We start from the raw sequence: 56302 nt of genomic DNA on the forward strand, positions 1-56302 counted from the left end.
CTTCCGTCACGGCGACGGGCTGGTGCTGCGCCGCTACCGCGACGGCCGGTCCGCGGAGGCCGAGGGCGCTCTCATGCGCGAGATCGGCACCCTCGGCTACCCGGTCCCGACGGTGGAGTCGGTGGCCGGTCCGGATCTCGTCATGGAGCTGGTGAGCGGGCCGAGCCTCGCCGTTGCCGGGCTGCGCGGTGACGTCTCGCCTCCCGAGAGCGGGCGGATCCTTGCCGAGCTGCTCGATCGGCTGCACGCCCTGCCGTGGCCTGACGGCGAGATCCGGCTGCACCTGGACCTGCACCCGTTCAACGTGCTGATGAGCGAGCGCGGCCCGGTCGTCATCGACTGGTCGAACTCACGGATCGGCCCACCCGGTCTCGACGTCGCGATGACCGCACTGATCCTGGCGCAGGTCGCCACGAACCCGGGGATGCTGACCGGCGACCCCGTGCTGCGTGCTGCGCTCCCCGCGGGTGTCACAGCAAACGTGGTCAGCGACCAGCTGACCGGCGTGCTTCGCTCGCTTGTCGCCCACACCGCCACCCGCTGCCTCGACCACCTGCCCGAGGCCGAGGCCTTCCGACGAGGTGACCGCTTCCAGTCGGAGGACGAGCTCGCCCGGCTCCGGGACGCCGTCGACCTTGTTGTGTCGGTGGCAGACGCACCACCCCCCGACGGGTGGTGAGCTGCGGATCTCGATGGTCTCAGTCGTACATCCCCTCCACCCACCACGACTCCCCCTCCCCGGCGAGGAGGAGCGCGGCCTCGCCGCACACGACCTGCACGTAGGTCCGTGGCCGCCCGCCTGCCCACCAGCGTTCGTGGACCGGCCATGGCCCCGCCCAGCCGGTGACCTCACGGGCACGCTTGTTCACCTCGACCACCGCGGGCATGCCGTGCAGCACGCCGCGCTCACCCACGGTGACGGGGCGGCCGTCGTCGCCCCGGACCTTGGCCGGCAGCGGTGCTGTCGGCACCGTGGCGGGCAGCGGTGAGGGGATCTGCCCCGGCCAAGGGGCCTTCGGGTCGCGCAGCGCGACCGGCTCGTCACCCCAGGCGACCAGCCGCACCCGGTCGCGTGGTGACCGACCCCCTTGAAGCACCGGGGTCAGCACCGCATCGGCTCCGATCAGACCCTGCACCCGCAGCGCCGCGCGCCCGGCCTGTGCCTGGCCGCGACCTTGACGGCCCCACAGCCCATCGGAGGCGACCGCCGCCGGGCTCACCTCCTCCGCTGCCAGCTCCAGCGCGATCACGGGAGCGCTCGGTCGTTGTCCGTTGCGACCGGAGAGCCACCCCTCGAGCTGCCACCGCACCCGGTCGGTGAGCTCGACGGCGGTGAGCGCACCGCCATCGAGCCGCCACGTCCGTTCCAGCGAGCCGCCATCCTCGGTGCGCGCCTGCACCCGCAGCCGTGCGCACACCACCCCACGCCGGAGCATCGCGGTCTGCAGCTCCTCAGCGAGCCGCCTCGCCGCGAAAGCAGCAGCATCGATCCGGTGCGCGGGCGGGTCGAGATCGGCCTGCACCGTGACATCCGGCTCCGCGCGCCGTACCCGTGGCGGCTGGGCGTCCAGCCCGCGCGCCAACCTGTGCGCCTGCAGCCCGAGCGCGCCGAACCTCGGCCCCACCTGTGCGGTGCGCAGCCTCGCCAGATCACCCAGCGTGGTGAGCCCCAACCTGCGGAGCAGATCCACCAGGTCCGCCATCCGTGCACGTGAGTCGCGTGTGGTGGCCACGTGCACCAGGTCGCGCACATCACGCACGGCCAGACTCTCCGCCGACCGGCCCGGCGCTACCCGTTCCGAGGAACGGGCGGCCAGCAGCGCCGTCAGCATCCCATCAGCGATGCCGACCTGCGCCTCCACGCCGGCCTCGGCAGCCGCACCCACCAGAGCCTCAGCCAGCACTTCCTCCGAGCCCAGGTACCGGCTCGGCCCCCGTGTGGGCAGCACCGTCACCCCTGGTCGGAGCAGGCTCGACTCCGGCACGACGGCCTCCAGCGCCTGCATCACCGGCTCGAAGGCCCGCACGTCACGGCCTTCATCGGCGTTGATCAGCACCAGCTCCGGACACAGTCCCTGCGCGGTACGACGCCGCATGCCGCGACGCACTCCCTCCGCGCGCGCTCGCGCCGACACCGCCACCAAGCCACGGCCATCGTGCAGCGCCACCGGCTCGTGCGCCTGCGCCAGACCTTCCGCCACGGCGGCTGCGACCGGCCAGTCCGGCACCCACAGCACCGCCAGCCTGGTGGCCCGCTCGGCCTCTCTCAGCTCCGGCGGCTCCCCCGGCGGCGGACCCGAGACCACGGCGCTCATCAGCCCGCCCTCGCCAGGTCGAGCTCATGGATCTCTCCCTCGCCCACGGGGAGGTGAGCATCCGGACCGACGGGGGTCACACCGCCGTCGGCGCCCATCCTGATCCGCACCCGGCGGGGCTGCCCGAGGCCACGGGCGTACCCGGTGATCGTGGCCTCCCGACCCGTCAGCACGCCCTCGCCGGCACCGACGCCGAGCCATGACCGCTCCCCCACCTCCAGCACCGCCTGCGCACCCGGCCAGACGTCACCTGACAGCAGCACCGCCTCCCTGGTGCGTAGCCGATGCCCGGCGCTGCGCCGATCGGCCTCGGTGAGCGCTGCGCACCGACCGAGCACCACGACGTCGAAGCCATCGATCAGCGCTCCCAGCACCGACGGTGCGTCCGGTCCTGGCTGTGGCACCACGACCGTGCGGAACAGATCGAGCCCTGCTTCCGCGGCCGCAGCCAGCCCCACATCGGGCATCGCCACCACCGCGCACCACAGGTCCTGCCCCGGCGCGTTCGCGGCCGCCGCAGCCATGGCCAGCAGCACCGACCGCGACCCCGACACCTGCACCGCACTGCCCCGACGTAGCCCGCCCCACGGCAGCAGCTGCTCCAGGCCAGCAGGAACCGGCAGCAACAGCTCGGAGGGAACATCGCTCGACGGCGCAGGCCCGCCCGCTCCCGCTTCTGCGGTCGCGAGAGTGGTGACGCCGGTGAGCCGTTGCCGCAGCCCTGCGCTCGCCTCGGCCGTGACCAAGGCTCGCTGCGCGGCTGCGAGCCGGGCCTCCCGACTCGTCTCGCGTTCCCTCACGCCTGCCTGCATCACGCACCTCCTGCCTACGAACCGACGCTAGGACCGACCACCGACATCCGTTCGAACCTCGAACGGATGTTCCATTAGACTCTCCTGTGGCGTCCCTGTCAACGAGAGCCGAAGGTCCCGCAGCGACGCGTTCCGACGGCTCGCGGATATCCCCTTCGTCTCACCCGTCCAGGCGTGCCAGGTTGGGGGCATGCCCTTCCAGAGCAACCACGTGCCACCCCCGACAGGCCTGAGCACCGAGGCCTTCTCCCTTCGCCCGATCACGGCTGACGACGCAGAGATCGACCACGCCGCCGTGATGGAGAGCAAGGACTACCTACGCGTCTGGGAGCAGACCGGCTGGCCCGAGGACGGTTTCACGATCGAGGCCAACCGCCAGGACCTCGTCGGCCTCGAGCAGCGGCACTCGGCCGGTACGGCGTTCACCTACACCGTCCTCGACCCCACCGGGGCCACCTGCCTCGGCTGCGTGTACGTCATGCCGCACGACGCCACGTTCCTCGCGAAGGCCGAGATCACCCCGCTCGGACCCGACAGCTGGGAGGACGTCGACGCCGCCGTCTACTTCTGGGTCAGGAGATCGAGTCTCGCCGCCGGCACCGATCGGGCACTCCTCGACGCCCTCCGAACCTGGTTCGCGCAGGAGTGGGAGCTGGCCCGCCACGTGGTCGTGACGCACGAGGAGCTGTCGCAACAGGTCGAGCTGATCGAGAGCAGCGACCTCGAGCAGCGCTTCCACATCGTGGAGCCCGGCAAGCCTGGTCGCTATCTCGCGTACGGGTGAGCCCGAGACACTCGGGTGACCCATCCGCCGTCGTGCCCTACCGTGGCGAGGCATGCGACTCGGAACCCTCGACTGGACGCCCGCGCTCGAGCACCCGGCCCTGCTGGCCGCACCGGTGGACGCAGCGCTGCAGACCGCCGTCGGGAAGGGCGGTGAGCACCAGCAGGCTGCCCGGGCGGTCCAGGTGACCCCCATCGATCCTGACCTCGCCGACACCGCCGCGATGACCGAGGCCTACGACCTCACGCTCGAGATCTCCGGCAACTGCGTGCTGGTCGCCGGCAGCAGAGCCGGCGAGGAGCGGGTCGCGGCCTGCGTGGTGCGCGCCACCACGCGCGCCGATGTCAACACCACCGTGCGGAAGCTGCTGGACGTGCGGAAGGCATCCTTCCTCCCGACGGAGACGGCGGTCGCGGACTCCGGCATGGAGTACGGCGGCATCACCCCGATCGGTCTTCCCGAGCGGTATCGCGTGATGCTCGACGCCACCCTCCTCGAGGCCGAGCACATCATCATCGGCTCCGGGATCCGCGGCTCGAAGCTCGTGCTGCCGGGCAGCGCGTTGACCTTGCTGGCGGACGCCGAGATCGTTGAGGGCCTCGGGCGCTGAGTCAGGTGCGCTCGACAGGCTGCCGCAGGATCGTCCTCAGCTTCTCCGGCGTCGTGCGGCGGACATCGCTGAGGTAGATCTCGTGATGCTTCCCTGACATCCGCAGTCCTCGCTCGGGGATGAAGGTCTCGTGCATCGTCTGCAGCACCGGACCTTCGTCGTCGTACGGACCGATGTGCAGCGTCTGCACACACAGTCCTTCAGCGAGCGTCTCGAGGCGCACGTGCGTCAGGGCCGGCGGATCGGCTGCCGCCGCCTGCGATCTCGCGATCTCGACGTGCTCGTCCTTCAACCAGTCCGGGACCAGGAGCATCGCCGTCCAGTGCCACCGCGACTTGTCGCGAAGCGCGGTGAAGGACGACATGTCATCCGCCCACCACAGCGCCTCCAGGGGTGGGACGACATAGTCGCGATCGAGCTCCCGCTTGCTGAGGAACTTCAGCTTGTACGCGAACGGGTAGAGCGAGGCGAGCGCATCCGCGTACGCGCGGGAGGTGTTCGGGTCGCCGGAGCCGTCGATCATCAGGTACCGCAGCGGCGGCATCTCGACCATCGCGAGCTGACCGTGGCGCGCGGTGTAGCCGGCGATCTCCTTCTTCAGGTCGGTCTTCATGACGTGAAGGCAGCCAGCACCCGCTGCACCGAGCTGTCGAGACCCCATCGGTCCACCAGCTCGACCAGCGACTCGGGTGCACGCGGCAGGGGATGCTCCTCATCGCTGCCCGGCACCACCAGATCGCCCAGCTCGACGCCCAGCTCGAGGTCACGCCGCACGGCTACCACCTCGGGCGCGACATCGAGGTACGCGGCAGCAGCGTTGAGCTTGCTCCGCACGCCCGCGGCCATCGTCACCGCCGGGTCGGCAGCGGCAGCACGGATCCTCGCGAGGTCGCCGTACTCGGAGAGCAGCGAGGCAGCCGTCTTGTCGCCCACCCCCGCGACACCCGGCAGCCCGTCGGAGGCATCGCCGCGCATCGTCGCGAAGTCGGCGTACTGATTCGCGTGGACCCCGTACTTCGAGAGCACGACGGCGTCGGTCACCCTCTCGTGCTTGCCCACCCCCCGTGCGGTGTAGAGCACGCGAACCTGGGCGTCGTCGTCGACGAGCTGGAACAGGTCCCGGTCGCCGGTGACGATGTCCACGGGCATGCCGGCCTCGGTGGCCAGGGTGCCGATGACGTCGTCGGCCTCGGCCTCGTCGGCTCCGACCACGGCGATGCCCAGCGCCTCCAGCACCGCAAGGATCACGGGGATCTGCACCTGCAACGGGTCGGGCACCTCTTCGACGTCGGGGGCATCGCCGGGCACGACCTGCTCGACGCGGTGACCCTTGTACGAGGGCACGAGATCGACCCGCCACTGCGGCCGCCAGTCGTTGTCCCAGCAGCACACGATGTGGGTGGGCCGGTAGTCGCCCGCGAGCCGGGCGATGAAGTCCAGCAGCCCTCGGACGGCGTTGACCGGTGTTCCGTCGGGCGCTGTGATCGAGTCCGGGACCCCGAAGTAGGCGCGGAAGTACAGGCTCGCGGTGTCGAGCAGCAGCAGTCGCGAGTGCCCCGGATCGGGTGGCGTTGTGGTGGTCACGACGCACACGCTAGCCGTGGGCGCGGACAGCAGGGGTGATGTCGGTGCCCTCCCCTACGGTTCCCAGCATGAGCACACAGACCCAGATCACCCTCGGCGCGATCAACATGGAAGCTGATGACCCGGCGAGTCTTGCCGAGTTCTGGTCCGCGGCACTCGGCGGCACCATCGACGCCCAGGACCCGGACTACGCCATCATCTCTGCCCACGAACCCGGCGGCGTTCCGCTGTTCCTGATGCGCCGTTCCGACCCACGGCCCGATCGACAGGGACAGCACATGGACCTCACGGTGCCGTGGGGCACCCGTGAGCAGGAGGTCGCGCGCCTCGTCGGACTGGGCGCGAGCCATCGCTGGGACATCCTCGACGAGGTTCCGTGGGTTCAGTGGTCCACCCTCGCCGACCCGGAGGGCAACCTCTTCTGCGTCGCCGAGCACCCGCCTACGAGCTGATGCACGCCGACTGGACCCGGGTCGCCCAGAACGCCACAGCCGCGGCAGCGGCGACGTTGAGCGAGTCGACCCCACCGGCCATCGGGATCCTGACCACGCGGTCAGCTGCCTCGACAGCACCCCGCGAGAGGCCGTCACCCTCGGTGCCCAGCACCCAGGCGAGGCGTTCGGGCGGATCGGAAGCGACCTCGTCGAGCGTGATCGCACCCTCGGCGAGGGCGAGAGCGGCAACGGTGAAGCCGACCGCCTGGAGCTCGGCCACGCCCCCGGGCCATGGCTCGATACGGGTCCACGGGACCTGGAACACCGTGCCCATCGAGACCCGCACGCTGCGACGGTAGAAGGGGTCGGCGCAACGTGGTGTCACGAGCACCGCGTCGACGCCGAGCGCCGCCGCAGAGCGGAACGCCGCACCCACGTTGGTGTGATCGACGACGTCCTCCAGGATCGCGACCCGCCGCGCCGCGGCCACCACCTGGGACACCGGCGCGAGCGGGGGTCTGTGCATCGCTGCCAGCGCGCCGCGGTGCAGGTGGAAGCCGGTCAGCTTCTCGAGCACGGACTCCTCGGCCACGTAGACGGGGATGTCGCCGCCCGCGCCGGCGCCGGCGCTCTCGAGCAGGTCTGCCATGCTGCCCAGCCACTTCGGCGCCATCAGGAACGAGCGCGGCCGGTGGCCCGCGGCGATCGCTCGCCGGATCACGGTGGAGGACTCAGCGATGTACAGACCCTTGCCGGGCTCGTGCCGGGCGCGCAGGGCGACGTCGGTCAGCCGGGTGTAGTCGGCGACCTGCTCGTCGTCGGGGTCAGCAACTCGCACGATCGGCACGGGTGGTCACCCTAGCCGCTCGTCCTGGGCTCACCGTGTCAGCAGCCGCCGCCGGGGCGCGAGAGTTCCAGCCACGACGTCACCGGCAGCGAACTCGATCGCGTTCCGGTAGTGCACGGTGACCTGCTCGTTCACGGCGTCCCAGGTGCGGTTCTCCGTCGAGACCCGGGCAGCCGCGCCCATCTGCTGCCGCAGCCCAGGGTCGCTGACGAGCTGTCTCACGTGGCGACGCATCGCGTGCAGATCGCCCGGCTTGTACAGGAAACCCGTCACCCCGTGCTCGACCAGGTCGATCGGCCCGCCACGGGCCGGCGCGACCACAGGCACCCCGCTGGCCTTGGCCTCCTGGATCGTCTGGGCGAAGGTGTCCATCTCGCCCGTGTGCACGAACACGTCGAGGCTGGCGAGCAGCCTGGTCAGGTCCTCGCCGCTCTGGTGCCCCGTGAAGGTGGCCTTGTTCAGCACCTTCTCGATCCGCTCGCGCCGTGGTCCGTCGCCGACGACGATCAGCCGCACACCCTTGAGCGACTGCAACCCCGCCAGGTCTTCCACCTGCTTCTCGCGCGCCAACCGGCCCACGTAGCCCACCAGCACCTCGTCGGGGCCGGCCACCGTCATCCGGAGCGCCTCGTCGCGGTTGGCCGGTGAGAACGTGTCCCGGTCCACACCGTGCGGCCACACCGCCACCCGGTGCACGCCCCGATCGATCAGCTGCTGGCACGCGTACGTGCTGGGCGCGAGCGAGAGGGTCGCGCGTCTGTGGATGTCGGTCACGCGTTTCCACAGCAACGGTTCGATGTGCTTGACCTTGTAGCGGCGCGCGTAGGTGGGCGCCTCGGTCTGGTAGACGGCCACGCTCGGCAGCCCGAGCGTCTGGGACGCTCCGATCGCCTGCCACCCGAGCACGAACGGCGCGGCCAGGTGCACCACGTCGGGAGAGAAGTAGCGAAGATGCTCCTCCAGGGTCCGCACCCGCGGCGTCGACAGCCGCATCTCGGCGTATCCCGGCAGCGGCACCGCCTTGAACCTGCGCACCTCGGCGCCCGCGTACGAGTTGACAGCGTCCTTGCCCCGACCGGGGGTCGGGGCGATCACCAGCACCTCGTCACCGCGCTCGGCGAGGTAGTCGAGAAGCCGCATCACGGTGACGGTGACACCGTTCGCCTGCGGGAGGAACGACTCTGCGACAACGGCGATCCGCACGCCCTCACTCTAGCCCGGGCGGGTTCGCGCCGGTGGGAGCCGCACCGTCGGGCGACCGGCGACGACGCCAGGACCGGGTACGGCTACCAGCCGACGACGAGGGAACCGGCCTCGTAGGTGGCCACCGGGTGCGCGAGCGGCTGCGGCGTCAGCTGCTCGGCCTCGACCAGCCGGAGCGTGGGCAGGCCGGTGATCAGCCGCCGTAGCGCCACCGCGAGCTCGACCCGGGCCACCTGCTGCCCGACGCACATGTGCGCGCCGTCGCCGAACGCCAGGTGACCCTGAGCGTCCCGGTGGACGTCCAGTCGGTCCGCGCTGCTTCCCCACCGGCGTTCGTCACGGTTCGCGGAGACCGCGCTCACCGAGACGGTCGTCCCCGCCGGGATGATGCGATCACCGAGCTCGACCTCGTCGAGCGCGGTCCGCGGGAACACCGTGAGGAACATCGTCCCGTACCGGACGATCTCCTCGATCGCGGCCGGGATGCGGTCGGGATCGGCGGCCAGCGCCTCGAGCTGGCTGCGGTCGCTGAGCAGCGCCACCATCGCCGTCACGATGAAGTAGGCCACGGTGTCGCGACCGGACATGCTGAGCGTGTGCATCATCCCGAGCACCTCGGCAGCACTCAGGTCGCTCGCGAGAAGATCGGTGATCACGTCCTCGCCCGGATGCTCGCGCCGGTGGGCGATGGCCTCGCGCAGCAGATCGTGCTGCACCTGCAGCGGTGCGCCGCGCACGTACACGTCGGTGAACCTCTCGACCAGGTGCTCGGGTATCCCGAGCACGAAGGCGTGCACCTGCGCCGAGATGGGCTCCGCGTACACCCGGGTGAGGTTCGCCGGCGAGCCGCTCTCCAGCAGCCCGCCGAACGCCGCCTCCACGATCTCCTCGACACGCTCGATGTATGAGCGCGCCGAACGCGCCGAGAAGCGCTTCGTGATCGCGCGCCGCAGCCGGAGGTGCGCCGCGCCGTCGCACCCGAGGATGTTCGAGAGCCGAGCCGCCTCGGCGATCTCCTCGTCCACCTCGCCGGGCGGCACCCGCTCCACCAGAGCCGCGTGGCTGTCAGGCATCCGCTGGGGCTGCTGGCTGAACCGCGGGTCGGAGAGGACCGCGCGGGCCTCCTCGTAGCGGGTGATCAGCAGGCCCTCGTGCCCGTCCCTATACCTCAGCGGCACCGCTGGGCCCTGCGCCCGCCAGCGAGCGAGCTCCGGCGACGGCCGCACGGGCGTGCCGTCGGCAGGGATGCTCACCGGCGCGTGGAGAGGACACTCGCTCACGAGAACTCCCTCACGCCCCGGTGCGCCCCAGGACTACTGCTGCCAGGGCTGCTGCGGCGGGATCGCCGACGGCGGCTCGTCGTTCGGCGTCTGTCCCGCCTCAGCGGCACGGGAGAACGGCATGCCTGACGCATCGCCTGCGCTGCCGGCCTCGGCCTGGGCCTCGTCGACCTGGGTGCGCGCCTCGCGGAGCGCCTCCGAGGGGTCCTGCAGCGAGGTCTCTGGCAGGTCGATGTCGAGTCCCTCGACATCCTCCGCCGTCGACTCGCGCTCGCCCGAGCCCGGCGAGAATGCGGGCGGCGGGGTCTGGCCTCCGAACGCTCCCGCGATCGAGCCGAGCGCCGCCGTGAACTCGGTGGGGATGACCCACAGCTTCGAGGCGGAGCCGTTCGCGATCTGCGGCAGCATCTGCAGGTACTGGTAGGCGAGCAGCTTGGGGTCCGCGTCGCCGCGGTGGATCGCGTCGAACACCTGCAGGATGGCGCGGGACTCACCCTGCGCCCGCAGGATCGCGGCCTGCGCCTGACCCTCGGCACGGAGGATCGAGGACTGCTTCTCACCCTCGGCGGTGAGGATCTGGGACTGCTTGACGCCCTCCGCCGTGAGGATCGCCGCACGACGGTCACGCTCGGCACGCATCTGCTGCTCCATGGAGCCCTGCACGCTCGCCGGCGGGTCGATCGCCTTCAGCTCGACGCGGTTGACGCGGATACCCCAGCGCCCGGTCGCCTCGTCGAGAACGCCGCGGAGCTGGCCGTTGATCTGGTCACGGCTGGTGAGCGTCTGCTCGAGGTCCATCGAACCGATGACGTTACGCAGCGTCGTCACCGTCAGCTGCTCGATACCGGTGATGTAGTTGGCGATCTCGTAGGTCGCGGCCTTCGGGTCGGTGACCTGGAAGTAGATGACCGTGTCGATGCTCACCACGAGGTTGTCTGAGGTGATCACCGGCTGCGGGGCGAAGGAGACGACCTGCTCACGGAGGTCCACGCCGGCACGGACCCGGTCGATGAACGGGATCAGGAAGTGGAGGCCCGCGTAGAGCGTGGTCTGGTACCGCCCCAGCCGCTCGACGATCAGCGCCACTGCCTGCGGCACGATCCGCACCGCGCGCCTGATGGCGACGACGGCGAAGATCGCCACCAGGATGAGGACAAGCAGCCCCACCACTTGAGTTCCGTCCACGACTGCTCTCCCTGCTGTTCGCTACGTTTGCGGTTGTTCGTGCGGCTCTGCGGTCAGTAACCGGGGCCGGGCTGGCCGTACGGCTGGTGCGGCTGGTCCTGCACCTGCGGGGCGACGACGGCGGTTGCTCCGTCGATGTGCGTCACCACGACCGTGGTGCCCGCCGCCAGCATCTGACCGGGTGCTGCTGTGCGGGCGGACCACACCTCGCCCTCGAGCTTGACGCGGCCCGAACGCTCGGTGACATCGGTGATCACGGTGGCCGTGCGGCCCACGTGCGCGCGCACGTTCGTGACCGCCTCTGGGGTGCTCTTGCGCAGCTTGTCGACCGCCATCGGTCGCACCAGCACGAGCAACAGCACCGCAACCACCACGGCCACCATGATCTGGACCCAGAAGGGCGCGCCCAACGCTCCGGCCAGACCACCGGCCGCCGCACCGCCGGCCAGCATGAGGAACGTCAGGTCCACGGTCAACAGCTCGATGACCCCGAGCACCAGCGCGAGGCCGAACCACCACAACCAGCCCATGAGTTCCTCCTGTTGTCACGACCCAGGCACCCAGTCTAATGGTCGAACCTAGGTAAAGAAGGACTAAAGCCGACGGTGCGTCATCGCACGAGCCGAGAACCGCCCGTCATGGCGGGACACCAGGAGGTCGAGTCCGAAGGTCGCGGACAGGTTCTGCGGGGTCATCACCCGATCCAGCTCGCCGGCCGCGACCACACCGCCGTCACGCATGAGCAGCGCGTCGGTGAAGCCCGGCGGCACCTCCTCCACGTGGTGGGTGATCAGCACCAGCACCGGGGCGAGCGGGTAGTTCGCGAGCTCGGACAGCGCGGCCACGAGCTCCTCGCGGCCGCCGAGGTCCAACCCGGCCGCCGGCTCGTCGAGGATCAGCAGCTCCGGGTCCGTCATCAGCGCCCGAGCGATCTGCACCCGCTTGCGCTCCCCCTCGGACAACGTGCCGAAGTAGCGGTCGGCGAACCGCTCGACCCCGAACGCGGCGAGCAGGTCGCGGGCGCGCGAGACATCCATCGGGTCGTAGGACTCGCGCCATCGCCCGGTGACGCCGTAGGAGGCTGTGAGCACGACGTCGAGCACCACCTCGCCACCGGGGATCCGGTCGGCGAGCGCCGCGCTCGCGAGCCCGATCCGGGGCCGGAGCTCGAACACGTCGACCTTGCCCATCCGCTCGCCCAGGATGTCGGCGGTGCCGGAGGTCGGGTGCATCCGCGCGGACGCGATCTGCATGAGGGTGGTCTTGCCTGCGCCGTTCGCGCCGAGCACCACCCACCGATCGCCCTCGTCGACAGACCAGGAGACCTTGTCGAGAATCGTCGTCTTGCCCCGACGAACGGTTACCTCGGACAAGTCCAGAACGTCTCCCATGGACATCAAAACTAGCTGGTTCGGCGACTACCGTGGGACCCCGTGAGCGTGTCCCTGCCTCGGAGTGTCGTGACGGCCCTGTGGGTCGGCTGCGCAGATGACGCCGAGTCCTGGCTGCCCTTCGCCGTCGAGGCCATCACCGGCACCGACGAGCCGCACCGCACCGAGGACGAGGCGCCGCTGGCCTCCCTGCTCGACAAGCTCTCGCTGCACCGCCGGGCCGGGGGCACGACCTTCAGCGCACTTCCGGTCCCGCACGAGCCGGTGGGTCTCACCGGCCCCGTGGGCGTCGCCGCGATGGATGCCGGCGAGTGCGTGGTGGTCGACGGCGGACCGGGCGTGGGTGCGCTCGTCGCCGTCCCCGATGTGGTCGCCTTCGGGTCCGCCCTGGAGCCGGGTGCCATGGTGCGCTGGCAGCTGCACAGCGCCCAGGCGTCGATCGTGCCGGTCTCGCTCGGCGAGGCCCGGCGCATGCTGGCGGAGGCCCTGGTCATCGCCGTCGACGCCCTCGAGGCGATGGACGTGGCACGGTGGCGCGCCGACGCCGCCGAGGAGATCGCTCAGCTGGCATCCTCACGGGTCCCGCCGGAGGTCGCCGACCAGCTACCGCCCGGGCTGGACCCCCGCCGCAGCGATCTGCTCGTGCGCGCCGCCCGCCTCGAGGCGATCGCCGAGCTCGCCATGGCCGACGACGGCGCCGCCGTCACCCTCTTCGCCGCCGACCAGCGCCAAGCCGCGCTGCGCCACGTCGCCGGCGCAGCCCGCCACGCGATGTCCGCCGCGAGCACATTCATCCACTGAGCACGCCGCGGTAGACCTCGAGCGTGCGCTCGGCGATCGACTCCCACGAGAAGTGGTCCGCGGCGCGACGGCGGCCTGCCGCGCCGAGCCGGGCCGCGCGCTCCGGGTCGGAGACCATCTCGGTGAGCGCGGCGGCGAGGTCGGCCACGTAGCGGTCGGGGTCCACCGGGGTACCGGTGCCGTCGGTGGCCTGCTCGATCGGCACCAGGGTTCCCGTGACGCCGTCGTCGACGACCTCGGGGATCCCGCCGGTCGCCGATGCCACCACGGGCAGCCCCACCGCCATCGCCTCGAGGTTCACGATGCCGAGAGGCTCGTACACGCTCGGGCACACGAACGCCGTCGAGGCGGCGAGCAGCGCGGTGAGCTGCTCGCGCGGCAGCATCTCCTCGATCCAGATGACCCCGGTGCGGTGCTCGCGCAACCCGAGGAACGCCGTCGACACCTCATCGGCGAGCTCGGGGGTGTCAGGGGCACCAGCGCACATGATCAGCTGCGCCTCGGGCGGAAGCTCCCGCGCCGCGCGCAACAGATAGGGCAGACCCTTCTGACGCGTGATCCGGCCCACGAAGATCACGGCAGGGCGGCTGCGGTCCAGGCCGAAGCGCTGCGCGACCTGATCGATCACCTCCTCGCTCGGTCGCTGCCAGCCGTCGAGGTCGATGCCGTTGTGCACCACGACGACGTTCTCCGCCGCCAGGCTCGGGTAGGACCGCAGGATGTCCTCGCGCATACCGGCGCTGACCGCGATCACCCGCGCCGCTCCCTCGTAGGCGGTCCTCTCGGCCCACGACGAGAGCGCGTAGCCACCGCCGAGCTGCTCGGCCTTCCACGGGCGCAGCGGCTCGAGACTGTGCGCGGTGACGATGTGCGGCACGTCGTTGAGCAGACCGCCGAGGTGGCCGGCCATGTTGGCGTACCAGGTGTGCGAGTGGAGCACGTCGGCGCCGTCGACGTCAGCGGCGATCTCCAGGTCGACGCCGAGCGTGCGCAACGCCGCGTTCGCACCCGAGAGACCGGCCGGCTCGGCGTACCCGGTCACACCGTCCTCGGCGCCCTCACGCGGCCCGTCGAAGCAGCGCACCCGCACGTCGGCGTGCGCACGCAGGACGCGCGCCAGCTCGGTGACGTGCACCCCGGCGCCTCCGTACACGTGCGGCGGGTACTCACGGGTCAGCAGGTCGACACGCATGCGCATTCCTTCATCGTTCGGTGGCTCCAGGCCCTCTCTGCAGCCTAGGCTGACCGATATGGCAGCACCACGGGTTCTGGCGATCGTGCTCGCGGGCGGCGAGGGGAAGCGGCTGATGCCGCTCACACGGGATCGGGCCAAGCCCGCCGTGCCGTTCGGGGGCATCTACAGGTTGGTCGACTTCGCGCTCTCGAACGTCGTCAACTCCGGATACCTGCGAGTGGTGGTGCTCACGCAGTACAAGTCGCACTCGATGGACCGCCACATCGCCAAGACGTGGCAGATGTCGCGCATGCTCGGCAACTACGTGGCACCGGTTCCCGCGCAGCAGCGCGTGGGCAAGAACTGGTTCCTCGGTTCAGCCGACGCGATCTACCAGTCCCTCAACCTGCTCGACGACGAGCGACCCGACATCGTCGTGGTCGTCGGTGCCGATCACGTGTACCGCATGGACTTCTCGCAGATGGTCGACGCGCACATCGACTCCGGCGCTGACCTCACGGTGGCGGGCATCCGGCAGCCGATCTCCCTCGCGGACCAGTTCGGCGTGATCGCCGCGAACCCCGACGACCCGACCCGCATCGCCGCGTTCCTCGAGAAGCCCGAGAACCCGCAGGGCCTCGAGGACTCCCCCGAGGAGGTTCTCGCATCGATGGGCAACTACGTGATGAGCGCCGACGCGATGCTCGACGCCGTCACCCAGGACGCCAAGAACACCGAGTCCAAGCACGACATGGGCGGCGACATCGTGCCGTTCTTCGTGGACAAGGGCCAGGCCGGGCTCTACGACTTCATCCACAACGACGTGCAGGGCTCCACGGACCGCGACCGCGACTACTGGCGCGACGTGGGGACGCTGGACTCCTACTACGACGCCAACATGGACCTCATCGCCGTGGAGCCGGTGTTCAACCTGTACAACGAGCGTTGGCCCGTGCACACCGGTTACACCGGCCTGCCGCCGGCGAAGTTCGTGCACGCCGTCGGCGATCGCGTGGGCCGCGCCACCGACTCGATCATCTCTCCCGGCGTGGTGGTCTCCGGCGGTGACGTGCGCGGTTCGGTGCTGTCGCCCGACGTCCGCGTGAACTCCTGGGCCGACGTGGAGGACTCGGTCCTGATGGACGGCGTGATCGTGCACCGCCACGCGCAGATCCGCCGGGCGATCGTCGACAAGAACACGGTCGTCGAGGAGGGCGCGAGCGTGGGCACCGACCCCGAGCTCGACCGCTCCCGCGGCTTCACGGTCACCGACACCGGCATCACGGTGGTCCCCAAGAACGCAAGGATCACCAAGGCGTGAGCTCAGCAGCACGTCGACGACTCCTCGTGATGGACGTCGACTCCACCTTCATCACGTCCGAGCAGATCGATCTCCTCGCCTCCTACGCGGGCAGCCAGGAGAAGGTCGCCGTGATCACCGAGCGCGCCATGCAGGGCGAGCTCGACTTCGAGGCCTCGCTCCGTGAACGCGTCGCCACGCTGGCCGGGCTCCCCGTGGAGACGATCGACGCCGTCCGCGCCCAGATCTCGTTCACGCCGGGCGCCGCCGAGCTCGTGGCGCACTTCGCCGAGCGCGACTGGCCGGTCGGGCTGGTCTCAGGGGGCTTCCACGAGATCATCGACCCGCTGGTCGCCGATCTGCCCCTCGCCCGGGTGCAGGCGAACCGCTTGGAGGCTGCCGACGGCGAGCTGACGGGTCGCGTCGATGGTGCCATCGTGGGCAGGGCCACCAAGGCGAGGTTCCTCGCCGAGCTGGCCGCCGCCGTCGGGATCCCGCTCGAGGACACGATCGCGATCGGCGACGGCGCGAACGACCTCGACATGATCGCCCTCGCCGGGCTCGGCGTCGCCTTCGCGGCGAAGCCCGTGGTGGCAGCCGCCGCCGATCTCGCCCTGCCCGGACCCCGCCTCGACGAGGTCCTCGCGCACCTGTGAGCTGGGCGCTGCGCGCTCAGCGGTGCGGCGAGGTGAGGACGGCGGTGAGGACGGCGCTCCCCCGCGCGAGGTCCGACCAGGGTGCGTCGGTGTGCAGCAGCGACAGGGACGCCGTCGGCACGCCGATCCGCACCAGCGCGAGCGCACCGGGCTCGGACCCGGCACCGGCGAGGTGGTGCGCGGTCTCGGACACCGTGGGCTCGTGGCCGACGACGAGGACCTCGGTCACGTCCCCGGGGACCTGGGTGAGCACGTCGACGGCGTCGCTCACGTCAGCGCTGTACAGCACGTCGAGAAAGCGGACTGGGCTCGACTCCCCCAGCCCCGCCGCCACCAGCTCCCAGGTCTGCCGGGTGCGGGTCGCCGTCGAGCACAGCACGAGCTGCGGCACCCGACCGTGCTCGAGAAGGTGCTCGGCCACCTGAGCGCACTGCGCACGGCCCTCGCGCGTGAGCTCGCGACCGTGGTCGGGGGTGTCTCGCGCACCGGCCTTCGCGTGCCGCAGCAGCGAGATCCGGCGGGCGCCTGGCACTACTGCCCCATCGCGTGCACGCCGCCGTCGACGTGCACGACCTCGCCGGTCGTGGCCGGGAACCAGTCGCTCAGCAGCGCGACCACGGCGCGGGCGCTCGGCTCCGGGTCGTTCACGTCCCAGCCGAGCGGCGCACGCTCCGACCAGACGCTCTCCATCGTCTCGAAGCCGGGAATCGACTTGGCCGCGGTGGAGCGGACCGGGCCCGCAGAGACGAGGTTGCAGCGGATGCCGTCGGGGCCGAGGTCCCGGGCCAGGTAGCGGCTCGTGGCCTCGAACGCGGCCTTCGCGACACCCATCCAGTCGTAGACCGGCCAGGCGTAGCGTGCGTCGAACGTGAGGCCCACGACCGAGGATCCCGAGGTCATCAGCGGCTTGGCGGCGACCGCGAGCGCCTTCAGCGAGTAGGCGGAGGTCTGCAGCGCGACCGCGACGTCCTCCCACTCGCCGGCGAGGAAGTTGCCGCCCATGACGCTCTGCGGCGCGTACCCGATCGAGTGGACCACGCCGTCGAGACCGTCGACGTGCTCCTTCACACGGTCGGCGAGGGCGTCGAGATCCTCCGCGGAGTTGACGTCCAGGTGCACCACCGGCGCCTCGACCGGCAGCCGTCGGGAGATCACCTGGGTGAGGCGGTACGCCTTGCCGAAGCTGGTGAGCACCACGGTGGCACCCTGCTGCTGCGCGAGCTTCGCGACGTGGAACGCGAACGAGCTCTCCACGAGCACGCCGGTGACGAGGATGCGCTTGCCTTCGAGCAGGCCCACTCGGGTCTCCTTCTTGTTGGTGTGTGAGGTCGGGTCTCAGTGACCCATGCCGAGGCCGCCGTCGACAGGGATGACGGCGCCGCTGATGTAGGACGCCGAGTCGGACGCCACGAACTCGACGGCGGCCGCCACCTCCTCGGGCTGAGCGAAGCGGCCGGCGGGGATCGCTGCCTTGTACTTGTCCTGCGTGGCCTCGGGCAGGGCGGCGGTCATCGCCGTGTCGATGTACCCGGGCGCGACCACGTTGCAGGTGATGCCCCGGCTGCCGAGCTCACGGGTGACCGAGCGGGCCATCCCGACCAGGGCGGACTTGGACGCCGCGTAGTTGACCTGGCCGGGCGACCCGTACAGGCCCACGACCGAGGAGATGAGCACGATCCGACCGTAGCGCGCGCGGACCATGCCCTTGGTGACCCGGCGTACGCACCGGAACGTGCCCGTGAGGTTGACGTCGAGGACCTCGGCGAAGTCGTCGTCGGACATGCGCATCAGCAACGTGTCCTTGGTGATGCCGGCGTTCGCGACGAGCACCTGCACCGGCCCGAGCTCGGCCTCGATCGCCGTGAAGGCGGCGTCGACAGCCTCGCTGTCACGCATGTCCGCGACGGCGCCGAACACTCCCTCGGGGAGGTCGCCGCTGCGGTAGACGGTCGCGACCTTGTCCCCGGCCGCCACGAACCGCTCGGCGATCGCGCGACCGATCCCACGGTTCGCACCCGTGACGACGACGACCCTCGGCTCGTGCGTGCTGCCTGCTGCCTCGTGGTCTGTCACGTTTGCTTCCTCCGGTCGGTCTAGGGTGCATGAGCTCGCGTAGTCAGGTGATCGGCGCCCGCCCGAGAAGGATAGGCGGGCGCTCGAGCAGGCGTAATGTGGTCCAGGTGACGGAAGTCCATGCGATCACGTCGGCTGGCCGGAGCCACACCGACCAGCTGGACGACCGCACGCGCCGTTATCTGATCATGATGGCGATCCGGGTCGCCGCGTTCGTGGGAGCGTATCTGGCCGATGGCTGGCTGCGATGGACGCTGGTGGCCGCCGCCGTCATCCTGCCGATGATCGCCGTGATCATCGCGAACGCGGGCTCCGAGCGTCGGCAGATGCCCAACACCTACCTCGACGATCACGCACTGCCCGCCCGCCCTGAGGATCGCGAGGAGCAGTGACCGACCTCGTCTGCAGCTCGAAGGGCTGCCGCCAGGCCGCCGCATGGGGGCTGCGCTGGAACAACCCGAAGCTGCACACCCCTGAGCGGCGCAAGACGTGGCTCGCGTGCGAGGACCACAAGCAGCACCTCGAGCACTTCTTGTCGGCACGGTCCTTCCTGCGCGAGACCATCCCGGTCGCCGAGCTGCCGCACGAATGAGTCGGCGCTACTCCTTCCTGCGCACGCCCCGGTGGATCGGCATCGCCGGGCTCACCGTGCTGGTCGCGGCCATCTGCGTCACGCTCGGCTTCTGGCAGCTGAGCCGGCACGAGTACCGGGCCGACGCGATCGCGAGGGTCGAGTCGAACAGCACGCAGGCGCCGCTGCCCCTGACCGACCTGCTCACCTCGACCACCACACAGGTCGGTGACGAGCTGGAGTGGCGCGCGGTCACCGTGACCGGCCAGTACGTGGGTGGCCCGGTGGCGCTCCCGCAGCGCGGGGTCGAGTCGGGACCGGCCGACCACGCCCTGGGCGTGCTCGCGGTCGAGGGCCCCGACGGCGAGGACTGGCTTCTCGTGGTCGACCGCGGCTCCTACCCCACCGACGCCTTCGGCGACTCCACCGACCGCCTCGAGCTCCCCGAGGGCCAGCTCGATCTCGTGCTGCGGCTCCGCCCGGCCGAGGAGGCGAGCCCACGCGACGAGGTCGCCGGCCAGGTGTTCCGGATCAACCCCGAGCAGGTTCTCGCCGCAGCGGGCGGCGACCTGCCGGGCACCCTGGTCACCGACAGCTACGCCTGGGTAGTCACCGAGTCGCCGACGACGGCGAACCCACCCACGCCGATCCCGGTGCCGTCGCCGAACTACCGATCGAACCTGTCCTACGCGATGCAGTGGTGGACCTTCGGGCTGCTCGCCTTCATCGGGTACGGCGTCATGGCCCGCCGCGAGCGCGGCGCGCTGGATCGCGCGGCGGGTGTGGCGGTCGCAGCACCTCGACCGCGCAGGCAGACCGACGCCGATCTCGAGGATGCCGAGATCGACGCAGCACAGGCGACTCAGGCCAACGACACCAGCTCGGTGTAGGACTCGTTCCAGAGGTCCTCGTCGCCGTCGGGCAGCAGCAGCACCCGCTCGGGCTGCAGCGCCTCGACCGCGCCCTCGTCGTGCGTCACCAGCACGACCGCACCGCTGAAGGCCCGCAACGCCCCGAGGATCTCCTCGCGGCTGGCCGGGTCGAGGTTGTTGGTCGGCTCGTCGAGCAGCAGCACGTTGGCGGCCGAGACGACGAGCACGGCGAGCGCGAGCCTGGTCTTCTCGCCACCGGAGAGCACCCGCGCGGGCTTGTCGGCGTCGTCACCGGAGAAGAGGAACGATCCGAGCACGCTGCGCACCTGGGTGTCGGTGAGGTCCGGCGCAGCGGTCCGGAGGTTCTCCACGACGGTCCGCCCCATGTCGAGCGTCTCGTGCTCCTGGGCGTAGTAGCCGATCTTGAGCCCGTGCCCCGGGAGGATCTCGCCGGTGTCGCTGGCCTCGACGCCGCCGAGGATCCGCAGCAACGTGGTCTTGCCGGCACCGTTGAGGCCGAGCACCACGACCTTGCTGCCGCGGTCGATCGCCAGGTCGACGTCGGTGAAGACCTCCTGCGAGCCGTAGGTCTTGCTGAGGCCGCGCGCCTGCAGGGGGGTGCGACCGCACGGCGCCGGGTCGGGGAACCGGAGCTTGGCCACGCGATCGACCACGCGCTCGCCCTCAAGGCCGGAGAGCATCCGCTCGGCGCGCCTCATCATGTTCTGGGCGGCCACGGCCTTGGTCGCCTTGGCGCGCATCTTGTCGGCCTGCGCCATCAGCGCGGAGGCCTTCTTCTCGGCGTTCGCGCGCTCGCGCTTGCGGCGGCGCTCGTCGGTCTCGCGCTGGGTCAGGTAGGCGTCCCAGCCCAGGTTGTAGATGTCGAGCTCGGCGCGGTTGGCGTCGAGGTGGAAGACCATGTTGACCGTGGCCCGCAGCAGCTCGGTGTCGTGGCTGATCACGATGAAGCCGCCGTGATAGCTGGACAGGTAGTCGCGCAGCCAGATGATCGAGTCGGCATCGAGGTGGTTGGTGGGCTCGTCGAGCAGCAGCGTCTCGGCGTCGCTGAACAAGATCCTCGCGAGCTCGACGCGGCGGCGCTGCCCGCCCGAGAGGGTACGCAGCGGCTGGTCGAGCACCCGGGTGGGGAGCCCGAGGTTCGAGGTGATGCGAGCGGCCTCGCTCTCGGCGGCCCAGCCGCCCTGGGCGGTGAACTCGACGTCGAGCCGCGAGTACCGGTCCATGGCCTTGGCGCGGACGTTCTCGTCCTCGCTCGCCATCTGCTCCTCGGCCGCGCGGATGCGGCGCAGCACGCTGTCGAGGTCTCGTGCCGACAGCACGCGATCGCGGGCGAGCACCTCGAGATCACCCGTGCGGGGGTCCTGGGGCAGGTACCCGACCGAACCGGTACGGGTGAGCGTGCCGCCGGTCGCCTGCCCCTCGCCTGCGAGCACCTTCGTCAGGGTCGTCTTGCCGGCACCGTTGCGGCCCACCAGGCCGATGCGCATGCCGGAGTCGATCCGGAACGTGCTCGGCTGGAGCAGCTGGCGTGCGCCGATGCGCAGCTCGAGGTCCCGTGCCGTGATCACGTGGCACGAGTCTAGGCGAGGTCAGCCGACGTCAACGACCCCTTTGATCGCTGCCCATCGGTCTACTCTGCGGCCATGACGTTCAACGACGACGCTCGGCTCGACTCGAGCAAGGTCCGGCGTGGTGGCCGTGGCGGCACGGGTGTCGCCGTCGGCGGCGGCACGCTGCTGGTCCTGTTCCTGGTCTCGCAGCTGCTCGGCGTCGATCTGACCGGTCTGGCACCGGCGACCGACCCCGGCGCCGGCTCCGGCGAGGACAGCACCGTCGAGAACTGCGAGACCGGCGCGGACGCCAACGCAAACGTCGACTGCCGGATGGTGGGCGCCTACACCTCCCTCGACGACTACTGGGCCGAGGCGTTCCCGGAGCTCGGCGGCCAGTACGCCTCCCCGGGGATGTACCTGGAGAGCGGTACCTGGCAGACCGGGTGCGGCACGGCCTCGAGCGCCATGGGTCCGTTCTACTGCCCGCCCGACCAGAGCATCTATGTCGACACGAGCTTCTTCGAGGTGCTGACCGGGCAGCTGGGGGCCGACGGCGGTCCCCTCGCTGAGATGTACGTCGTCGCCCATGAGTGGGGTCACCACCTCCAGAACCTGGGCGGCATCATGGATCGGATCGACCGCCAGGACACCGGCCCGACGTCGGACGGCGTGCGGCTGGAGCTGCAGGCCGACTGCTTCGCGGGTGCCTGGGCGCAGAACGCGCAGTCGACGCAGGACGCGGAGGGCACCACGCTCCTGGAGCCGTTCACCGAGGAACAGCTGGCGAGCGCGATGGACGCCGCGGCCACGGTCGGCGACGACCACATCCAGTCCTCGCAGGGCGGCAGCGTCAACCCGGAGCAGTGGACGCACGGCAGCTCGGAGTCGCGTCAGAAGTGGTTCCTGCAGGGTTACGAGAACGGGCCGGGTGCGTGCGACACGTTCGCCGCCGGGGCTGACCTGTAGGAATGCCGCGCCGGCGGCGTCGCCGCACCGCTGACCCGGCGTGCACCCAGCCGGAAACGATGTTTGCGAGAATGACCGCATGACGACGAACCCGCCCCCGGAGCCCGACGAGTTCCAGACCCGCATGCGCCTGCCCCAGCAGGGCGACGTCGAGGACACCAACCAGTCCGGGACCCAGCGCGCCCAGCCCACGCAGCCCCAGCCTGCTCCCGACGAGACGCACCAGTTCGCGCCGCCGGGGTTCGCGAACGCTTCGCAGCCGCCGGCGGGCTACGGGGCGACGCAGCCGACCGGGCAGCAGCCCACGCAGACCTTCGGGCAGCAGTCGTTCGGTCAGCAGAGCCAGGCCCCGCAGCAGCCGCCGCTCGGCCAGCCGGGCTTCGGCCAGCAGGCGCCGCAGAGCCAGGCGCCCCAGCAGCAGGGTTGGGGTCAGCCGCAGCAGGGTGCAGGTGGTTTCGCTCAGCAGCAGGGCACCGGCGGTTTCGCCCAGCAGCCGGCAGGCGGCTACGGGCAGGACGGCTTCGGCCAGCAGCAGCCATGGACCAACCACCCGCAGCAGTCGAAGGACGCGAACCCGCTGAAGGCGGCCTTCGACTTCAGTTTCGGCACGTACGCCACCCCGGGCATCGTCAAGATCGTCTACATCGTCGGGATCGTGCTCGCGGTGCTGTGGTACCTGCTCGCGATCGTCGCTGGCTTCCAGGTAGGCGCGCCCCGCGACTTCGGTTTCGGTGTCGAGACCCCTGGCACGGCGGTACCCGGCGTCCTGGCGATCCTGTTCGGCTGGCTCCCGGCCGCGTTCTTCGTCCTCGTGCTGCGGCTCGCGCTCGAGCAGGTGCTCTCCAGCGTCCGCACCGCCACGGACGTGCGCGTGCTCCGGGAGCGCAGCGACGCCGACGCCGAGAAGGCCGACTGAGCCGCACCGCCCACCAGGTGGTGCACCACAGTCGTGGCGAGATGACGATGTGCACGTTCACATCGGCCGTTTCGGCCATCTCGCCACGACTCTGTGTCACCGGACCGGCGCCGGCGGCCGCTTGATGGCGCAGCTCAGACGTTGAAGCCCAGCGCGCGAAGCTGCTGGCGACCGTCCTCGGTGATCTTGTCCGGGCCCCACGGCGGCATCCACACCCAGTTGATGCGCTGCCCGTTGGTGAGGCCGTCGAGCGCGCTGGCCGCTTGGTCCTCGATCACGTCGGTCAACGGGCACGCAGCCGAGGTGAGCGTCATGTCGATGACGGCCTCGCCGTCGGGCTCGAGGTGGACGCCGTAGACCAGACCGAGGTCGACGACGTTGATCCCCAGCTCGGGGTCGATGACGTCGCGCAACGCCTCTTCGATGTCGGCGACGTCAGCAACCGCGGTGGGCGCGGTGTTCTCTGCCGGGGCGGTCGTGCCCTCGGTGCTCTCGCTCATGGCGTCATTCTCCCTTGCTTCCCTTGATCAACGCATCCCGCAGGGCCATCCATCCCAGCAGCGCACACTTGACGCGCGCCGGGTACTTCGACGTGCCGGCGAACACGGCCGCATCGCCCAGCTGCTCCTCGGCCTCGGCACCCAGACCCGCGCCGCGGCTGCGCATCAGCTCGCCGAAGAGCGCGGAGAGCTCCTCCACGTCAGCGAGCGAGGCGCCACCGACCACATCGGTGAGCACCGAGGTGGATGCCTGGGAGATCGAGCACCCCACGCCCTCCCAGGACACCTCGGCCACCGTGCCGTCATCGACCCGCACCCGCAGGCGGACCTCGTCACCGCAGGTCGGGTTCACCTGGAACGACTCCCCGGTCCCGGCCGCATCGACGTCGCCGGTCAGTCCGTAGCCGTGCCGCTCGCGCGCGTGGTCGAGGATCACCTGCTGGTAGAGCTGCTCCATCGCTCCGCTGCCGGCCGGGCTCATCCGCGTCCTCGCACGAAGAACGGCCGCACCTGGGCGAGCACGGCCAGGAACGCGTCGATGTCCTCGGGCGTGGTGTAGATCCCGGCGGAGGCACGCGCGGAGCTGGCGACACCGAGGCGTCGGTGCAGCGGCTGCGCGCAGTGGTGACCGACCCGCACGGCGATGCCGGCGTCGTCGAGGTACTGCCCGACGTCGTGCGGGTGCACGCCGTCGACGGCGAACGCCACCGTCGCGAGACGGTCCGCGCCATCGGTGGGGCCGAGCACACGAACATCGGGAAGCTGCGCGATACCGGCGAGCATCCGCTCCCCCAGCTCGGCCTCGCGGGCGGCGACGCCCTCCATGCCGAGCTCGGCCAGGTACCCCACGGCAGCGTTCAGCCCGATCGTCTGGGCGACCATCTGGGTGCCGGCCTCGAACCGCTGCGGCGGCGGCATGTAGGTGGTCTCGGCCATCGTGACGACCTCGACCATCGAGCCACCGGTCAGCACCGGCGGCATCGCCTCGAGCAGCTCCCGCCGCCCGTACAGCGCGCCCACCCCGGTGGGGCCGAGCATCTTGTGACCCGAGAACGCGGCGAAGTCGACGTCCAGCGCCCGCAGGTCCACCGGCAGGTGCGGCACCGACTGGCAGGCGTCGAGCACCACGAGGGCGCCGACGGCGCGTGCGGCTGACACGATCTGCTCGACCGGGCTGATCGCGCCCGTGACGTTCGAGGCGTGCGTGAACGCGACCACGCGGGTGCGCTCGTTGATCACCGAGAGCGTGTCGAGGTCGATCCGCCCGTCGTCGTCCAGGCCCAGCCAGCGCAGCGTGGCACCGGTGCGGGCGCACAGCTCCTGCCACGGCACCAGGTTCGCGTGGTGCTCGGCCTCGGTCACCACGATCTCGTCGCCCTGGCGCAGCCGGAGCCGCTCAGCGACTGCTCCGCCGCGCCCGAGGGTCGCGTTGGAGATCACGTACGTCACGAGGTTGAGCCCCTCGGTGGCGTTCTTCGTCCAGATGATCTCGCCGTCGTCGACACCGACGAAACGGGCGACGGCGGACCGCGCCTCCTCGTAGGCCTGCGTGGCCTCCTCGGCCAGCGCATGGGCACCGCGGTGCACCGCCGCGTTGCGCCGCTCGTAGAAGTCCTGCTCGGCATCGAGAACGCACTGCGGCTTCTGCGACGTCGCCGCGGTGTCGAGGTAGACGAGCGGCTTGCCGTCACGCACGGTGCGCTCGAGCAGCGGGAAGTCCGCGCGCACCGCTGCCAGCTCGGCAGCGGTGAGCGCGGGCACCTCGTGCGTGACGGCAGCACTCATGTCAGGCCTTGGCGAGGAACCGGTCGTAGCCCTCGGCCTCGAGCCGCTCGGCGAGCTCCGGGCCACCCTCCTCGGCCACCTTGCCGTCCACGAACACGTGCACGAAGTCCGGCTTCACGTAGCGCAGGATCCGCGTGTAGTGGGTGATCAGCAGCACGCCGAGCCCGGTGTTCTCCTTGGCGCGGTTGACGCCCTCGGAGACGATCCGCAGCGCGTCGACGTCGAGGCCGGAGTCGGTCTCGTCGAGGATCGCGAACGTCGGCTTGAGCAGCTCCATCTGGAGGATCTCGTGGCGCTTCTTCTCACCGCCGGAGAACCCCTCGTTGACGTTGCGCTCGGCGAACGACGGGTCGATGCGCAGCGCGTCCATGGACTCGCGGACATCGGCGACCCAGTGGCGCAGCGCCGGGGCCTTGCCGTCGATCGCGGTCTTGGCGGTGCGCAGGAAGTTCGACACCGACACGCCGGCGACCTCGACCGGGTACTGCATCGCGAGGAACAGCCCGGCGCGGGCGCGCTCGTCCACGCTCATCTCGAGGACCTCTTCGCCGTCGAGCGTGACGGAGCCCGAGGTGACCTCGTACTTGGGGTGGCCGGCGATCGAGTACGCGAGCGTGGACTTGCCCGAGCCGTTCGGGCCCATGATCGCGTGGGTCTCGCCGCTGTTGATCGAGAGGTCGACGCCGCGCAGGATCTGCTTGGGACCCTCGGGAGTCTCCACGGTGACGTGCAGGTCGGAGATGGTCAGGTTAGACACAGAGGACTTCTTTCAGGAATCGATGCGGTCAATGTCAATGAGCACCTGGTCGCCGTCGTAGGTCACGGGATAGGTGGGGACGGGGCGGACGGCCGGCAGGCTCTCCGGCTCCCCGGTCAGCAGACTGAAGGTGGAGCCGTGCAGCCAGCACTCGATCGACATGCCGTCGACCTCGCCCTCGCTCAGCGAGACCTGGCCGTGCGAGCAGATGTCGCTGATGGCGAAGTACTCACCGTTCTCGGCGCGCACCAGCGCGACCTCGACCAGCGAACCGTCGGCGCCGTCCAGCTCCAGGCGCATGGCCTCGCCGGGCTCGAGGTCGCCACGTTCGGCGACGACCTGCGCGGTCACGCCTCGACCCCGAGCTCACCCGACATGGCGACCTCAAGCTCGGCCTCGATCGCGGCGAGCATCCGCTCACCGACGGCGGGCACGCCGATCTTGTTGATCATCTCGGCGAAGAACCCACGCAGCACGAGCCGGCGGGCCGCCTCCTCCGGGACACCACGCGAGCGCAGGTAGAAGAGCTGCTCGTCGTCGAACCGGCCGGTGGCCGACGCGTGGCCCGCGCCCTCGATCTCACCGGTCTCGATCTCGAGGTTCGGCACCGAGTCGGCGCGGGCGCCGTCGGTGAGCACGAGGTTGCGGTTGAGCTCGTAGGTGTCGATGCCCTCGGCCTCGGGCCGGATCAGCACGTTGCCGATCCACACCGCGTGCGCGTCCTGACCCTGCAACGCACCCTTGTAGAGGACGTTGCTGCGAGTCTTGGGCTCGTTGTGGTCCACGAACAGCCGGTGCTCGATGTGCTGGCCGGCGTCGGCGAAGTAGAGCCCGAGCAGCTCGACGCCACCGCCGGGGCCCTGGTAGACCGCCGTCGTGTCGTGGCGCACCAGATCACCACCGAAGGAGATCGAGACGTGCTTGAGCTCGGCGTCCCGCCCGATCACCGCGTGGGCGTTCGAGTGGTGGACGGCGTCCCTGGCCCAGTCCTGGTAGCTCACCACGGTGAGCGCCGCACCGTCACCGACGACGATCTCGACGTTCTCGGCAAACGTCGCCGAGCCCTCGAAGAACGTCACCACGGTCGCCCGCGCGTGCGCGCCGACGCGGATCAGGGTGTGCCCCGCCGTCGCGGTGTCCTCGCCCTGACCGGTGACGGTCAGGAACACCGGCTCGGCGATCTCCGCCTCGGCGGGCACGTCGACCACGGTGACCTCCGCCGTCGACGCCCACACGCGGGCGCTGACGCGGTCGATCGGCACGTAGCCGGAGATGCCGCGGTCGCTGGCCTCGACCGGCCGCTGCTCGACCACGACACCCTCCGGCGCCGAGATCTCGACCTGGATGCCGCTGCCGTCGATCGCGGCGTCCTCCTGCAGGCCGCGCAGGCGGCGCAGCGGGGTGAACCGCCACTCCTCCTCGCGGCCGGTGGGCGCCTCGAACGCGGCCGGGTCCGTGGAGGCGAACCGGTCGGCGTAGCTGGCACCGGCCGCAGCGGGGCCGCCGTGGCTGTGCGCCTCGTCGGCACTGGCCTGCGAGTGATCGGTGGACAGCACAGGGTTGTCGATGGTCATCAGCCGACAGAACCTTCCATCTGGAGCTCGATGAGGCGGTTGAGCTCGAGGGCGTACTCCATGGGCAGCTCGCGCGCGATGGGCTCGACGAACCCGCGCACGATCATGGCCATCGCCTCGGTCTCCTCCATGCCTCGTGACATGAGGTAGAACAGCTGGTCCTCGCTCACCTTCGAGACCGTGGCCTCGTGGCCCATCTCGACGTCGTCCTCGCGGACATCGACGTAGGGGTAGGTGTCGGAGCGGGAGATCGTGTCCACGAGCAGCGCGTCGCAGAGCACGTTCGACTTGCTGCCCTCGGCGCCCTCGAGCACCTGCACGAGACCGCGGTAGGACGCACGACCACCCCCGCGAGCCACCGACTTGGACACGATCGAGCTCGACGTCTTGGGCGCCATGTGCACCATCTTCGAGCCGGTGTCCTGGTGCTGGCCCTCGCCCGCGAACGCGATCGAGAGCGTCTCGCCCCGAGCGTGCTCGCCCATGAGGTACACCGCCGGGTACTTCATCGTGACCTTGGAGCCGATGTTGCCGTCGACCCACTCCATGTTGCCGCCCTCGGCGACGGTGGAGCGCTTGGTCACGAGGTTGTAGACGTTGTTCGACCAGTTCTGGATCGTCGTGTAGCGCACGTTGGCGTTCTTCTTCACGATGATCTCGACGACGGCCGAGTGCAGCGAGTCGCTGGAGTAGATCGGCGCCGTGCAGCCCTCGACGTAGTGGACCGAGGAGCCCTCGTCGGCGATGATCAGCGTGCGCTCGAACTGGCCCATGTTCTCGGTGTTGATCCGGAAGTAGGCCTGCAGCGGGATCTCGACGTGGACGCCCGGGGGCACGTAGACGAACGAGCCGCCCGACCACACCGCGGTGTTCAGCGCGGCGAACTTGTTGTCGCCGCCGGGGATCACGGTGCCGAAGTACTCCTCGAAGAGCTCCGGGTGCTCACGCAGACCCGTGTCGGTGTCCATGAAGATGACACCCTGCTTCTCGAGCTCTTCATTGATCTGGTGGTAGACCACCTCGGACTCGTACTGGGCGGCGACGCCGGCCACGAGGCGCTGCTTCTCCGCCTCCGGGATGCCGAGCCGGTCGTAGGTGTTCTTGATGTCCTCGGGCAGGTCCTCCCAGCTGGTGGCCTGCTTCTCGGTGGTGCGGACGAAGTACTTGATGTTGTCGAAGTCGATCCCGGAGAGGTCGGCGCCCCAGCTCGGCATCGGCTTGCGCTCGAACATCTTCAGAGCCTTGAGGCGCAGGTTCAGCATCCACTCCGACTCGTTCTTGAGCATGGAGATGTTGCGGACCACATCCTCGGACAGACCTCGCTGAGCGTCTGCCCCGAACGTGTCGGGGTCGTGCCAACCGAAGTTGTACTTGCCGATCGACGCGATCGTCTCTTCCTGAGACATCTGCGTCGATCCGTCGACCTGTGCGTTCTGCACGGTCTGCGGCTCTGCCGTCATGAGGCATCCTTCCGGATCGGGATCTTGACAGGGATGTGCGTGGTGCAGACGTGCTCGCCGCGGGCCAGGGTGGCCAGCCGCTGCACGTGCACACCGAGGAGCTCGGAGAACGCACGGGTCTCCGCCTCGCACAGCTCGGGGTGGGCCTCCGCGACGTGGAGCACGGGGCAGTGGCCCTGGCAGACCTGGACGGCGATGCCGCCCGGGACGGGACGTGCTGTCGCAGCGTAGCCATCCGCGGCGAGCAGCTCGGCGAGCGTCTCGGCGCGGGCACTGAGGTCGTCGCCCGCAGCGGCGATCGCGTCGGCGTACCGGGCGACCAGCGCGTCGGAGCGCGCGTTGGCGAACGCGACGATGCCCTCCTCGCCGAGGCTGTTCTTGATCTGGTCGAGTGCCGCGAGGGCCGCCTGTGCGTACGCGGTGCCGAGCTGGGCGTGCGCAGAGGCTGCACCCACGTACTTGCGGGCCGGTCGGCCACGACCACGCTTGGCCACCGGGACGTCGTCGCGCGCCTCGACCTGCCCCTCGCTCTCGAGCGTGGTCAGGTGACGTCGAACCGCAGCGGACGTCAGGTCGAGCCGGCGTGCCAGCTCGGCGGCGCTGATCGGGCCCAGCTCCACGATGAGGCGCAGCACGCGGTCGCGTGTGGTGGCCTCCTCGGCGGCGACCGCGTCGACCTCGTCGGTCTCGCGATCGATGGTGCGGGACTCGGCGGTAGGGATCGTCATCGCTTCTCCTCTCGCCTCGAAGTACGAGCGCACCAGGGCCCAGGCACACAGCCGGACAGCGCCCGCGATTTACACAACATTGTCTGTTGCCAAATTGTTTCTCGCAAGCAAGGCGGGCCTAAGTGGCATGCGTCACGCGTGCCGTTCCCGCGCATCTCCAGACTCCGGTCCCGGGCTACCGTAGAGCCGTGTCCACCGCCGTCGAGCCCCGTCCGTCCGCCCCAGGGGAGCCGCACCTGGCGCACGCTCGGCTACGCCGCTGGACAGGCGCCGTCGTGCTGGCGAACCTCATCGGTCAGGTCCTCATCATCGGGACCGGCGGCGCCGTGCGTCTGACCGGCTCCGGGCTCGGATGCTCGACGTGGCCGCAGTGCGAGCCGGGCAGCTTCGTCCCGGTCATCCACCCGGACATGGAGTTCCACGTCTTCGTCGAGTACGGCAACCGAATGGTCGGGGCGCTGCTGGGCATGGTGGGGATCGCGCTGGTGATCCTGATGACGCTGGCGGTGCGGCGGCTCGGGCGCGCCGTGGTGCTGCGGAGGATGGCCTACGCCGTGCTCGCCGTCGTGATCCTGCAGGGCATCATCGGGGGCGTCTCGGTCTGGATCGACCTGCATCCCGCGATCGTCGGCTCGCACTTCCTGATCTCGGGCGCGCTGGTGGTGCTCTCGACCGTGCTCGCGGTGCGCTGGTTCGAGCCCGACTCCGCGACCGCACCCCTCGGCTCGCCCCCGCTGCGCTGGTGGGCATGGGCGACGGCGGGCCTCGCGGCCGTCGTCGTCGTGCTCGGCGTGGTGGTCACGGGTGCTGGCCCGCACTCGGGCGACGACGAGGTCGGCTACCGGTTCGCGGTGGACCCGTACCTCATCGCGAGGGCGCACGCGGGCGCCGTGTGGGTGTTCCTCGCCGTGCTGGCCGTGACGATCGTCGTGGCGTTCCGCTCGCGCCCGCCGCTGCCGCAGGTGCGCCGCTGGGGCCTCGTGCTGCTCGGCATCACGCTGCTGCAGGGTGTGATCGGGTACGTCCAGTTCTTCAACGGCCTGCCCGAGCTGCTCGTGGGCATCCACATGATCGGTGCCGCGCTGCTGCTCATCGCGACCACGCGGTTCGTGCTGACGCTGCGCGCGCCGATCGCTCACTCCCCCGGCTGAGGGTCGGGCACTCGCCTCAGAGCGACCAGGGAGCGTCGGCGGCCCGGAGCTGGCGCCAGCCGCCCTCCCGAGCGGCGTGCGCGGCGAGGATCCCGACGACGGCGCTGGGGTTGTGAAGCAGCCCCGCCTGGATCAGGCCCACCGCCTCGGCCAGCGGCACCCACGAGGTCGCCATGCCGAGCTCCTCCTCGGAGCGCTCGTGCCGGTCGCCCTCGGGGACCTCGGTGAGGCCGCGAGCGAGGAACACTCGCAGACCTTCGTCGGACCCGCCCGGTGTCGTGAAGTAGTCGGCAAGGGTGTGCCAGCTGCCCGCGGTCAGGTCCGCCTCCTCCGCGAGCTCGCGCTGCGCGGCGACCACCAGCGGCTCCCCCGGCACGTCGAGAAGCCCGGCGGGGACCTCCCACAGGTAGGCCCGCACCGGGTGCCTGTACTGGCGGATCAGCAGCACGCGCTCGTCGTCGTCGAGCACCACCACGGCCACCGCACCCGGGTGCCGGACGAACTCACGCGTGACCGTTCCCCCGTCGCCGAGGTCGACGTCCTCGGTCACGAGGTCGAACACCCTGCCGGCGTGCAGCACGCCGGCGGACGTGGTCGGCAGCTGGGCCGACTCGTCCCGCAGCCGCTCAGTCATCGGCGCGCTCGTGCGCCGGCGGCGGCACCTCGAGCAGGCGCGACTCCCGCTGACGATCCAGTGCCGCTCCCACGAGCCCCTTGAACAACGGGTGGGCCCGGGTGGGCCGCGACTTGAACTCCGGGTGCGCCTGCGTGGAGACGTAGTACGGGTGCTGCTCGCGGTCGAGCTCCACGAACTCCACGAGCGAGGAGTCGGGCGAACGCCCGGAGATCTTCAGACCGGCTTCCTCGAGCTGGTCGCGATAGCCGTTGTTGACCTCGTAGCGGTGGCGGTGTCGCTCGCTGACCTTCTCGGATCCGTAGGTCTCGGCGACGAGCGAACCCGGGGTCAGCACGGCGTCGTAACGCCCCAGGCGCATCGTGCCGCCGAGATCACCCTCGCCGTCGACGAACGCGAGCTGCTCCTCCATCGTGGCCACGACCGGGTCCGGTGTGCTCGGGTCGAACTCGGTCGAGGATGCCTTCTCGAGCCCCAGCACGTTCCGTGCGAACTCGATGACCATGCACTGCAGGCCGAGGCAGATGCCGAGCGTCGGGATCTGGTGCTCGCGCGCCCAGCGGAGCGCGCCGAGCTTGCCCTCGATCCCCCGCACGCCGAAGCCGCCGGGCACCAGGACGCCGTCGACCCCGGCGAGCGCCTTGCGGGCGCCGGCCTCGGTCTGGCAGTCGTCGGAGGGAACCCAGCGGATCTGGACCCGCGTGTTGGTCGCGAAGCCGCCCGCGCGGAGCGCCTCGGTGACCGACAGGTACGCGTCGGGCAGGTCGATGTACTTGCCCACGAGCGCGATCTCGACCTCGTCCGCGGGGTGGTGCACCCGCTCGAGCAACGTGTGCCACTGGTCCCACTCGACATCGCGGAACGGCAGGTCGAGGCGGCGGATCACGTAGGCGTCGAGGCCCTCGCTGTGCAGCACCTTGGGGATGTCGTAGATGCTCGGCGCGTCGACGCAGGTGATGACCGCGTCGCGGTCCACGTCGCACATCGCGGCGATCTTGCCCTTGACCGACTCCGGGATGTCGCGATCCGCACGGCACACGATCGCGTCGGGCTGGATGCCGATGCTGCGCAGCGCGGCGACCGAGTGCTGCGTGGGCTTGGTCTTCAGCTCGCCGCTGGGCCCGAGGTAGGGCACCAGCGAGACGTGCACGAAGAACACGTTGTCGCGTCCCACGTCCTGTCGGACCTGGCGTGCGGCCTCCAGGAACGGCTGGCTCTCGATGTCGCCGACCGTGCCACCGATCTCGGTGATGATCACGTCGGGCGCCTTGCCGACGGCGGGGCTCGCCTGGGCGCGCATCCGCGCCTTGATCTCGTCGGTGATGTGCGGGATGACCTGCACCGTGTCCCCGAGGTACTCCCCGCGGCGCTCCTTGGCGATCACCGAGGAGTACACGACGCCGGTCGTGACGTTGGCGCCCGCGTCGAGATTGACGTCGAGGAACCGCTCGTAGTGACCGATGTCGAGGTCGGTCTCGGCGCCGTCCTCGGTGACGAAGACCTCGCCGTGCTGGAACGGGTTCATCGTCCCGGGGTCCACGTTGAGGTACGGGTCGAGCTTCTGCATCGTCACCCGCAGCCCGCGTGCGCGGAGCAGATGTCCGAGGCTGGACGCCGTCAGGCCCTTGCCTAGGGACGACGCCACGCCGCCTGTGACGAAGATGTGCCGGGGGCTGTGGCGGCCGGGACGCCGCTCAGAAGAGGTCACCACGGGCTTTCACACTAGCACCGAGTCGTAGGTGTCGAGGACTTGCGCGAGCGCGTCGTGCGCGCGAGGCAGCTCGGCAGCCCGCTCGCGGGCTGCTGCACGCAGCCCGTCGCGCACGCGCGGCTCGCGCAGCACGGCCGCGATCTGGGCGACCAGCAGGTCGGCGTCGCCGTAGCGGACCAGCCTCGCGGCGGCCCCCGTGACCTCGCGTGTGCCGCCGACATCGGTCGCCACGATCGGCGCCCCGGCGTGCAGAGCCTCCTGGAGCCACACCGGTTGCCCCTCCCACTCGGCGGTGCTGACCACGACGTCGGCAGCAGCCAGCAGGGCGGGCACGTCGTCGCGCCTGCCGAGCAGCCGCACCGGGAGTGCCTCGTCCTCGACGGCCCGCTTCAGCTCCTCGAACCGCGGACCGTCGCCGGCCACCGCCCACACGACGCCGGGCACCCGGTCGGTGAGGAGCGCAGCGGCGTCGAGCAGCAGGTCCAGCCCCTTCTGGGGTGCCAGCCTGGCGATCGTCACCACCAGCGGCGCATCCCCGATGCCGAGCACAGCGCGGTCCAGCGGCCGGGCCTCGCTGATCGGTGCGGGGATCAGTGCCCGCTCGACGTGTGGCGCGCCCATGCCGCGCATGTGGTCGACGATGTCCCCCGAGACCCCGAGGATGGCGGACGCCGAGCCGGCGACGACACGCTCGAGCCCAGCCGCCATCGCCTGCACCGCGGGGCCGCCCACCGGCAGGTTGTGCAGCGTGACCACGAGCGGCGTCGGGACCCCGGCGAGCGCAAGGGCGCTGAGCGCACCGGCTCGCAGACCGTGGGCGTGCACGACGTCGGCGCGCTTGCCGAGGGCGCGCAGCTTCGACACGGCCGCGGCGTCCTGCGGGCGTGGCCGGTCGGTGATCTCGACGAGCCGGGATCTCAGCCCGGGGATCCAGGGGCGTACGACCGTGCCGGGGGCGGCGAGCACGACACGGTGGTCGAGCGTCAGGCCGGCGGCGAGCTCCCGGACGTGACTGCGCGTGCCGCCGCTCGCGCTGCCGGCGACCTGGAGCACCTTCAGCTGCTCGCGGACGGACTCCTCAGCCATGTGCGCTCCTCACGCTGGCCAGGATCGCACGGTCGAAGGTCCGGATGCCGATGAACGTGGCCAGTGTCACGACGACGGCGCCCAGCAGGGCGGCCATGATCGCGGACAGGAGCGTGTGCCGGCCGAGCGCCAGCACCGCGTCGACGCCGAGGCGACCGACCACCGCTCCGACCGCAGCCGTGGCGCCGCCCACCGCGATGGTCCGCAGCACCCCCCGCAGGAAGCCCGCGTGCATGATCTGCCGGAGCACCAGCAGCACGACCACGCCGCCGACACTCATGCCGACCGCGTGCCCGACGCCGAGCGCGCTGAGCGTGGCGACGCTGTCGCCACCCTCCGGCGCCCACGCACGCACGACGACGAAGGCGGCGACGGCCGTCACCAACCAGGCCGATGCCGTCGCGATGACGGTCGCCCGGCTGCGGTCGAGTGCCAGCAGCATCCGGCCGGCGTGCAGCAGCAGCGCGAGACCGACGACACCCGGTGCCATCCACGTCAGCGCCTGGGTCATACCGGCGACGGGGTCCGCGCTGGAACCGGTCGCGAGCGCGCCGAACGCGGCGTGCGCCGCCGGGGCGACGGCGACGAGGAGCCCGGCACCGAACAGTCCGGCCGCGAGCACGGTCCGGGTGGACCGCTCGGCGAGCCGCGTGAGCGCAACGCCCACACCGCCGTCGGACAGCTCGGCGAGGCGGGGCTGGAACACGGTGACCAGCGGGACCGCGAGCACGGCGTACGGCAGCAGGTAGACCGCCTGCGTGTACTGGAAGACGTTGAACGTCCCTGCGAGTCCGCCGCTGCGTGCCAGGTACCAGATCACCATGGCGGCGAGCTGCTGCGCGATCACCCCGCCGATGCCGGCGGCCGCGAGACTGCGCAGCCGCCGGGCGACGCCAGGCGGGAACGAGACGCGCGGGCGCAGGCGCACACCGGCCCGCAGCACCGGCAGCAGCAACGGCAGGCTCAGCGCCGCGACGCCGGCGGTGGTGCCCCAGGCGAGTATCGCGAGCGCGGGCTCCGAGAGACCGGCGGGGTCGTCTTGCATGCGCTCGGCGAGCCGCCCGAACAGGAAGTAGCTGACGATGACGACCACGGTAGAGGCGATCGGAACGATCGCGGGTGCGAGGAACTTGCGGTGCGCCTGCAGGACACCGGTCAGCACCACCCCGATGCCGTACAGCGGCACCTGCGGCGAGAACACGATGAGGAAGTACGTCGTGACGTCCTCGATCGCCTGCGGGTCCGCACCACCGGGCTGGGGCAGGATCGAGGCGATCGGGCGGGCGAGCAGCGCCACCGCGACGCCGACCGGGACGAGCACGATCAGTGCCCAGGTCAGCAGCGCCGAGGCCACGTCATCGACCTGGTCCCGAAGCCTCTTCGCGATGGGCGCCGCGAGCAGAGGCACCACCACACCGGCGAGCGCACCCCCGGCCACGACCTCGTAGAGGACGTTGGGCAGCAGGTTCGCTGTGGCGTAGGCGTCACCCGTGGCGGTCGGGCCGACCGTCGCCGACTGCGCCATCCACCGGCCGAACCCGAGCAGGCGCGAGAGCACGGTGAGCACGGCGATCGAACCAGCCGCCCCCGCGACCCCCGCGAGGATGGACCGACCGCTCGGTGGCGTCGAGCTCACTCCGCCCGCTGCCAGTCGTCGACGCGCTGCAACCACGGGGTCGTCGCGATCACCTGGGAGAACGAGACCTTCTCGCTGAGCAGCACCAGACCGACGACACCCGCGGTCGCGAGGTAGCGCACCCGTGCGAGGGGAAGGAGTGCGAGCGCCGTCCCCGCGACGGCGCCCAGTGCGTTCGCGCCGGCATCGCCGAGCATGGTCTCCTCGCCGAGGTCGCCCTCCCAGGCGGTGGCCACGGCGCCCAGGCCTGCAGCGGCCACCCGGCCCGTGCCGCCCGGCACCAGGGTCAGCGGCGCGCAGATCGCGCCGACGATCTTCAGGGCTCGGCCGGGGCGCAGGTCGAACAGGTTGACGAGGTTGGCGGTGCCGGCGATCAGCACACCGGAGATGGCGACGTCCACGGTACGAGCGAGCGGTCGGCCGTCGGCGGCGCGGCGCCCGAGGCCCGTGGCGACCCCGGCAGCGATCAGCGACGCCGAGGAGATCCCGACCAGCTTGAGCATGCCCGTGGTGATCTCGCCACGGCTGAGCGCGCTGATGTGCCCGCGCAGGCCCTTCGACTCCGAGGTGGTGTCGGCGTCGTCGATCGCGCCGAGAACGGCGCCGGTTGCCGACACGAGCGCGGCGCCACCGCCCGGGCCGCCGCCGGCGGCGACGGCGCCGACCACGGCCCCGGCCGCCGTCGCGACCCCGCCGAGCAGGTCGACCTCGCGGTCGCGGAAGTTGCGCCGGCGCCAGCGCGCGGCTCCGCCGGGAGGGCGTTCACCGAGCACGACCGCCGCGGCTGCGCTCACGGCTCCCGCCAGCAGTGCGACTGCCACGCGGTTCATCAGCTCGCCTCCTCGGTGGTCTCGTCGGCGGTGCTGCCGGAACCGTCGGTGGCATCATCGGTACCGCCGTCGGTCGCGTCGCTCTCCGGCTCGCCGCCGGTCTCACCCGTGGGTTCGTCCTCGGGGCGATCGGGGAGCGTGGGCAGCACCGCGTTCGCGTCGCCTGCCGTGCCGTAGTGGTCGACGGCGGCACCGCGGTCCAGGGCTGCCAGGGCCAGCGGGGCGGTCACCTGCCCGCTGATCAGGTCGGAGCTGTCGACCGTGCTCACCGCAGCGGAGGCCTCCGGGTCGGACCGGATCGCGTCGAGGAGGTCGGCAGCCATGGTGGCGGTACCGGCCACCACGGCGTCGGTGCCGGTGAACCCGGTGACGGTGTCGACGTGGATGCCGAGGACAGAGGCGTCGGGCTCCGCGTCCGGGATCGGCGCCGGAGCCACGATCAGCACCGCGTCGGCCGGGCGTGCGGGCGCGGCCACCTCGGCGACCAGGTCGGCGTCCCGCAGCGTCGTGTACGCCTCCTGGGCCCCCGTGCTGAACGCCGGGTCCGAGGTCAACGGGTCACGCTGCGTGAGCGCGAGGGACAGCCCCATCCCGAGGACCTGGGCGTTGGAGGTCTCAGCGGGGGGTGGCACGACCATCTGGGAGGCCAGCGTCTCGGCGGTCTCGTCGCGGACCGGTGCATCGTCGGCGTTGGTCCAGCGAGGCGTGAGCGCCACCTGGCTGACCACGCTGCCGCCGGCCTGCTCGACCCGCTCGATCAGGGCCTCGGTCACGGCGGGCGCTGCCTCGGCCGTCGTCACGATCGCGACGTCGACATCGGTCAGGGTGCCGGCCAACAGCTGCGGGGAGGCGCCGTCGAGGAACAACGCGAGCTCTCCAGCCCGCGCGTCCGAGGTCTCCAGCTGCACGCGCAGGTCTTCCTTCTCCTGACGGAGCTGCTCGATCTGCACGGTGAGCTGGTTGCCGATCTCGCCCTGCAGGGGGCCGGCGCCGAGCACGACACCGACCGCGAGCGCCAGGAACACGGCGATCAGCGAGACGATGTGGTAGCGGAAGTCGATCATGGATCCTCGTACGGTTGGAACGGCGGGAGCGCGCCGTCTAGAAGATCGCCTCGAAGAGGCTGCGGAACCAGGAGAGCAGGTCGTCGAGCCTGGCCAGCACGACCGCGAAGAGGGCCTGCCCGGTCGGGGTGACCGCAAGGGCCGTCATCAGGGCAGCGACACCCGCCAGCACCAGCAGCCCCACCTGGAGGCTGGAGACGCGGTGCTCGTAGAGCCGGGAGACCCCCTTGGCGTCGATCAGCTTGCTGCCCACCCGGAGCCTGGTGAGGAACGTGGAGGCCATGCCGCTGCGACCCTTGTCGAGGAACTCGACCAAGGTCTCGTGGGTGCCCACGGCCACGATCAGCTCGGCGCCCTTGTCGTCGGCCAGCAGCATCGCCACGTCCTCGCTGGTGCCGGTGGCGGGAAAGACGACCGGCTCGACGCCGAGGTTCTCGACGCGCTCCTTGCCGGGCGCGCGGCCGTCGCGGTAGGCGTGCACGACGATCTCGGCACCCGAGCTGAGTGCGGCGTCAGAGACCGAGTCCATGTCACCGACGATCATGTCGAGCTTCAACCCGGCGTCCAGGATCGCGTCCGCTCCCCCGTCGACACCGATCAGCAGCGGCCGGTACTCGCGGATGTAGGGACGCAGCATCGCGAGGTCCTCCTTGTAGGAGTACCCCCGCACCACGATCAGCACGTGCCGGCCCTCGATGTCGGTCGTGATCTCGGGGACGCCGATGCCGTCGAGCAGCAGCTCGCGCTCGCGCCGGATGTACTCCATGGTGTTCCCGGCGAACGCCTCGATCTGCTCCGAGAGGCCCTCTCGCGCAGCCAGCAGGTTCGCGGTCACGGTGGTCTCGCTCTGACGCACGCCTTCGGCGATGACCGAGCCATGGATGTCGAACACCGTGGCATCGTCGATGCGGACCTGCGTTCCCTCCCGCAAGTCCATCACCGCCGGGCCGAGGTCGTCGATCAGCGGGATGCCCGCCGAGACCAGGATGTCCGGGCCGACGTTCGGGTACCGCCCCGAGGTGGACATCGCGGCATTGAGCACGGCGGCGGGGCCCACCCGTACCAGGGCCTCGGCCGAGACGCGGTCGATGTCCTGGTGATCGATGACGGCGATGTCCCCGGCCTGGAGCCGCTTCGTGAGCGTCTTGGTCGACGGGTCGACGCGGACGCGCCCGAGCGAGGACTCCTGCAGCTCTCGGGCGCGCTGACGGCGTTTCAGCAGCGGGCGCATCGCCGCTATCGTCGCACGTCGGCGCGTTCTGGCCGCTCCAACAGCTCGGCTGCGTGCTTGCGCGCGGTCTGCGACTCATCGCCCGAGAGCATCCGCGCCAGCTCGCCTTCACGGTCCGCGCCGACGACCTCGTGCACCGACGTGGCGACCCGGTCGCCGTCGCTGTTCTTGCTCACGACGAGGTGGGTGTCGGCAAACGCTGCGACCTGCGCGAGGTGGGTGACGACCACCACCTGGGTGTGCGTCGCGAGATCGGCGAGCCGGCGCCCGACCTCCGTGGCTGCACGACCGCCGACCCCGGAGTCGACCTCGTCGAACACGAACACCGGCAGCGCACCGTCCTCCGCACGTCGCCCTGCGAGCGCCACCTCGATCGCGAGCATGACTCGTGAGAGCTCGCCGCCCGAGGCGCCCTTCGCGATCGGCCGGGGCGGTGCGTCCGGGTGGGGCTGCAGCTGCAGCTCGACGTCCTCGGCGCCGCTGGGGCCGATCTCCGCCCGTGCCACGAGCTCGATGTGCAGCCGTGCACCCCGCATCGCGAGCCCGTCGAGCTCGGCATCCACCTGCCGGCACAGCCCCTCGGCCGCCCGCCGGCGGTTCTCGGTGACGACGGCGGCAGCAGCCTCCTCGGCCGCACGGGCCTGGGCCGCACGCTCCTCGAGCCCTTCCCGGCCCGAGCCAGGAGCGGTGAGCTCGCTGACGCGGGCGCGCGCGTTCTCGGCATACGCGAGCACCGGCTCCAACGGGTCGGGCTCGTCGGGATCGCCGCCGTAGCGGCGGACCAGGTCGGTGAGGGCGGCGCGGCGCTCGTGGACCGCGGCCAGCCGTTCTGGGTCCGCCTCGAGCGAGGACGCGTAGGAGCCGGTCTCGGCGACGACGTCGTTGAGCAGGTGGATCGCCTCGGCGACGCGCTGACCCCAGTCCCGGAGCGCGTCGTCGTGAGCGGCACCGGACTCGAACGCCCGCCGGGCGGCGTCGAGGGCAACCATGGCACCCGGTGCGCCCTCCTCGCCGCCGTCGAGCGCGGCGCGCGCCGCAGCGGCGGACTCCAGCAGCACCTCGACGTTGTCGAGCCGCTCGGTCTCGCCGCGCAGCTCGTCGAGCTCGCCGGCCACGGGCTCGACGGCGTCGATCCGACGCAGCGCGTCCTCGAGGTTCTCGAGCTCCGCAGCCCGGGCGGCGACCTCGCTGTCCCAGCGCTCGAGCTCGGCACCCAGCCGACGGCGGTGCTCGTGCGCGGCGGCGAGCGCGGCGAGGGCAGCCGCCTGCTCCGGCCCGGCGTAGTCGTCCAGCGCTGCCCGCTGCTGCGCGGGCGCACGCAGCCGGACCTGGTCGGACTGGCCGTGCACGGTGACCATCTCGGCACCGATCTCGGCGAGCACGCCCATCGGCACCGATCGTCCGCCGAGGTGTGCCCTGGAACGGCCCTCGGCGGCGACGGTCCTGACCACGACCAGCTCGCCGTCGTCGAGCATCGCCCCGGCATCCTCGGCGATGCGCAGTGCCTCACCGGTGGGGACCAGCCGACCCTCGACGGCGGCCTGCTTGGCGCCGGGCCGCACGGTGGCCGGATCCGCGCGGCCGCCGAGCAGCAGCCCGAGCCCGGTGAGCAGCATCGTCTTGCCTGCACCGGTCTCACCGGTGATGGCGGTGAGACCGTCACCGAGGTCGATCGTGGCGTCGGCGATGACCCCGAGATCGGTCAGACGCAGCTCGCGGATCACGAGCCGCCGCCTCGCCACCCGGAGACGGGCAGGTCGAACTTGCGCACCAGGCGGTCGGTGAACGGTGCCGTGTGGAGGCGGGCGATCCGCACCGGCTCGGCTCCACGGACGACCTCGATGTGCGACCCGGGGGGCACGTCGATCCGCCGGCGGCCGTCGCACCAGACCTGTGCGCCTGAGAAGCTGCGGGCGAGGATCTCGACGGCCATGGTCGATGTCGGCGCCACCACGAGCGGGCGGGCGAACAAGGCGTGGGCGCTGTTCGGGACCACCAGCATCGCCTCGACGTCGGGCCAGACGACCGGGCCGCCCGCGGAGAACGCATAGGCGGTCGACCCGGTCGGGGTGGCAAGCACGACACCGTCGCACCCGAAGGAGGACAGGCCGCGCCCGTCGATGCCGACCGCGACCTCGAGCATGCGGGAACGGTCGTCCTTCTCGACGCTCACCTCGTTGATCGCCCAGTTGGACTGGACGGTCCCGTCGGGGAAGGTGATCGTGACGTCGAGGGTCATGCGCTCCTCGACGACGTAGTCGCGGGCCACCGCCCGGCGCGCGACGTCGACGGCCTCCTCGACCTCCGACTCCGCGAGGAACCCGACGTGGCCCAGGTTGACGCCGACGAGCGGCGTGCCGCGGCCGCGGATCACCTCGGCGGCACGCAGGATGGTGCCGTCGCCGCCGAGCACGATGGCGAGCTCGACGTCGTCGCCGTCGACATCCTCCTCACCGATCGGGGTGACGCCGTTCCTGCGCAGCTCGTCGCTGACGAGCGCAGCGGTCTCCTGTGCCTCCGGGCGCGTGGGGTGGACGAGCAGCAGGATCCGGCGCATCAGGATGCAACCCCCTCAGCCGGGCCGAGCGCGACCGCGTGACGGACCACGGCCTCGGGGTTCTCGGCCCCGGGTCCGCGGCGCAGGTGGACGAAGTACTCGACGTTTCCGCTCGGACCCGGGAGCGGGCTCGCGGCGCAGGCCTGCAGGCCGAGCCCGAGCGCGCCGGCGGCCTCGACGACGCCGAGCACGGCATCGACGTGGAGCTCGGGGTCGCGCACGACGCCGCCTGCGCCGAGCCGGTCCTTGCCGACCTCGAACTGCGGCTTCACCATCAGCAGCAGGTCGGCATCGGGCGTGCTGACGGCGGCGAGCGCGGGCAGCACCAGCCGCAGCGAGATGAACGATAGGTCGCTCACCACGAGGTCGACGGGCGGGTCGATGGTGGCCGGGTCCAGGGTGCGCACGTTGGTGCGGTCCATCACGGTGACACGGGGGTCGTTCTGCAGCTCCCAGACCAGCTGGCCGTAGCCGACGTCGACCGCGACGACGTGGGCGGCGCCGCGCCGCAGCAGCACGTCGGTGAATCCGCCCGTGGACGCGCCCGCATCGAGCGCGCGGCGGCCATCGATCGTCGGTGCCGCCTCCCCCAGCAGGTCGAGAGCGCCCGCGAGCTTGTGACCGCCCCGGCTCGCGTACCCGGGTTCGGCCGGGTCCTCCCGTACGAGCACCGGCTGTGCTGTGTCGACCTGGGTGGCAGCCTTGGTCGCCACCGTGCCGTTGACGCTCACGCGGCCGGCGTCGATCAGGTCGCCGGCATGCTGACGCGACCGGGCCAGTCCACGACGGACGAGCTCGGCGTCGAGGCGGACACGACGCACCACTACGTTGCATCCTCCAGGCGTCGCTGGAGGGCTTCGTGGGCACGCTCGAACGCGTCGGCGTGCACCGCGAGCGGGGTGGTCTCGTCGAGCTCGTCGACGGCCCTCAGGGCGTCGTCGACCTCGTCATGGGGGACCTGCTCCTGCGACATGCCGTTCCTTCCCGGGCGCTTCCGCTCACGCTATCGCGCCGGCATCCTTCCTATCGGGACGGACGCGGATCTGTGGACACCTCGTCAGCACGGTCGGCACGCCGGCGCGGTCGGCGGCATCCCACGCCGCGGCGCACGCGGCCCGCAGCTCGTCGAGGTCGACCTCGTCGCCATCGGTGAGCGTGAGGTGGTCCTCCCCCCGCGCGACGATCAGGGTCCCGCTGTCACTGTCGAATCGCGCTGCCGCGCCCCGGCAGCACCACCAGAGCCCGTCCTGCTCGACGGCGGGGTGCGGCTCGAGCAGTCCCCTCAGGTCGTGCGCGAGCTGCGTGGGGCGCTGCTCGGGTACGCAGGCCAGCAGGGCTGGAGCGAGGTCGACTCCTGTGAGCACGTGAATCCCGGGGTAGCCCGCCGCCCGGGCGCCCTCGAGGTCGGTGTCGAGCCGGTCGCCCACGACGAACGGCCGCTCGGCACCGGCCCGGGCCGCTGCCTGCTCGAAGATGGCGGGCTGCGGCTTGCCGGTGGAGCGCGGCATCGTGCCGGTCGCGTTGACCACCGCCGCGACGAGCGAACCGTTGCCGATCGCACTCCCCCGCTCCATCGGCAGCGTCGCGTCAAGATTGCTGGCGATGTGCTCGGCGCCGGCGTTGATCGCGAGCAGCGCCTCGGTCAGCTCCGCCCAGCCGACCTCGGGCGCGAAACCCTGGACGACGACCGCGGGATCATCGTCCGCCGACCTCACCACGGTCATTCCCTCGGCTGCGAGAGCCTCACGAAGCCCGGTCCCTCCCACCACGAGCACGCGGGTACCGGGCGCGTGCTCGGAGGAGACGAGCCCGGCCGCAGCCTGTGCAGCCGTGGTGACCTCCTCCGGCTCGGTGGGGACACCGATCTCCGTGAGGTGAGCTGCCACCGTGCTCGGCGGCCGGTTCGCGTTGTTCGTGACGTACATGACACCGAGACCGCCTGCACGAGCTGCGGCGATGGCCTCCGGCGCGTGAGCGACGGCGTCCGGACCGCGGTAGACCACGCCGTCGAGGTCGAGGAGCGCGACGTCGAACGTCTGCGCAGGAGCAGCCTCAAGTGGCTCCAGGTACCTCATCCATCCTCCTCGAGCACGTCGTCGAACCCGACGACATCGGCGTCGGGCTGGTCTTCCTCGTCGGTCCCGGTGTCCGCTTCGGCGACCTCACGTGGCTCCGCGCGACCGAGTGCGACGAGGACGTCGTGCTTCGCCTCATCGAGTCGCTGGGCGACGTCAGGGTCCAGCTTGGTGGTCGGAACCTGCTCGAGAACGGACAGTGCTGCCTCCAGCTCACCGAGATCGGTGCGCGCGCCGGCCTCGACGAGCGCCAGCTCAGCCCGGTCCTCGAGGGTCACGGGCGCCGGCGCTGCGGCGAGGATCGCCAGCGCCCGGTCCGGGCGGCCAAGGCCTCGCTCGCAATCGGCCTCGATCGCGCGGTGCTCATCGACGCCGGAGAGCCGGCGAACGGTCCGCAGCTCGCGCAGTGCCTCGGCATAACGCCCCGAGGCGTAGGCCGTCAGCGCAGCGGCCTCCCGCACGACGTCGACACGACCGGCGCGCCGGACGGCGGCCTGGGCGTGCTCATACGCAAGGTCGGCGTTCTCGTCCATGAGCCGCCCCGCCATGACCAGATGCGCCCCGACGACCTCGGCGTTCGCCTTGGAGAGGGTACGCAAGCGTGCGCGTGCCTGGCGATCGAGCTGCTGCCAGTCGACGCCTTCAGGGATCTCGGGCTCGAGCGGCCGATCCGGGCGTGGGGCCCGACGATCCCCGCTGTCATACCCCGAGGACCGCTCGGGACGGTCGCCCCGGTCCGTCCTGTCGCCGCGGTAGGGGCGGTCCCCACGAGGAGCGCCCTCACGAGAGTCACGCCGCTCGGGCCGATCGCCACGAGGCCCAGCATCGCGGGAGTCGCGCCGCTCGGGGCGGTCGCCACGGTAGGGACGGTCCCCACGAGGGGCGCGCTCACGGGAGTCGCGCCGCTCGGGACGGTCGCCACGATACGGACGGTCGCCACCACGGTCTGGACGATCACCGCGGTAGGGGCGGTCCCCACGAGGAGCGCCCTCGCGAGAGTCACGCCGCTCGGGACGGTCGCCACGATACGGACGGTCGCCACCACGGTCTGGACGATCACCGCGGTACGGGCGGTCCCCACGAGGAGCGCCCTCGCGAGAGTCACGCCGCTCGGGACGGTCACCGCGATACGGACGGTCACCGCCACGGTCTGGACGATCGCTCCGAAACGGACGGTCGCCACGAGGTCCACCATCACCGGAGTCGCTCCGCTCGGGACGGTCGCCACGGTACGGACGGTCCCCACGAGGGGCGCCCTCGCGAGAACCACGGCGCACGGGACGGTCACCGCCACGATCTGGGCGATCACCACGGTCGGGACGCTCCCCGCGCGGGGCGCCCGAGCGAGTGTCACGCCGCTCGGGACGGGCACCGCGGTTCGGACGGTCACCGCCACGGTCTGGGCGAGCACCGCGGTAGGGACGGTCGCCACGAGGGGCGCCCTCGCGAGAATCACGGCGGTCGGGACGCTCGCCACGATCAGGCCGGTCACTCTGAGGCTCGCCGTCACGCGTGTCACGGCGCTCGGGCCGGTCAGAACGATATCCGCGGTCATCGCGGGGGGCGCCGCCGGCACGATATCCCGCTCGAGGTGAGCGCCGTTCCGTGCGGCCGGCCTGGCCCTGGGGGTCGCGACGTGCCGGATTGCGCCCGCCGTCGTCGCGCTGCTGCGACGGCTCTTCTGATTCAGACGGCACGTGGACTCCTCGAAGCTTGGTGGCGCGCTCGAACGGGCGCCAGTGAACAGCCTAGTAAACAACAAAGGCCGCCCCCATCAGGGGGCGGCCTTTGTCGAAAGGATGTCCGGCGGTGACCTACTCTCCCACACAGTCTCCCGTGCAGTACCATCGGCGCAGAGGGGCTTAGCTTCCGGGTTCGGAATGGATCCGGGCGTTTCCCCCTCGCTATGACCGCCGTAACTCTATGGAGATGTCATCGGTTTCCCGACCGTATCTCGGGAACCGCACAGTGGACGCGTAGCATACTAAGAAGTATGTATGTGGTAAGTCATCGGCATATTAGTACCGGTCAGCTTCATGGGTCTTACGTCCCCACTTCCACATCCGGCCTATCAACCCAGTGGTCTACTGGGAGCCTCTCGGGGCAAGCCCCATGGAAATCTCATCTTGAAGCAGGCTTCCCGCTTAGATGCTTTCAGCGGTTATCCCTTCCCAACGTAGCCAACCAGCCGTGCCCTTGGCAGAACAACTGGCACACCAGAGGTTAGTCCGTCCCGGTCCTCTCGTACTAAGGACAGCCCTTCTCAAATTTCCAACGCGCGCAGCGGATAGGGACCGAACTGTCTCACGACGTTCTAAACCCAGCTCGCGTACCGCTTTAATGGGCGAACAGCCCAACCCTTGGGACCGACTCCAGCCCCAGGATGCGACGAGCCGACATCGAGGTGCCAAACCATGCCGTCGATATGGACTCTTGGGCAAGATCAGCCTGTTATCCCCGGGGTACCTTTTATCCGTTGAGCGATGGCGCTTCCACAAGCCACCATCGGGTCACTAGTTCCGACTTTCGTCCCTGCTCGACTTGTCAGTCTCACAGTCAAGCTCCCTTGTGTACTTACACTCGATACCTGATTACCAACCAGGCTGAGGGAACCTTTGAGCGCCTCCGTTACATTTTAGGAGGCAACCGCCCCAGTTAAACTACCCACCAGGCAATGTCCCTGATCCGGATTACGGACCGAGGTTAGATATTCAGAACGACCAGAGTGGTATTTCAACGATGACTCCACAGACACTGGCGTGCCCGCTTCACAGTCTCCCACCTATCCTACACAAGCCGTACCGAATACCAATACCAAGCTATAGTAAAGGTCCCGGGGTCTTTCCGTCCTGCTGCGCGTAACGAGCATCTTTACTCGTAATGCAATTTCGCCGAGTTCGCGGTTGAGACAGCGGAGAAGTCGTTACGCCATTCGTGCAGGTCGGAACTTACCCGACAAGGAATTTCGCTACCTTAGGATGGTTATAGTTACCACCGCCGTTTACTGGGGCTTAAATTCTGAGCTTCGCACTAGGTGCTAACCCGTCCTCTTAACCTTCCAGCACTGGGCAGGCGTCAGTCCGTATACATCGTCTTGCGACTTCGCACGGACCTGTGTTTTTAGTAAACAGTCGCTTCTCCCTGGTCTCTGCGGCCCTCAAACGCTCCCACAGCAAGTGTGTTCACGCCTCAGGCCCCCCTTCTCCCGAAGTTACGGGGGCATTTTGCCGAGTTCCTTAACCACGATTCTCTCGATCGCCTTGGTATTCTCTACCTGACCACCTGAGTCGGTTTAGGGTACGGGCGGCTAGAACCTCGCGCCGGGGCTTTTCTTGGCAGCATAGGATCACCCAATCATCCAGCATTCGCTGTCACCATCAGTTCTCAGGCTATGTGAGGTGCGGATTTGCCTACACCTCGCCCTACAACCTTGGACGTGCCAAGCCATAAGACACGCTGGGCTACCTTCTTGCGTCACCCCTGTTAATACGCTTACCTACTACCGGTTCGGGTCGCGCGCTCCACTTCCGGTGCCTCCCGAAGGAGACGATGGAAGCTTCAGGCGCTTAGCATCACCGGATTCGGTATGGGCGGTTCTTCGCCGGTACGGGAATATCAACCCGTTGTCCATCGACTACGCCTGTCGGCCTCGCCTTAGGTCCCGACTTACCCAGGGCGGATTAGCCTGGCCCTGGAACCCTTGGTCATTCGGCGGACGGGTTTCTCACCCGTCATTCGCTACTCATGCCTGCATTCTCACTCGTGTGGCGTCCACGGCTGGATCACTCCGCCGCTTCACTCGCCACACGACGCTCCCCTACCCATCCACACGCCTGGATCGCCAGCTCAAGGCCGGCGACCTAGCAAAAATGTGAATGCCACAACTTCGGCGGTATGCTTGAGCCCCGTTACATTGTCGGCGCAGAATCACTTGACCAGTGAGCTATTACGCACTCTTTCAAGGGTGGCTGCTTCTAAGCCAACCTCCTGGTTGTCTGTGCAACTCCACATCCTTTTCCACTTAGCATACGCTTTGGGGCCTTAGTTGGTGGTCTGGGCTGTTTCCCTCTCGACTACGAAGCTTATCCCCCGCAGTCTCACTGCCACGCTCTCACTTACCGGCATTCGGAGTTTGGTTGACGTCAGTAACCTTGTAGGGCCCATTGGCCATCCAGTCGCTCTACCTCCGGTAAGAAACACGTGACGCTGCACCTAAATGCATTTCGGGGAGAACCAGCTATCACGGAGTTTGATTGGCCTTTCACCCCTATCCACAGCTCATCCGCCCAGTTTTCAACCTAGGTCGGTTCGGTCCTCCACGCGGTCTTACCCGCGCTTCAACCTGGCCATGGATAGATCACTCCGCTTCGGGTCTAGAGCACGCGACTATGTCGCCCTATTCGGACTCGCTTTCGCTACGGCTTCCCCACACGGGTTAACCTCGCCACGTACCACTAACTCGCAGGCTCATTCTTCAAAAGGCACGCCGTCACCCCTGCTATGGAGGCTCCGACGGGTTGTAAGCAATCGGTTTCAGGTACTATTTCACTCCCCTCCCGGGGTACTTTTCACCTTTCCCTCACGGTACTTGTCCGCTATCGGTCATCAGGTAGTATTTAGGCTTACCAAGTGGTCTTGGCAGATTCACACGGGATTTCTCGGGCCCCGTGCTACTTGGGATACTCATCGAGAGGTCACGCAATTTCGTCTACGGGAGTGGCACCCTCTGTGCTCGGCCTTTCAATGCCGTTCGACTATCACGAGACTTTCTGACTCTCTGCATCCGCGGCAGCAGATGCTGGTGAGTCCCACAACCCCACATGCGCAACGCCTGCCGGCTATCACACGCATATGGTTTGGCCTGTTCCGCGTTCGCTCGCCACTACTAACGGAATATCTCTTCCTGTGGGTACTGAGATGTTTCACTTCCCCACGTTCCCTCCACTCGCCCTATGTGTTCAGACGAGGGTAACTGGACATGACTCCAGCTGGGTTTCCCCATTCGGAAATCCTCGGATCACGGTCCGCTTGCCGACTCCCCGAGGCTTATCGCAGGCTGCTACGTCCTTCTTCGGCTCCTGATGCCAAGGCATCCACCGATTGCTCTTATTAACTTGCCACAAAAATCAAAGATGCTCGCGTCCACTGTGCAGTTCTCAAGCTACGGGCGGTTCCATGCGTACCTGCGCCTGCCCCGGTCGGGGCGGTTCGATCAGGTCGTGATGGACCGACAGTCCGAGGTGATCGGGCGAAGCCCGTTCCCTCAGGACCCAACAGTGTGTCAGGCGACTCGCGTCGACCGGCTGTTCCAAGCCCCGAAGGGCTGTACTGGGCCGGCGCGATCAACGCGCCGCCAACTAATCGATGTTCCACCCATGAGCTCCACCTCAGAACACTCGCCTGAGTAGTGGGCCTGGACGCTGCCGGCAAGGCCTCCAGCGCCAGTTGCTCCTTAGAAAGGAGGTGATCCAGCCGCACCTTCCGGTACGGCTACCTTGTTACGACTTCGTCCCAATCGCCAATCCCACCTTCGACAGCTCCCTCCCACAAGGGGTTGGGCCACTGGCTTCGGGTGTTACCGACTTTCATGACGTGACGGGCGGTGTGTACAAGGCCCGAGAACGTATTCACCGCAGCGTTGCTGATCTGCGATTACTAGCGACTCCGACTTCATGGGGTCGAGTTGCAGACCCCAATCCGAACTGAGACCGGCTTTTTGGGATTCGCTCCACCTTGCGGTATCGCAGCCCTTTGTACCGGCCATTGTAGCATGCTTGAAGCCCAAGACATAAGGGGCATGATGATTTGACCTCATCCCCACCTTCCTCCGAGTTGACCCCGGCAGTCTCCTATGAGTCCCCGCCATAACGCGCTGGCAACATAGGACGAGGGTTGCGCTCGTTGCGGGACTTAACCCAACATCTCACGACACGAGCTGACGACAACCATGCACCACCTGTATACCGCCCTTGCGGACCCCATGTCTCCATGAGTTTTCGGTATATGTCAAGCCTTGGTAAGGTTCTTCGCGTTGCATCGAATTAATCAGCATGCTCCGCCGCTTGTGCGGGCCCCCGTCAATTCCTTTGAGTTTTAGCCTTGCGGCCGTACTCCCCAGGCGGGGCACTTAATGCGTTTGCTGCGGCACGGAACTCGTGGAACGAGCCCCACACCTAGTGCCCAACGTTTACGGCATGGACTACCAGGGTATCTAATCCTGTTCGCTCCCCATGCTTTCGCTCCTCAGCGTCAGTAGTGGCCCAGAGACCTGCCTTCGCCATCGGTGTTCCTCCTGATATCTGCGCATTCCACCGCTACACCAGGAATTCCAGTCTCCCCTACCACACTCTAGTCTGCCCGTACCCACTGCAGGCCCGAGGTTGAGCCTCGGGATTTCACAGCAGACGTGACAAACCGCCTACGAGCTCTTTACGCCCAATAATTCCGGACAACGCTTGCACCCTACGTATTACCGCGGCTGCTGGCACGTAGTTAGCCGGTGCTTCTTCTGCAGGTACCGTCACTTTCGCTTCTTCCCTGCTGAAAGAGGTTTACAACCCGAAGGCCGTCATCCCTCACGCGGCGTCGCTGCATCAGGCTTGCGCCCATTGTGCAATATTCCCAACTGCTGCCTCCCGTAGGAGTCTGGGCCGTGTCTCAGTCCCAGTGTGGCCGGTCACCCTCTCAGGCCGGCTACCCGTCGTCGCCTTGGTGGGCCGTTACCCCGCCAACAAGCTGATAGGCCGTGAGTCCATCCTGGACCGATAAATCTTTCCAGACGCTACAGATGCCTGTGCGTCTCGTATCCGGTATTAGCTCCGATTTCTCGAAGTTATCCCGAAGTCCAGGGCAGGTTACTCACGTGTTACTCACCCGTTCGCCACTGATCCGCTCAGAGCAAGCTCCGAGCTTCACCGTTCGACTTGCATGTTTTAAGCACGCCGCCAGCGTTCGTCCTGAGCCAGGATCAAACTCTCCGTAAATGCTTGTTGAAATCTGCCCAGAAGGCAGTTTCGACATTAAACGAAGCGGCTCCGAAGAGCCGATTTCGATCTTGGCAGAACAGAAACTTGGCGTTTCCATTCGTCCAAAAGGAATCCTTCAAGATCTGGTTTCGTTCCGGCATGATGCCGACTCGAAGCCCAAACCCATCGGGGTTTATTTGGCATCGATTTTTGACACACTGTTGAGTTCTCAAGGAGCGGACGCGCACCACCGCCGGCCGCTAGGCCTTTGCTGGGGCAACCTCTCTACCTTAGATCATCTGCCTCCTGCTCGTCAACTCGGCGGCTTCTCCAGCTTGGCTGGTATCGTCCGCCTCGTTGTTGAGCTGGTGCTCAGCTCCAAGGCTGGGATCCTCTCCGGTTCCTGGCCGCGTCTCATCGACGCGATCCTGGCCCTTCTGGATCCGATTGTTGTTCCACTTCGGGGACCGGCCGGATCCTCAAGACTGAGGCCGTCCGTTCCTCCCCTGTGGGGCGCAACGAGGTGAAACATTACGGGCATCGGCTCCCACGGTCAAATCGCCTCCATCTCGGGCGTGTCGCGGCGCTCCGGACGGACCTAGGACGGCCGTGGCAGGCCTCTGACCTGCAGAAACGCTCCGAGCGGCCATCCGTGGCCCGGGTGCTGCTGCGCCCCGCCAGCGCCCTGAAGCGAGGTCGGCGCCCGATACGCCCTCTGCGACCTGGGTCACAGTCTGGGGCATCTCGGGCGCCGATCCGCGAGCTCTCGCGGCTGGTGAGGGGCCGTGTCGCTCGACCTCACTCGTCCGTGGTCACGACCGCGAGGTTGCGCCGGCCGCGCCGCACGAGCGCGACCCCTCCGGCCAGGAGGTCCGCCGTGCCTATCACCTGCTCCGGATCGGTGATCTTGACGTTGTTCAGGTAGGCACCCCCGTCGTCGACCGTTCGCCGTGCGTCGTTGCGGCTCTTGGACAACCCGGTCGCCAGAAGGGCGTCGACGATGGTCGACTCCCCCGACCGCACCCGCCCGCGCGGGACCTCGGCGACCGCGTCGCCGAGGGTGGCCGCGTCCAGCTCGTGCAGGTCTCCCCTGCCGAACAGCGCCGCCGATGCCGACTCCACCCGCGCGCGGGCATCGGCTCCGTGCACGAGCGTCGTCACCTCCTGTGCAAGACGCCGCTGTGCCTCACGTGCGTGAGGTCGCTCTGCCACCGCCACCGCCAGCTCCTCGATGGCCCCCCGCGACAGGAACGTGAAGACCTTGAGGTAGCCGATCACATCGCCGTCAGCGGTGTTGAGCCAGAACTGGAAGAACGCGTACGGGCTCATCATGTCCGGAGCCAGCCAGACGGCCCCACCCTCGGACTTGCCGAACTTGGTGCCGTCGGCCTTGGTGATCAGCGGCGTCGTCATCACGTGCACGGCCGCACCCTCGGACTTGCGCACCAGCTCGACGCCCGAGAGCAGGTTGCCCCACTGGTCGTTACCACCGGTCTGCAGCGTGCAGCCGTGCCTGCGGTAGAGCTCGAGGTAGTCGTTGCCCTGCAGGAGCTGGTAGCTGAACTCGGTGAACGAGATGCCCTCCTCGGACTCCAACCGGCGCGCCACCGTGTCCTTCGCGAGCATCGTGCCGAGCCGGTAGTGCTTGCCGATGTCGCGCAGCAGGTCGATCGCGCTGAGCTGCGCGGTCCAGTCGAGGTTGTTGACCATGACCGCGGCGTTGTCTCCCTCGAAGTCGAGGAACGGCTCGATCTGAGCGCGCAACCGATCCGTCCAGGCCGCGACGGTCTCCTTGTCGTTGAGGGTGCGCTCTCCCGACATCCGGGGGTCGCCGATCATCCCTGTGGCACCGCCGACCAGTGCGAGCGGCCGGTGCCCCGCCTGCTGCAGGTGCCGCATCAGCACCAGCTGCACGAGGTGTCCGTGGTGCAGGCTCGGCGCGGTGGGGTCGAAGCCGCAGTAATAGGTGACCGGTCCCGCCGCCAGCGCGTCGGCGAGCGCCTCCGCGTCAGTGGACTGGGCGATGAGCCCGCGCCAGCGGAGCTCTTCGAGGATCTCGGTCACGTGTCTTCCTTGTGGTTGCGGGCGCCTACCCGTCGGGCACCATGCCCGCCACGAGCCTATCGGCGGCCCGACACGTGCGGATCGTCGGCCAGCCAGAACCGCCAGGGCCGCGACGCCGCGTCCTCGCCCGCGCCCGCGATGCCGATCCGCGGCCCACTGGCGACGGGTTCCCCCGCCGTCGGACCTGGCTCGAGCCACAGCGAGGCAGCGCTGCCTGCACTTCCCAGCGCAACGCCGTCGTGGTCTCGGGTCAGTCCCAGCACGACGGCGAGCCGCGCTGGTCCGCGCGCCAGGTCCCGATCCGTACGGCACACCCCGGCAGCCAACCGCCGGCGCCAGGCGACGTCGAGGCCGTCGATCACCTGGGCGCCGCGCAGCAGCACCGCCGACGCGATGCCCTCCGGGCCGACGACGACGTTCGTGCAGTGGTGCAGACCCATGTGCCGGTACACGTACAGATGCCCGGGCGGGCCGAACATCACGCGATTGCGCGGGCGCTCACCACGGAAGGCGTGCGAGGCCGGGTCATCGGCGCCCTCGTACGCCTCGACCTCGACGATCCGGACCGTCACCTGCTCGCCTCCGATCCTGGAGGTCAGGTGCGCGCCCAGCAGGTCGGGAGCGACCTGGAGCGCGCGCCGGTCGAGATCGATCATCGCTCCCCGCCCGCCGTCCTCCGGCCGAGGCCGTCGATCAGGATGTCGGCGCGATCGCGGGCACCCACCTCGGCGAACAGCGCCGCCTCCTGGGCCATCCACCGCACCCAGTGCCCTTCGAGCTGCGCGCCGTCGCGCTCGATACCGCGGCGGAGTCGCTCCTGCGGGTCGGCCTCCTCCACCCAGACCAGTGTGCTCACCAGGTCGAGATGCTCGGTCCGGGCGCTCCCGACGCCTTCGACCACCAGAAGATCGACCGCCGGGACCTCGACGACCTCGACGTAGCTCTCGGTGACCCAGCTGTACCGGCGGTAGCGCCCCGGCTCGCCCGCCTCGAGCGCGCGCAGCACCTCGGTGACGGCGTCACCGCCTTGCACCAGCCCGCCCCATCCCTCGTAGAGGTCGTCCATCTGGATGACGGCGCAGCTCAGCCCGTGTGCGCGAGCGGCCAGCTGGACCTGGCCTGCTGCCGTGGTCTTGCCGGAGCCCGCAGGTCCGTCGATGACCACGACCGTCACCTCGCCGCAGCGCGGGCCCTGGCGCATCGCGTGCTCGACGATCAGCTCTGCGGGCTGCTCAGGCATCGTGCCGGGTTTGCGGCACGAGCCGGCGAACGGTGCCGTCGACCGCCGCGCCGCGCGTACGGGCAGCCGTCATGCCATCGCCTCGCGGAGCCTCGTCACCTCGGCCCGTGCGGCCTGGAGCTGCTCGGCCACGCGCACGGGGGCGGTGCCGCCCACGGCGTCGCGCGAGGCCAGCGATCCGGCCACCGTGAGCACCTCCCGTACCTGGGGGGTCAGCGCCGGGTGGATCGCTGCGAGCTCGTCATCGCTCAGCTGGTGGAGCTCGATCGCCGGGTCGTGCTGCTCACAGGCCTGCACGCAGGAGCCCGCGACCTCGTGCGCGACGCGGAACGGGACGCCCTGGCGGACCAGCCACTCCGCGATGTCGGTCGCGAGCGAGAAGCCCTGCGGAGCGAGCTCAGCGAGGCGGTCGGTGTGGAAGGTCAGGGTGGCCACCATGCCCGCGACAGCGGGGAGCACGAGCGAGAGGGTGTCGACGGCGTCGAACACCGGCTCCTTGTCCTCCTGCAGGTCCCTGTTGTAGGCGAGCGGAAGCCCCTTGAGCGTGGCGAGCAGCCCGGCGTGGTCGCCGATCAGTCGGCCGGCCTTGCCGCGCGTGAGCTCGGCGACGTCGGGGTTCTTCTTCTGCGGCATGATGCTCGACCCGGTCGAGTACGCGTCGTCGAGCGTGACGAACGAGAACTCCTTCGTCGCCCAGATGATCACCTCTTCGGCGAGCCGCGACAGGTCCACGCCGATCATCGCGGCCACGAACGAGAACTCGGCCACCACGTCACGGGCAGCCGTGCCGTCGATCGAGTTCTGCGCCGGCGCGTCGAAACCGAGGTCGGCCGCGACGGCAGCGGGGTCGAGACCCAGCGACGAACCGGCGAGCGCGCCGGACCCGTACGGTGACACGCCCGCGCGCGCGTCCCAGTCGTGCAGCCGATCGACGTCCCGCAGCAGTGGCCACGCGTGCGCGAGCAGGCTGTGCGCCAGCAGCACCGGTTGCGCGTGCTGCAGGTGGGTGCGGCCGGGCATCGGGGCGCCGGGGTGCGCAGCCGCCTGGCTGCAGAGCGCCTCGACCACGTCGAGCACCAGCCCACTCAGCCGCCGCGCCTCCTCGCGCAGGTACATCCGCACGAGCGTGGCGATCTGGTCGTTGCGGGAACGCCCGGCGCGGAGCTTGCCGCCGAGGTCCGGCCCCGCGCGCTCGATCAGCCCCCGCTCGAGCGCGGTGTGCACGTCCTCGTCGTCGGGCGCGGGAACGAAGACGCCCGAGGTGACGTCGGCCTCGAGCGTCGCGAGCGCCTCGAGCATCCCCGTGAGCTCGTCGTCGGTCAGCAGGCCGGCAGCGTTCAGCACCCGTGCGTGCGCGCGGGAGCCGGCGATGTCATGGCGTGCGAGACGCCAGTCGAAGTGCGTGGACAGGCTGAGGGCCGCGAGCGCGTCAGCGGGTCCGCCCGTGAACCGGCCGCCCCAGAGGCTGACCCGTTCGGTGGTGGGCTCGTTGCTCACTGGTCTACCTTCCAGGTGTCGGCTGGTTCAGATGACCGGCGGATGCACCCCTGGTCCCCGCCGGGCCACCGCCATCTTCGCTCGACCTTCGAGGTCCAGCATGAGTTCTGCGGGGTCCGGTGGCCCAGGACGCCCAGACCGGCTACAGGGCTGTGCGCCGGAGAGCGCCGATCAATGAGCGACCGGCTGCGGGGTCCCGGGACCACCGGGTGGTTTCCAACTGCTCCAACAGTCAGGAACCAATCATGAGTCTGCCCTCTACCCCTGGCCCGGCGCGAGTCTGCGCAGGCCTCGACTGGGCTAAAGACGATCACGCCGTCTGCATCATCGATCCCGACGGGCAGGTCTTGGACCGGTTCGTGATCGAGCACACCGCGACCGGCCTGAAGCAGCTGATCGGCCGCCTGCT

56 protein-coding genes and 3 rRNA genes (2 of these 59 running past the window's edge) are annotated in these 56302 nt (G+C 69.6%); 16 read left to right on the forward strand and 43 right to left on the reverse strand.

Going from position 1 to position 56302, the window contains the following annotated elements; genetic code table 11:
* Positions 1-679 carry the 3' portion of a phosphotransferase gene (locus GPA03_RS06380; protein ID WP_156251075.1) on the forward strand. Its footprint begins 35 nt before the window's first position, so only the last 679 of its 714 coding nucleotides appear in the window; its start codon lies off the left edge, out of view; it ends in the stop codon at positions 677-679.
* Positions 680-698: 19 nt separating this feature from the next.
* Here GPA03_RS06380 and GPA03_RS06385 read toward each other — a convergent pair whose 3' ends face one another.
* Together GPA03_RS06385 and GPA03_RS06390 are read right to left on the reverse strand one after the other, a co-directional pair.
* Positions 699-2315 (reverse strand): DNA polymerase Y family protein, encoded by a 1617-nt coding sequence (locus tag GPA03_RS06385; protein ID WP_156251076.1) that lies wholly within the window; start codon positions 2313-2315, stop codon positions 699-701.
* Positions 2315-3115: a hypothetical protein gene (locus GPA03_RS06390; protein WP_156251077.1), complete on the reverse strand. Its 801-nt coding sequence runs from the start codon at positions 3113-3115 to the stop codon at positions 2315-2317. Before GPA03_RS06390 ends, GPA03_RS06385 begins: the two co-directional genes overlap by 1 nt.
* A 202-nt stretch (positions 3116-3317) precedes the next feature.
* Between GPA03_RS06390 and GPA03_RS06395 the strand changes: the two genes are divergently transcribed.
* Positions 3318-3911, forward strand: a complete 594-nt coding sequence (locus GPA03_RS06395) for a GNAT family N-acetyltransferase (RefSeq protein WP_156251078.1) — start codon at positions 3318-3320, stop codon at positions 3909-3911.
* Between the two features lie 52 nt (positions 3912-3963).
* Positions 3964-4521, forward strand: coding sequence for a YbaK/EbsC family protein (locus GPA03_RS06400; RefSeq protein WP_156251079.1), 558 nt, complete (start codon positions 3964-3966; stop codon positions 4519-4521).
* Between the two features lies 1 nt (position 4522).
* Here GPA03_RS06400 and GPA03_RS06405 read toward each other — a convergent pair whose 3' ends face one another.
* Both GPA03_RS06405 and GPA03_RS06410 read right to left on the reverse strand, forming a co-directional pair.
* Positions 4523-5134, reverse strand: coding sequence for a GyrI-like domain-containing protein (locus tag GPA03_RS06405; RefSeq protein WP_156251080.1), 612 nt, complete (start codon positions 5132-5134; stop codon positions 4523-4525).
* Entirely contained in the window at positions 5131-6105 is a 975-nt protein-coding gene (locus GPA03_RS06410) for a 5'-3' exonuclease (RefSeq protein ID WP_241681096.1), read from the reverse strand. The genes GPA03_RS06405 and GPA03_RS06410 overlap by 4 nt, the downstream gene beginning before the upstream one ends.
* A 68-nt stretch (positions 6106-6173) precedes the next feature.
* Between GPA03_RS06410 and GPA03_RS06415 the strand changes: the two genes are divergently transcribed.
* On the forward strand, positions 6174-6557 hold the full coding sequence (locus GPA03_RS06415) for a VOC family protein (RefSeq protein ID WP_156251081.1): 384 nt from the start codon (positions 6174-6176) through the stop codon (positions 6555-6557).
* Here GPA03_RS06415 and GPA03_RS06420 read toward each other — a convergent pair.
* The 6 genes from GPA03_RS06420 to GPA03_RS06445 form a co-directional block, all read right to left on the reverse strand.
* Positions 6547-7386 carry a TrmH family RNA methyltransferase gene (locus GPA03_RS06420; RefSeq protein WP_156251082.1) on the reverse strand — a complete coding sequence of 280 codons (840 nt, stop codon included), beginning with the start codon at positions 7384-7386 and terminating at the stop codon, positions 6547-6549. The two genes, GPA03_RS06415 and GPA03_RS06420, sit on opposite strands and share 11 nt — an antisense overlap.
* Before the next feature lie 30 nt (positions 7387-7416).
* Complete coding sequence (locus GPA03_RS06425; protein WP_156251083.1) at positions 7417-8589, reverse strand: glycosyltransferase family 4 protein; 1173 nt, start codon at positions 8587-8589, stop codon at positions 7417-7419.
* Positions 8590-8672: 83 nt separating this feature from the next.
* Positions 8673-9869, reverse strand: coding sequence for a cytochrome P450 (locus GPA03_RS06430; RefSeq protein WP_156251084.1), 1197 nt, complete (start codon positions 9867-9869; stop codon positions 8673-8675).
* 33 nt (positions 9870-9902) lie between these two features.
* Positions 9903-11054, reverse strand: coding sequence for an SPFH domain-containing protein (locus GPA03_RS06435; protein WP_156251085.1), 1152 nt, complete (start codon positions 11052-11054; stop codon positions 9903-9905).
* 53 nt (positions 11055-11107) lie between these two features.
* Entirely contained in the window at positions 11108-11584 is a 477-nt protein-coding gene (locus GPA03_RS06440) for an NfeD family protein (RefSeq protein WP_156251086.1), read from the reverse strand.
* 63 nt (positions 11585-11647) lie between these two features.
* The gene (locus tag GPA03_RS06445; RefSeq protein WP_156251087.1) at positions 11648-12445 is read right to left on the reverse strand and encodes an ABC transporter ATP-binding protein; all 798 of its coding nucleotides are present in this window, start codon (positions 12443-12445) and stop codon (positions 11648-11650) included.
* Between the two features lie 42 nt (positions 12446-12487).
* Here GPA03_RS06445 and GPA03_RS06450 point away from each other — a divergent pair, with 42 nt between their 5' ends.
* Entirely contained in the window at positions 12488-13246 is a 759-nt protein-coding gene (locus GPA03_RS06450; RefSeq protein WP_156251088.1) for a hypothetical protein, read from the forward strand.
* Here the strand turns inward: GPA03_RS06450 and glgA are convergent.
* Positions 13236-14438 (reverse strand): glycogen synthase, encoded by a 1203-nt coding sequence (gene glgA / locus GPA03_RS06455; protein ID WP_156251089.1) that lies wholly within the window; start codon positions 14436-14438, stop codon positions 13236-13238. The two genes, GPA03_RS06450 and glgA, sit on opposite strands and share 11 nt — an antisense overlap.
* A gap of 58 nt (positions 14439-14496) precedes the next feature.
* On the opposite strand from glgA, the gene glgC reads away from it, so the two are divergent.
* Together glgC and serB are read left to right on the forward strand one after the other, a co-directional pair.
* The gene (gene glgC, locus GPA03_RS06460) at positions 14497-15741 is read left to right on the forward strand and encodes a glucose-1-phosphate adenylyltransferase (RefSeq protein ID WP_156251090.1); all 1245 of its coding nucleotides are present in this window, start codon (positions 14497-14499) and stop codon (positions 15739-15741) included.
* Positions 15738-16376, forward strand: coding sequence for a phosphoserine phosphatase SerB (serB, locus tag GPA03_RS06465; RefSeq protein WP_241681097.1), 639 nt, complete (start codon positions 15738-15740; stop codon positions 16374-16376). Before glgC ends, serB begins: the two co-directional genes overlap by 4 nt.
* Before the next feature lie 16 nt (positions 16377-16392).
* Here serB and GPA03_RS06470 read toward each other — a convergent pair whose 3' ends face one another.
* The 3 genes from GPA03_RS06470 to GPA03_RS06480 are packed head-to-tail and all read right to left on the reverse strand — an operon-like array spanning position 16393 to position 18449.
* Positions 16393-16908, reverse strand: a complete 516-nt coding sequence (locus tag GPA03_RS06470) for a SixA phosphatase family protein (protein WP_156251091.1) — start codon at positions 16906-16908, stop codon at positions 16393-16395.
* Complete coding sequence (fabI, locus tag GPA03_RS06475) at positions 16908-17675, reverse strand: enoyl-ACP reductase FabI (RefSeq protein ID WP_156251092.1); 768 nt, start codon at positions 17673-17675, stop codon at positions 16908-16910. Before fabI ends, GPA03_RS06470 begins: the two co-directional genes overlap by 1 nt.
* A 36-nt stretch (positions 17676-17711) precedes the next feature.
* Positions 17712-18449: a beta-ketoacyl-ACP reductase gene (locus tag GPA03_RS06480; RefSeq protein ID WP_156251093.1), complete on the reverse strand. Its 738-nt coding sequence runs from the start codon at positions 18447-18449 to the stop codon at positions 17712-17714.
* A 107-nt stretch (positions 18450-18556) separates the two neighbouring features.
* On the opposite strand from GPA03_RS06480, the gene GPA03_RS06485 reads away from it, so the two are divergent.
* Genes GPA03_RS06485 through GPA03_RS06495 form a run of 3 tightly spaced genes read left to right on the forward strand, consistent with a single transcriptional unit; the run spans position 18557 to position 19910 of the window.
* Positions 18557-18841, forward strand: coding sequence for a DUF3099 domain-containing protein (locus GPA03_RS06485; RefSeq protein WP_241681098.1), 285 nt, complete (start codon positions 18557-18559; stop codon positions 18839-18841).
* The gene (locus GPA03_RS06490) at positions 18838-19041 is read left to right on the forward strand and encodes a hypothetical protein (protein ID WP_156251095.1); all 204 of its coding nucleotides are present in this window, start codon (positions 18838-18840) and stop codon (positions 19039-19041) included. The genes GPA03_RS06485 and GPA03_RS06490 overlap by 4 nt, the downstream gene beginning before the upstream one ends.
* A complete protein-coding gene (locus tag GPA03_RS06495) occupies positions 19038-19910 on the forward strand; it encodes an SURF1 family protein (protein ID WP_156251096.1) in 873 nt (290 codons plus the stop codon). The genes GPA03_RS06490 and GPA03_RS06495 overlap by 4 nt, the downstream gene beginning before the upstream one ends.
* Here GPA03_RS06495 and GPA03_RS06500 read toward each other — a convergent pair.
* Positions 19883-21481 carry an ABC-F family ATP-binding cassette domain-containing protein gene (locus GPA03_RS06500; protein WP_156251097.1) on the reverse strand — a complete coding sequence of 533 codons (1599 nt, stop codon included), beginning with the start codon at positions 21479-21481 and terminating at the stop codon, positions 19883-19885. The two genes, GPA03_RS06495 and GPA03_RS06500, sit on opposite strands and share 28 nt — an antisense overlap.
* Positions 21482-21556: 75 nt before the next feature.
* Between GPA03_RS06500 and ypfJ the strand changes: the two genes are divergently transcribed.
* Positions 21557-22432 (forward strand): KPN_02809 family neutral zinc metallopeptidase, encoded by an 876-nt coding sequence (ypfJ, locus tag GPA03_RS06505; RefSeq protein WP_156251098.1) that lies wholly within the window; start codon positions 21557-21559, stop codon positions 22430-22432.
* A 79-nt stretch (positions 22433-22511) separates the two neighbouring features.
* Positions 22512-23348, forward strand: a complete 837-nt coding sequence (locus GPA03_RS06510) for a DUF4282 domain-containing protein (RefSeq protein WP_156251099.1) — start codon at positions 22512-22514, stop codon at positions 23346-23348.
* Positions 23349-23482: 134 nt separating this feature from the next.
* Here GPA03_RS06510 and GPA03_RS06515 read toward each other — a convergent pair whose 3' ends face one another.
* The 8 genes from GPA03_RS06515 to GPA03_RS06550 are packed head-to-tail and all read right to left on the reverse strand — an operon-like array spanning position 23483 to position 30152.
* Positions 23483-23848, reverse strand: a complete 366-nt coding sequence (locus GPA03_RS06515; RefSeq protein WP_156251100.1) for a metal-sulfur cluster assembly factor — start codon at positions 23846-23848, stop codon at positions 23483-23485.
* 4 nt (positions 23849-23852) lie between these two features.
* Entirely contained in the window at positions 23853-24329 is a 477-nt protein-coding gene (gene sufU, locus GPA03_RS06520; RefSeq protein ID WP_241681099.1) for a Fe-S cluster assembly sulfur transfer protein SufU, read from the reverse strand.
* Positions 24326-25633 carry a cysteine desulfurase gene (locus GPA03_RS06525; RefSeq protein WP_156251101.1) on the reverse strand — a complete coding sequence of 436 codons (1308 nt, stop codon included), beginning with the start codon at positions 25631-25633 and terminating at the stop codon, positions 24326-24328. Before GPA03_RS06525 ends, sufU begins: the two co-directional genes overlap by 4 nt.
* A gap of 1 nt (position 25634) precedes the next feature.
* Entirely contained in the window at positions 25635-26390 is a 756-nt protein-coding gene (sufC, locus tag GPA03_RS06530) for a Fe-S cluster assembly ATPase SufC (protein ID WP_156251102.1), read from the reverse strand.
* Positions 26391-26402: 12 nt separating this feature from the next.
* Positions 26403-26741, reverse strand: coding sequence for a non-heme iron oxygenase ferredoxin subunit (locus GPA03_RS06535; RefSeq protein ID WP_156251103.1), 339 nt, complete (start codon positions 26739-26741; stop codon positions 26403-26405).
* Entirely contained in the window at positions 26738-27964 is a 1227-nt protein-coding gene (gene sufD, locus GPA03_RS06540) for a Fe-S cluster assembly protein SufD (protein ID WP_156251104.1), read from the reverse strand. Before sufD ends, GPA03_RS06535 begins: the two co-directional genes overlap by 4 nt.
* Complete coding sequence (gene sufB / locus GPA03_RS06545; RefSeq protein WP_156251105.1) at positions 27964-29424, reverse strand: Fe-S cluster assembly protein SufB; 1461 nt, start codon at positions 29422-29424, stop codon at positions 27964-27966. The genes sufD and sufB overlap by 1 nt, the downstream gene beginning before the upstream one ends.
* Positions 29421-30152, reverse strand: coding sequence for a helix-turn-helix transcriptional regulator (locus GPA03_RS06550; RefSeq protein WP_156251106.1), 732 nt, complete (start codon positions 30150-30152; stop codon positions 29421-29423). The genes sufB and GPA03_RS06550 overlap by 4 nt, the downstream gene beginning before the upstream one ends.
* A 188-nt stretch (positions 30153-30340) precedes the next feature.
* Here GPA03_RS06550 and GPA03_RS06555 point away from each other — a divergent pair, with 188 nt between their 5' ends.
* Positions 30341-31303, forward strand: coding sequence for a COX15/CtaA family protein (locus tag GPA03_RS06555; RefSeq protein ID WP_241681100.1), 963 nt, complete (start codon positions 30341-30343; stop codon positions 31301-31303).
* A 16-nt stretch (positions 31304-31319) separates the two neighbouring features.
* Here GPA03_RS06555 and GPA03_RS06560 read toward each other — a convergent pair whose 3' ends face one another.
* From GPA03_RS06560 to GPA03_RS06620, 13 genes are read right to left on the reverse strand one after another with little or no spacing between them, the layout of a single operon-like run.
* Positions 31320-31937 carry an NUDIX domain-containing protein gene (locus GPA03_RS06560; RefSeq protein WP_156251107.1) on the reverse strand — a complete coding sequence of 206 codons (618 nt, stop codon included), beginning with the start codon at positions 31935-31937 and terminating at the stop codon, positions 31320-31322.
* Positions 31930-33648 (reverse strand): CTP synthase, encoded by a 1719-nt coding sequence (locus tag GPA03_RS06565; protein ID WP_156251108.1) that lies wholly within the window; start codon positions 33646-33648, stop codon positions 31930-31932. The genes GPA03_RS06560 and GPA03_RS06565 overlap by 8 nt, the downstream gene beginning before the upstream one ends.
* Before the next feature lie 6 nt (positions 33649-33654).
* Entirely contained in the window at positions 33655-34734 is a 1080-nt protein-coding gene (locus GPA03_RS06570; RefSeq protein ID WP_156251109.1) for a glycosyltransferase family 4 protein, read from the reverse strand.
* The gene (gene murJ / locus GPA03_RS06575; RefSeq protein ID WP_156251110.1) at positions 34727-36370 is read right to left on the reverse strand and encodes a murein biosynthesis integral membrane protein MurJ; all 1644 of its coding nucleotides are present in this window, start codon (positions 36368-36370) and stop codon (positions 34727-34729) included. The genes GPA03_RS06570 and murJ overlap by 8 nt, the downstream gene beginning before the upstream one ends.
* Positions 36367-37200 carry a hypothetical protein gene (locus GPA03_RS06580; RefSeq protein ID WP_241681101.1) on the reverse strand — a complete coding sequence of 278 codons (834 nt, stop codon included), beginning with the start codon at positions 37198-37200 and terminating at the stop codon, positions 36367-36369. The genes murJ and GPA03_RS06580 overlap by 4 nt, the downstream gene beginning before the upstream one ends.
* Entirely contained in the window at positions 37200-38264 is a 1065-nt protein-coding gene (locus GPA03_RS06585) for a copper transporter (RefSeq protein ID WP_156251111.1), read from the reverse strand. The genes GPA03_RS06580 and GPA03_RS06585 overlap by 1 nt, the downstream gene beginning before the upstream one ends.
* A 37-nt stretch (positions 38265-38301) precedes the next feature.
* A complete protein-coding gene (gene steA / locus GPA03_RS06590; RefSeq protein WP_156251112.1) occupies positions 38302-39495 on the reverse strand; it encodes a putative cytokinetic ring protein SteA in 1194 nt (397 codons plus the stop codon).
* A gap of 5 nt (positions 39496-39500) precedes the next feature.
* Positions 39501-41219, reverse strand: coding sequence for a DNA repair protein RecN (gene recN / locus GPA03_RS06595; RefSeq protein WP_156251113.1), 1719 nt, complete (start codon positions 41217-41219; stop codon positions 39501-39503).
* Positions 41216-42052, reverse strand: coding sequence for an NAD kinase (locus GPA03_RS06600; protein WP_156251114.1), 837 nt, complete (start codon positions 42050-42052; stop codon positions 41216-41218). The genes recN and GPA03_RS06600 overlap by 4 nt, the downstream gene beginning before the upstream one ends.
* Positions 42052-42876 (reverse strand): TlyA family rRNA (cytidine-2'-O)-methyltransferase, encoded by an 825-nt coding sequence (locus GPA03_RS06605; RefSeq protein ID WP_156251115.1) that lies wholly within the window; start codon positions 42874-42876, stop codon positions 42052-42054. Before GPA03_RS06605 ends, GPA03_RS06600 begins: the two co-directional genes overlap by 1 nt.
* Complete coding sequence (locus GPA03_RS06610) at positions 42876-43025, reverse strand: hypothetical protein (protein WP_156251116.1); 150 nt, start codon at positions 43023-43025, stop codon at positions 42876-42878. Before GPA03_RS06610 ends, GPA03_RS06605 begins: the two co-directional genes overlap by 1 nt.
* Before the next feature lie 25 nt (positions 43026-43050).
* Positions 43051-44127, reverse strand: a complete 1077-nt coding sequence (locus GPA03_RS06615) for an HAD-IIA family hydrolase (RefSeq protein ID WP_156251117.1) — start codon at positions 44125-44127, stop codon at positions 43051-43053.
* Positions 44124-44726: a hypothetical protein gene (locus GPA03_RS06620; RefSeq protein ID WP_156251118.1), complete on the reverse strand. Its 603-nt coding sequence runs from the start codon at positions 44724-44726 to the stop codon at positions 44124-44126. The genes GPA03_RS06615 and GPA03_RS06620 overlap by 4 nt, the downstream gene beginning before the upstream one ends.
* Between GPA03_RS06620 and GPA03_RS06625 the strand changes: the two genes are divergently transcribed.
* Positions 44682-45722, forward strand: a complete 1041-nt coding sequence (locus GPA03_RS06625) for a hypothetical protein (protein ID WP_156251119.1) — start codon at positions 44682-44684, stop codon at positions 45720-45722. The two genes, GPA03_RS06620 and GPA03_RS06625, sit on opposite strands and share 45 nt — an antisense overlap.
* 206 nt (positions 45723-45928) lie before the next feature.
* On the opposite strand, the gene rrf is transcribed toward GPA03_RS06625, so the two are convergent.
* The 3 genes from rrf to GPA03_RS06640 form a co-directional block, all read right to left on the reverse strand.
* Positions 45929-46045, reverse strand: a 5S ribosomal RNA gene (gene rrf, locus GPA03_RS06630).
* Positions 46046-46125: 80 nt separating this feature from the next.
* Positions 46126-49247 (reverse strand): 23S ribosomal RNA (locus GPA03_RS06635).
* 336 nt (positions 49248-49583) lie between these two features.
* Positions 49584-51110: ribosomal RNA gene (locus GPA03_RS06640) — 16S ribosomal RNA — on the reverse strand.
* The 16S, 23S and 5S rRNA genes sit together here, the layout of an rRNA operon.
* Here GPA03_RS06640 and GPA03_RS06645 point away from each other — a divergent pair.
* A complete protein-coding gene (locus GPA03_RS06645) occupies positions 51110-51619 on the forward strand; it encodes a hypothetical protein (RefSeq protein WP_156251120.1) in 510 nt (169 codons plus the stop codon). The two genes, GPA03_RS06640 and GPA03_RS06645, sit on opposite strands and share 1 nt — an antisense overlap.
* Before the next feature lie 271 nt (positions 51620-51890).
* On the opposite strand, the gene tyrS is transcribed toward GPA03_RS06645, so the two are convergent.
* The 4 genes from tyrS to argH form a co-directional block, all read right to left on the reverse strand.
* Positions 51891-53156, reverse strand: coding sequence for a tyrosine--tRNA ligase (gene tyrS / locus GPA03_RS06650; protein ID WP_156251121.1), 1266 nt, complete (start codon positions 53154-53156; stop codon positions 51891-51893).
* Positions 53157-53212: 56 nt separating this feature from the next.
* Complete coding sequence (locus tag GPA03_RS06655; RefSeq protein WP_156251122.1) at positions 53213-53812, reverse strand: DNA-3-methyladenine glycosylase; 600 nt, start codon at positions 53810-53812, stop codon at positions 53213-53215.
* On the reverse strand, positions 53809-54396 hold the full coding sequence (locus GPA03_RS06660) for a uridine kinase family protein (RefSeq protein ID WP_241681102.1): 588 nt from the start codon (positions 54394-54396) through the stop codon (positions 53809-53811). The genes GPA03_RS06655 and GPA03_RS06660 overlap by 4 nt, the downstream gene beginning before the upstream one ends.
* A 69-nt stretch (positions 54397-54465) precedes the next feature.
* Entirely contained in the window at positions 54466-55893 is a 1428-nt protein-coding gene (argH, locus tag GPA03_RS06665; protein ID WP_156251123.1) for an argininosuccinate lyase, read from the reverse strand.
* A 245-nt stretch (positions 55894-56138) separates the two neighbouring features.
* Between argH and GPA03_RS06670 the strand changes: the two genes are divergently transcribed.
* On the forward strand, positions 56139-56302 hold the beginning of the coding sequence (locus tag GPA03_RS06670) for an IS110 family RNA-guided transposase (protein ID WP_156251124.1). The gene runs 1078 nt beyond the window's last position; only the first 164 of its 1242 coding nucleotides appear in the window; it begins with the start codon at positions 56139-56141; the stop codon falls past the right edge of the window.

The sequence above is a fragment of the Pseudactinotalea terrae genome, from assembly GCF_009733845.1.
GTDB lineage: Bacteria > Actinomycetota > Actinomycetes > Actinomycetales > Beutenbergiaceae > Pseudactinotalea > Pseudactinotalea terrae.

Bases quoted from the DNA above. Each gene is read 5' to 3' on its own strand.
- GPA03_RS06385 (WP_156251076.1), bottom strand. From the start codon at position 2,315: ATGAGCGCCGTGGTCTCGGGTCCGCCGCCGGGGGAGCCGCCGGAGCTG.
- GPA03_RS06395 (WP_156251078.1), top strand. From the start codon at position 3,318: ATGCCCTTCCAGAGCAACCACGTGCCACCCCCGACAGGCCTGAGCACC.
- GPA03_RS06400 (WP_156251079.1), top strand. From the start codon at position 3,964: ATGCGACTCGGAACCCTCGACTGGACGCCCGCGCTCGAGCACCCGGCC.
- GPA03_RS06405 (WP_156251080.1), bottom strand. From the start codon at position 5,134: ATGAAGACCGACCTGAAGAAGGAGATCGCCGGCTACACCGCGCGCCAC.
- GPA03_RS06415 (WP_156251081.1), top strand. From the start codon at position 6,174: ATGAGCACACAGACCCAGATCACCCTCGGCGCGATCAACATGGAAGCT.
- GPA03_RS06440 (WP_156251086.1), bottom strand. From the start codon at position 11,584: ATGGGCTGGTTGTGGTGGTTCGGCCTCGCGCTGGTGCTCGGGGTCATC.
- GPA03_RS06445 (WP_156251087.1), bottom strand. From the start codon at position 12,445: ATGGGAGACGTTCTGGACTTGTCCGAGGTAACCGTTCGTCGGGGCAAG.
- glgA (WP_156251089.1), bottom strand. From the start codon at position 14,438: ATGCGTGTCGACCTGCTGACCCGTGAGTACCCGCCGCACGTGTACGGA.
- glgC (WP_156251090.1), top strand. From the start codon at position 14,497: ATGGCAGCACCACGGGTTCTGGCGATCGTGCTCGCGGGCGGCGAGGGG.
- GPA03_RS06495 (WP_156251096.1), top strand. From the start codon at position 19,038: ATGAGTCGGCGCTACTCCTTCCTGCGCACGCCCCGGTGGATCGGCATC.
- ypfJ (WP_156251098.1), top strand. From the start codon at position 21,557: ATGACGTTCAACGACGACGCTCGGCTCGACTCGAGCAAGGTCCGGCGT.
- GPA03_RS06510 (WP_156251099.1), top strand. From the start codon at position 22,512: ATGACGACGAACCCGCCCCCGGAGCCCGACGAGTTCCAGACCCGCATG.
- GPA03_RS06515 (WP_156251100.1), bottom strand. From the start codon at position 23,848: ATGAGCGAGAGCACCGAGGGCACGACCGCCCCGGCAGAGAACACCGCG.
- sufU (WP_241681099.1), bottom strand. From the start codon at position 24,329: ATGAGCCCGGCCGGCAGCGGAGCGATGGAGCAGCTCTACCAGCAGGTG.
- GPA03_RS06525 (WP_156251101.1), bottom strand. From the start codon at position 25,633: ATGAGTGCTGCCGTCACGCACGAGGTGCCCGCGCTCACCGCTGCCGAG.
- sufD (WP_156251104.1), bottom strand. From the start codon at position 27,964: ATGACCATCGACAACCCTGTGCTGTCCACCGATCACTCGCAGGCCAGT.
- sufB (WP_156251105.1), bottom strand. From the start codon at position 29,424: ATGACGGCAGAGCCGCAGACCGTGCAGAACGCACAGGTCGACGGATCG.
- GPA03_RS06550 (WP_156251106.1), bottom strand. From the start codon at position 30,152: ATGACGATCCCTACCGCCGAGTCCCGCACCATCGATCGCGAGACCGAC.
- GPA03_RS06560 (WP_156251107.1), bottom strand. From the start codon at position 31,937: ATGACTGAGCGGCTGCGGGACGAGTCGGCCCAGCTGCCGACCACGTCC.
- GPA03_RS06570 (WP_156251109.1), bottom strand. From the start codon at position 34,734: ATGGCTGAGGAGTCCGTCCGCGAGCAGCTGAAGGTGCTCCAGGTCGCC.
- GPA03_RS06580 (WP_241681101.1), bottom strand. From the start codon at position 37,200: ATGAACCGCGTGGCAGTCGCACTGCTGGCGGGAGCCGTGAGCGCAGCC.
- GPA03_RS06585 (WP_156251111.1), bottom strand. From the start codon at position 38,264: ATGATCGACTTCCGCTACCACATCGTCTCGCTGATCGCCGTGTTCCTG.
- steA (WP_156251112.1), bottom strand. From the start codon at position 39,495: ATGCGCCCGCTGCTGAAACGCCGTCAGCGCGCCCGAGAGCTGCAGGAG.
- GPA03_RS06600 (WP_156251114.1), bottom strand. From the start codon at position 42,052: ATGCGCCGGATCCTGCTGCTCGTCCACCCCACGCGCCCGGAGGCACAG.
- GPA03_RS06610 (WP_156251116.1), bottom strand. From the start codon at position 43,025: ATGTCGCAGGAGCAGGTCCCCCATGACGAGGTCGACGACGCCCTGAGG.
- GPA03_RS06615 (WP_156251117.1), bottom strand. From the start codon at position 44,127: ATGAGGTACCTGGAGCCACTTGAGGCTGCTCCTGCGCAGACGTTCGAC.
- GPA03_RS06625 (WP_156251119.1), top strand. From the start codon at position 44,682: ATGCGCCCCGACGACCTCGGCGTTCGCCTTGGAGAGGGTACGCAAGCG.
- GPA03_RS06645 (WP_156251120.1), top strand. From the start codon at position 51,110: ATGCTTGTTGAAATCTGCCCAGAAGGCAGTTTCGACATTAAACGAAGC.
- GPA03_RS06655 (WP_156251122.1), bottom strand. From the start codon at position 53,812: ATGATCGATCTCGACCGGCGCGCGCTCCAGGTCGCTCCCGACCTGCTG.
- GPA03_RS06660 (WP_241681102.1), bottom strand. From the start codon at position 54,396: ATGCCTGAGCAGCCCGCAGAGCTGATCGTCGAGCACGCGATGCGCCAG.